The following is a 56,781-nucleotide window of genomic DNA, read 5'->3' on the forward strand; positions in this document are numbered from 1 at the left end:
GGCATGTCCATCGTCGTTTTTTCTATCATTCGTGCCATCCCAGGCGATCCGGCTCTCACGATTCTGGGAGAGAAAGCAAGCCCGAAAGCCATCGAAGACTTGCGGGAAGCGCTCGGTTTGAACCTCCCTTGGTATATTCAATACTTCGATTACTTAAAGCAAATTGTGACAGGCAATTTGGGGGTATCGCTGCACTCCGGTGCCAGCATCACTCAAGAGATTGGACCTTATTTGGCGGCGACGACGGAACTGACGATTGTCAGCATGCTGTTCGCGGTGCTGATCGGCGTAAATGCAGGCATTCTCTCGGCCTGGAAGCAAAACTCCTGGTTTGACTACTGTGCGATGTTGATTGCCTTGATAGGCGTATCCATGCCGATTTTCTGGCTTGGATTGATGGAGCAATGGTTCTTTGCTCAGGAACTGAAATGGCTGCCATCAGTTGGTCGTGACAATTCGCGTAATCCCGTAGAGGCCATTACGCAGTTCTATATACTGGATACCATCCTCGCAGGACAATGGGATCAGCTGTGGGAAGTCATCAAACATCTCATTTTGCCTGGGATTGCTCTTGGCACGATTCCGATGGCGATCATTGCACGCATCACGCGCTCCAGCATGCTGGAAGTCATGCGTGCAGACTACGTGCGTACGGCAAGGGCGAAAGGTTTGGCGCAGTTTTGGGTGGTGTACAAGCACGCTTTGAAAAATGCCATGATACCGGTCCTGACCGTAATCGGCCTGCAGACGGGCTTGCTGCTGGGTGGAGCCGTGCTGACCGAAACCATTTTCGGCTGGCCGGGAGTAGGGCGATATATTTACACGGCGATCGGCAATCGCGATTATCCGGTGATCCAATCCGGCATTTTGGTCATCGCCACGATCTTCGTGCTGATTAATCTCTTGGTCGATCTCCTGTACGCCTACATCGACCCGCGCATCAAATATCGCTAAAGGAGGCAGGAGGCATGGCAAATACGCAAGCGCAAACAGTGCCGTTGCACGTAAAAGACGAACAAATCATCTCTCCTTGGCGAGAAGCTTGGAGATCGCTCCGAAAGAACAAGCTGGCGATGGTGGGGCTGGGGATCATTCTCTTTTTCATCATCGTCGCGGTCCTTGCCCCGGTGATCGCGCCATATCCCTACGACGAGGGCGAACTGGTGATGAAGAACAAGCCACCTTCAGGGGAGCACTGGTTTGGTACGGATTACAACGGTCGGGATGTGTTCAGCCGTGTCGTATATGGGGCACGCATTTCTCTTTGGGTCGGGACCTTTTCCGTGATCGGTTCCGTCATCGCCGGTACCATTCTCGGGCTCCTGGCGGGGTTCTACGGAAAATGGATCGATACGATCATCTCGCGAATTTTTGACATCATGCTGGCATTTCCCAGCATTCTTCTGGCCATCGCTATCGTCGCCATTTTGGGGCCTTCCCTGCAAAACGCGCTCTTGGCCATCGCGATCATCAACATCCCGACATTCGGGCGGCTGGTTCGCTCGCGGGTCCTCAGCCTGAAGGAAGAGGAATTTGTCATGGCCGCGCGTGCTATCGGGATGAAGGATTCCCGCATTCTGCTTCAGCATATTTTGCCGAACAGCTTGGCGCCAATCATCGTCACCGGCACGATGGGGATCGCCACCGCAATCATCGAGGCAGCGGCTCTTGGCTTCCTTGGCCTGGGAGCCCAACCGCCGGAGCCGGAGTGGGGCAAAATGCTGTCCGATTCCCGACAATACATTCAAAAGGCGCCCTGGACAGTTATTTTCCCAGGCTTGTCGATCATGCTGACGGTACTTGGCTTCAACCTGATCGGGGACGGTCTGCGCGATGCGCTGGATCCGCGCATGAAGAACTAAGGCTGCACGCTACGTGAAGGAGGGAATGGTTTCCCTCTTTTTTTCATGTGCGACAAAATCGCGGCACAATTGATTGAAGGACGCAGCCGCTTTGGTGACGACCTGATGGGGCACGCCGGGAAGGAAGATCAGCTTGGCATGCGGCAAATGTCGGCGGAACAGCTGTCCGTAAGGGTGCATACGTGTATCCTCCCCGCCGTAGACGAGCAGTGTCGGCATGGAGAGCTCGTGAAGACGTTGCGTGCACCGGTAGGAGTGGCCGGCTGCATATAGCTGCTTCAGCGTGACGGCGTCTGTCCGGGAAGCGTGCTGGATCCAATGGTCTCTCGTCTGTGGATCGTCCGTATGGGAGGACGCAATGCTCCGGGCGAGGAGCGGTACGCCGTGCAGGGTGGCCAATGCCTGTGCGACGGAGAAGCGGCTGTGCAAATACAGATCGTCTACCTCCGAGAAGCCGCTGGCCAGGATGAGGCCGCTTATCTCTTCGGGAAAACAGAGGGCGTATTCCAGGGCGATCGCAGCTCCTTGCGAGTAACCGAGCAGATAGGGGCGTTCAAGTCCAAGCGCCCCGAGGAGGCGGTGTAGGAGGGTGGCGAGATCGTGGATCGTGTATGGCTTTGCCAAAGCACTGCTGCGTCCATGTCCAGGCAAGTCCGGGATGATAAGCTCATAACTATCTGCGAGTGTCTGTTGATACTGGAAGTTGACGGAGCCAATGCAAGGGGCATGGATGCAGACGATCGGCCGTCCCTGCCCGAAAGTCATGCAGGCCATCTGCTCTCCGTCTGGGAGCGGAATGATTCGTTCCATGTTCGATTCACCTCAGGGAAATGGATTGGATCAAGCAGGAAATTTTCTCGGATAAGCTTCTTTTTTGGAGAGGGAAGTGGTATCCTCGCATTAGAATATTGGTGAAAGCTAGGTGACGATGATGTTCCAAGAGCGCATTCAAAAACTGCATGATTTCCTGACGAAGCAAGGGCTTGACGCGGTGTTGATCACCTCTCCCAAACATGTTTATTATTTGACAGGGTTCTTCACCGATCCACATGAGCGTTTTTTGGGGCTGATCATTCCGGCGAGCGGCGAACCTTCGCTGATTGTGCCGGCACTGGATCGTGAGGCGGCTGCGGCAGCATCCTCCGTCCAAAATATCTTCACCCACACGGATACACAAAATCCATACGACGTCTTAAAACAAACGTTGCCTGCCAATCTGAAGCAGCTGGGCATTGAGAAAAGCCATATGACGGTGGATCGTTACGAGGCGGTCAGCGAAGCCGTAGGCGCTTCCCGCTACGTCGATGTGGAGGAGCCGCTGCGTGAAATGCGCTTGATCAAGTCTGCGGATGAAGTCGATCGCATGAAACATGCCATGCGCTTGGTAGAAGACTCCCTTCGCGAAACTTTGAAAAAAGTCAAACCAGGTGTCACGGAGATGGAGCTCGTCGCGGAGCTGGAATACCAAATGAAGCGTCTGGGTGCGGAAGGGCCATCGTTCACCTCGATGGTCTTGGCCGGGGAAAAGTCTGCTCTCCCGCACGGAAAGCCGGGAACGCGCCAGGTACAGGAAGGAGAAGTGCTGCTGTTTGACATCGGCGTAGAGGCAAACGGGTACGTCTCCGACATTACTCGCACGTTTGCGGTGGGAGAGATCAGCGAGCAGCTTCGCGAGATCTATGAGACGGTTCTTGCGGCCAACGAGGCTGCAATCGCCCAAGTTCGTCCGGGCGTGACGTTCGCCCATCTCGACAAGACAGCACGGGACGTGATCGCGGCCAAAGGATACGGTGAATATTTCATGCATCGCCTCGGCCACGGTCTGGGAATGGATGTGCACGAGTACCCTTCCGTCCATGGCGAAAACCAGGAGAAACTGCGTGCAGGCATGGTATTTACCATTGAGCCGGGAATTTACGTGCCGGGCGTAGGCGGGGTGCGGATCGAAGACGACGTGCTCGTGACGGAGACCGGAGTAGAAGTCCTGACCCAGTTCCCGAAACAACTGACGGTCATCGGTAAATAATCGAACGGCAAAAAACAACATAAAGGTTTGATGGTGCTGACTGAACCAAAAAAATGGGTGCAGCCAGCTTAAAAGGGAAGTCCGGTGAAAAGCCGGCGCGGTCCCGCCACTGTAACGAGGAGTCCTCTGCGAATATCCACTGTTCTGCTGATTGGCGGAATGGGAAGGGCGCAGCGGATGATGAATCGGAGCCAGGAGACCTGCCATGAAACCATGCACAATCGACCTACGCGGATGGGGATGATGTGGAAGCATTTCAGGCGGGAGACCGTCTGTTTGCCTTAGTTTTGTCCACACGAAGAGAAGCATCTCCCGACTGCGAACGGGAGGTGCTTTTTTCATGGTGAGGATTGCCAAAAGGCAGGCCAGCAGGTAAGGTAGGGATTGAATAAATCGTAACAATTACGATTTAATAAACTATGTCTTTCCCATATTCCGCAAAGGAGAGAACAACCGATGAAATTAAAAACTGAGAAGAAATGGATGAGACCACAAAAGTGGGAGGCCGCGAAGAAAGGAAGATGGTCTTTGTTGCTAGTGGCATTGATGCTGCTGGTGAGTGCGTGCGGAACTCCTGCACCGGCAGGGCAAACAGAAGCCGAAGCAAGTCCAAAGGCCGGACAGGGAGCTGAGACGCGGACCGCCGACACAGGGACCGGGGAGACGGTTGTCGTTCAGACGAACGGCCGGGAGATGGTCTTTCCGGAAGCTCCGAAGAGAGCGGTTACCTTGAATCAGCATGTGACGGAGGTCATGCTTGCGCTGGGATTGGAAGACAAGATGGTCGGAACAGCGTATCTGGATGACGAAATTCTCCCGAGGTTTAAGGCGGCTTACGACAAGATTCCGGTCTTGGCGGACAAGTATCCGAGCAAGGAAGTGCTGATGGCGGCTGAGCCGGATTTCGTGTACGCCGGATGGAAGAGCGCCTTCGGAGATAAAGGGGTTGGATCCATGGAGGAATTGGAGAAGGCAGGCATCAAGTCATACTTGCACGAATCCTCGAACAAGCCGACCCCTTCGATCGATGATGTCTTTTCCGATATACAAAACGTCGGACGCATCTTTCGCGTGGAGGATCGAGCGGACGCACTTATCGCCAAGATGAAAGGGGAGATGGAGCAAATCGCCGGAAAGCTCGGCAACGTGGACAAGCCCCTCCCTGTATTTGTCTATGACAGCGGCGAAGAGCAGCCGTTTACCGCAGCGAACAACTACATGACGGCATTAATCCAAATGGCTGGAGGCAAAAATATTTTTGACGACATTCAAAAAGGATGGGCGGAAGTGAGCTGGGAGGAAGTCGTAAACCGCGATCCGCAAATCATCGTCATCGTGGATTACGGCGACAAGACGGCGGAGCAAAAACGGAGCTTGCTTTTAGGCAAACGCGAGCTGGCAGATGTGTCGGCGATCAGGAATCAGCGGTTCGTCATCCTCCCTCTGTCTGCGGCGGCGGAAGGCGTGCGTGCGCCAATCGCCCTTAACATTCTCGCGGAAGGCCTGTACCCGGAGAAGTTTACGCAATGATGCGGAAGCGAGAAGATGTAAGAAAAACGTTCCGTTCAGGAAGGGGAGCTTGGAGCTTGGCCGAAATGAGCTTTTCCCTGCTCAGTCTGTCCCTGCTGTTTGCCTTGCTCCTGTCGATTACGCTGGCTGTGACTCTGGGCTCCGTAGAGATACGGCCGGGCACCGTTTGGAAAATTGCCTTGACGCACGTCCCCTTTGTCGGGGAGAGGATCGAAGCCGATTGGTCAAGAGCGCAGCATACGATTATCTGGGAAATTCGCTTCCCGCGCGTCTTGCTGGCAGCAGTGGTGGGAGCCGGGCTGTCCGTGGTGGGGGTGACCATCCAGTCGCTCGTCCGCAACTCCTTGGCTGATCCGTATATCTTGGGGGTTTCTTCAGGCGCATCTGTAGGCGCCACCTTGGTCATCCTGTTCGGGGCGTTTAGCATGTACGGGCAATACGCCTTGTCGGCAGGTGCGTTCCTCGGCTCACTCGTATCGATCCTGCTTATCTTTTCGCTCTCCCGATTGGGGGGACAAAATTCCACGGTCCGTCTGCTGATGGCGGGGATCGCCATCTCGGCCGTTCTGTCAGCGATCACCAGCCTGCTTATCTTCGCGGCGCCGAATGAGCACGGAATCCGGTCTGTGCTGTTCTGGATGAGCGGCAGCCTGGCCGGGGCCAAATGGGAGTATTTGACGATTCCCACCCTGGTGGTTGTGGCCTGCCTTGGAGTGCTGCTCGTGCAATATCGGGCGTTGAACGCCATGCTGATGGGCGAGGAGTCAGCAAGCACGCTCGGGGTGAATACGGTGCGGTTTCGCAAACTGCTGCTGGTGATCACTGCGCTGCTGACCGGCGTCATCGTCGCCATCAGTGGCGCGATCGGCTTCGTCGGATTGATGATGCCGCATATCGTACGGGTCATCGTCGGCTCCGATCATCGCAGGGTATTGCCGGTCAGCGCTTTGCTCGGGGCCATCTTTCTGATCTGGGCCGACGCCTTGGCGAGGCTCTCTTTTGCCCCGGAAGAGCTGCCGATCGGAATCATTACAGCGCTGTGCGGCGGTCCCTTTTTCATCTGGCTGATGCTGCGCAGTTCCTATTCGTTTGGGGGTGACGGCCGATGAAGCTTGCGGTAGAAGACCTCGCTGTATCGTTGGCGGGCAAGCACATCATCCGGGATATAGGCATGCAGGTGAAGACTGGCGAGTTTGTGGGAATCATCGGGCCAAATGGGAGCGGCAAGTCGACGCTATTGAGAAGCGTTTATCGGGTCTCTCAGCCGTCCGCAGGCTGGATCGGCTTGGATGGAGAGGATTTGTACGGGCTGTCCACGCGGGAAGTCGCCCGGCGGATGGCGGTGGTTCGGCAAGAATCGTCCGTCGAGTTCGACTTTTCGGTGCTGGAAATCGTCATGATGGGGCGTTCTGTGCACAAGCGATTGTTCCAAGCGGATACAGCCCTCGATATCGGGATCTGCGAAGACGCACTGGAAAGGGTGGGCATGCGCGATTATGGCCACCGCAGCTTTTTCTCTCTGTCCGGCGGGGAAAAACAGCGGGTGCTGATCGCCCGGGCACTGGCCCAGCAGGCCTCGTTTCTCGTGCTTGACGAGCCGACCAACCATCTGGATATACGCTACCAGCTGCAGGTCCTGGATTTGGTGAAGGCGCTCGGGATCACGGTATTGTCTGCCTTGCACGACTTGAATTTGGCAGCGATGTACTGCGATCGCCTGTACGTGATGAAGGACGGGGAAATCGTCGCCAGCGGCCCCCCGGACGAGGTGCTGTCCCCTGGACTGATCCGGACGGTCTTCGAGGTCGAGGCCGATGTGATTATCCATCCGTTCACCGGCAAGAAGCACGTGTACTTCTTTTCCCAGTCTTGCCGGCTCGATCTGAAAAAGCAGGAGGTTGGCCGTGTCCGATGAGTGCGTATAGCCGTGCTATCCGCAGCCGGCGCCGCTGGACGCTGGACAGTCATCGCCCCAAAAATATCTCCCCCGAATCTGTAACAAATTCTTCGCTGGCGCATCTAACCAGTTGAGGATCAATGATGGGAGGACGCGCACGTGGAAAAATTGCAACCCACCGACGAAGCGGCCTTTGAAAAGCTCATGCGGGAATACGGGACGCGCGTGCTGCGGCTGGTTACCTTTCTGGTCAAGGACCGAAGTCTGGCGGAGGATCTCACGCAGGACGTATTCGTAAAAGTGTACCGAAATCTGCCCCGTTTTCGTGGACAGAGCAGTATCCATACGTGGATTTACCGGATTGCCGTCAACGAGTGCAAAGGCTATCTGCGCTCCTGGTCCTTTCGCAGAATCGTCCCTCGCGCCTGGATCAAGCGGGAAGGGGATGTCTCGACCGAACAGCTCGTGCTGCACCAGTCGGAGCGGGATGAACTGTTTTTTCAGGTGCAAAATCTTCCGCCGATGTATCGACAGGTGATTGTCCTCCATTATTATGCGGATCTGTCGATTGGCGAAGTCGCGCTTGTGCTGTCCGTGTCCGAGGGGACGGTCCGTACGCGGCTGCATCGAGCCCGGCAGCAGCTGAAAAAACAGATGGGAGAGGGGGAGGAATGGCAATGGACGAGCACAAGCGGATCGAGCAATTGAAGGAACGGGTCGATCAGACGGTATTTCGGAACGTCCATTTTACTCGCGCGATGGAGGAGCGAGTCCGCAGCAAAATATGCAGAAACACGGGATCGCTTGCGTGGCGGCAGCCCTTCGCTTTTACCGCGGCTCTCCTGCTGGTATTCGTTCTGCTTTGGAGTGCGTGGCCAGCAGGGAGCGACCCCGGTCAGGAGCAGGCAGCAAAGCCTTCTCATCCCGATCCTGGGCTGCTGCACGGAGGGACTCTGGAGGTGCCTGATCTGTGGCATCCTTCCCCCCGAACCGAGACCACGTTCGAAAACAAGCCATTCACCTACCTTGGCGAGCGGCCAGTGAGAATTTTGACCGATGAGAACGGTTTTTACGAGGAACAGCAGCAGCGTATCATTTGGCTGATCGACGCCCCCCAAGCGTCCAAGGTGGAATTGGTTGCGTACGACAGCGGCGGAAGGCGGATTGACCTTGGGACTTACCAATTGGGAGCCCCCTTGTACGATGCACAGGGACATTTTCCCTCAGGCATCGCCTTGCCTGATCCAGGCGTCTGGAAGCTGCAAGTCCTCGCAGACGGCAAGCATCTGGGGCAAGTGTTTGTACAGGTGCAGGCAGGCGTCTCACCAGCCAATCGGGAACTGGTGGAGCCGATCGTCCGCAACTATCTGGAGACGGAAGGGACGAAGCTGGGGTGGCTCGGACATGATAGGGACGTGAATATCGAACTGCTTGGAGTGGAAGCCCCCGACGCAGCCTCCCGCAAAGTGTACGCCTGGGTGAAGGTCTTGAGCAAGGATCCGCGCCTTTCTTCGGGAGTCAGCGCCCCGATGGTCTTTGACATCGCCTACGACAGCAAGTCTTACAACGTTACGGATATGCAAATGCCGCAGGACGGAAGTCTCTACCAAAGCAGTCTGCAAAAGCTGTTCCCGCCAAAGGTGCTGGAACGCATGAAATCCCATGAATAGGAGCGCAAGGATGAAAAAACGGACCGCATAAGAAGGTCCGTTTTTTTCGTCCAGACGTAAAATTTGGCCCCGATCCCGTTCTAGGTGCGTTCGCCATAGTTCGTAACCCTGTTGTATTGTCAGCGTTGATCAAACGCCCCCCTGCTTGCCCGGCTTAACAGATACGGTGTCCCATACGCTCATCAGTTGAGTGATGGCAGCGTCAATAGCCTCGTAGGGCACACCGTCCCGTGCTTGTGTCGAAATTCCTCTAAGAAATGTTTCAAATAATGTAACCAGCATGGGGATATCCGTTGATTCAGGCAACTCCCCATTGGATACGCCTCGTTCGATACAATCATTCAGCCAACCACGGACTCTTTCCCGTTCCTTAGCGAGCATCTCCCGTATGTGCTTTTGCTCGGGAGAACAGTTTACCGCGGACAAAACCAACAGACAGCCTAAAGGATGGGAGTTCTCTGTCTGAAAACGTGCCGTTCGCCGCAATCCCTGCTCGATGGCTGCTTTCGCTGCCAGACTGGAATCCCTGAAGCTTTCCGAAACATGTCCATAAGTAGATATATATCGATCCACCACTTCCCGAAATAACGCTTCCTTGGATTCGAACGCCGCGTAAAAACTGGCTGCTGATATATTCCCCATCGCCGCCCGCAGCTGAGCCAGTGAAGTGGATTCAAAGCCATATTCCCAGAATAGGACCATGGCGGCGACAACGGCCTCGTCACGATTAAATGCGCGGGGGCGTCCTGTACGTGGCATATGATGACCTCCTTACTTATTTTTATACTATTCGATCCAGAAGTCATTGACAAGGAAGTCTGGTTCAACATAATATGTGGAAAGATCGATCCATAATTCATTTCCAGTTTTAAAGAAGAACCAGATGCAATCTTTGCTTAATCCCACTGAAAGGGATGTGTTTAACTATTGATCACCTTTAGAAACAAAACCTATCGCTGCACCTCGGAAATTGTAATGGGGTTAATCAGCGGGAAATGGAAAATATCGATTTTAAACCACCTAACCAAGGGCCCGGTACGATTTAATCAGCTTCAACGGCTGCTTCCCGACACGACTCAACGCATGCTTACGATGCAGTTAAGAATGCTGGAAAGCGACGGGCTCATTATTCGCAGGGTTTATCCGGTCTCACCGCCTAAAGTGGAATATTGCTTGTCCGAGCTGGGCGAACAAATGGCTCCGATGCTCATGATGTTATGCGAATTTGGCACCACCTATATCGAGAGCTTTCCCGATGAAGTATCGTATATCAATCATAAGCATGGCGAAGCAAAAACGTAGTTCTGCGCGGATCGATGTTTACCGGTTCACGCCTTCTCCGCTTGAGTCGATCCAGATACGAAGACTTTTAAGAGGTACCCAGGAAGGGTACCTCTTATCTTCATATCGCGGAACCACAAGCTTCCTTCGTCGTTTTGCCGCGCAGCTGATCCTCCTCTTTATATGCGTTGCGAGCTCCTCGTCGCTCGAAACGATCGTTGATGAAAGCCAGCAAAGCTGCCAAAATGGCAACGATTCCCCCGGACCAGGAAAGATCGATGAGCTCTATATTTGCCGTGACAAAGCCTCCCAAAGTGGATCCAATCGCAATTCCGACATTGATGGATACGGAGGTTAAAGACGAAGCCAAGTCTCTGGCTTCCGGTACATGTTGATCGGCCCAATCAATGAAGTAAAGCTGCATCGTGGAGTTCATGAGATAAACGACGAGAGCAATGAAAGAGATGCTTACCAATCCCCCGACCATCGAGCCTGTGGAAACATAAAGCGACGCGAGAATGACGGCTTGAGCCAGGAATACATACGGAATCTTTCCAAGCCCGTTGCGAGCAGCCAGCTTTCCTCCGATTAACGTGCTAAAGATAGATACGACGCCATACAGCAAAAAGACGAGGCTAATATACCGTGCCGGAACAAAAAGCACGTCTTGGAGCAGAGGGGTTAAATACGTATAGACGCTATAAGTTGCTCCAATGCTTAAAGCAGGAATAAAGAAAGCAATCACAATTCTGGGATAGGCGAATAATTTGATTTGTTTCTTGAGTGAACTCCGAGCTCCCTGTAGCCCCCTAGGGATGGTCGCGGCGCTTGCCACGAGTGAAACGACTCCCAATAGCGTAGTAAACCAATAGGACATATGCCAACCGCCCCATTGCCCGATGTAAGTCCCCAGGGGTACGCCGAGAACGCTAGCCACGGTAAAACCCGTAAAGATGATGGAGATCACCGGCCCCCTTTTGTCGAGAGGCATCGTCTCGCTGGCAACTGCCATCGCGAGTGCAATCAACACGCCGGTAACCACGGCCGTAATGATCCTGGACACTAGAAGCAAACCGTAAGATCCGGATAGGGCAGTGATCATATTTCCTATAATAAATACCACGATCAAAGCAAGGATGAGCGGGTACTTGGAGAATCGACTGAACAACGCCGTGAAGATGGGTGTTCCTATTGCAAAAGATAGGGCAAAAGCCGATATCAGGGACCCTGCCACCGATATGGCGATCTTCATGTCCGTGGCCACTTCGGTTAATAATCCGACCATCACGAATTCACTTGTTCCCAGGACAAAGGTCAATAAAAATAAATTCAATGTTAGAAGCTTTTGTTGCCTAGTCAATTTCCTTCCTCCTTATTCAGATGGACTGAGCCCCGTTGGCGATTTGACGGCAATCGCCATCATTTGAAAGCCTTGCCGTCAAATCGTACGCCACATTTGCCTAAAGCCTTACAGCACCAAAAATTGCGTTCCGAAGCCCTTGCCGGAAACATAAGCCGCTTCCAGCTCCTCCTTATCCCCTTTGTCCAATAAAACCACATTTTCGGGATACAGCTTCCCTAGCAAAGCCCATTGCACGAGTTCATTTCCGTTGGTAGGAATGAAATGAATTTCATCGGGATTCGTCACCAATCCAGCGTGCGAGAGAATGTCTATCGCCCGGTGCGAACTGATGGAGGTCCGCTTCGTTAAGGCGTCACCGGCATTGTCGTTCCCATGCGGCCGATATAAAAAGCGATGTCCCCTAAAGAGCTGGCCGAGATCTACCGTGAATTCACGCCCTTCCATCTCTAGGCTGAATCGCAGTGTCGTTCGATCGGAATCTGCATTCGGCAGCAAGCGGGCGATGGATGGTCCATCGTAATGCTCTCTGGAAACAGGAAGCGTGTCTTCATTCACCGTTGTACCCTTTCCGGCCTCGTTACGCGGCGCCGCATAATAATCGTCATATTCATAATCGAATGAGATCGCGGCCAAGTCTCGGGTTTCTTCTGTCTGTACTGTTTGTACGGGATGCCATTTCAGAAGATACCGCGCCGCCGTCCCGGCCGACTCTCCCAAGCCAGCCGGCAATACGGTTCCCAGACGATATTGAAAGCCGTAACCGGTTTTCGTTAACCCCGAGTTGACCACACTTTGTGCATACTGGACGATCGCTTTGTGAGTCAACTTCTTCCCAAGCAATTGAGTTAAAAATATCTCCCGGGCAGGCTCTAGAAAACGCAGCCCTTTGAACTCTGTATGTTCCTTGATTTCAAAGGGAACTTCCTCCCAATTGGCGAACGGAAGCAAGGCATCCCGCAGCAAAACGAACTGGTGCAGGTATTCGTTATACAGCTGCATGATCCTTGGTCCGCCCAATGGTCCCCAAACCAGTCTGGTAGCCTCCGGGATCAGGGGATGACCATAACAATGGCTTCGAAATTCCAGTGCTCCCAGCGTTTCTGCCCCATACGTAGTGAGCGCTCTTTTCTCGGCATTGATCTCCCGGGCCCAGATTACCAATTGTTCGCCAATACGAACCGCCTGAGATGTTAGCTCGGCGCCTGCCTTATCTTTTAAAGCCAATGGCCCAAGCGGAAGGGATGCGTGTTGTCCAGATATCGCCAAATTGGCCTGGAGGCTGTCCAAGAGCACCGCAGGATCGCCATTTACCGGTTCGCCAAGCTGAACCAACATCGCTTCCAGCAGCTTATCGAGCTCCATGACGACCTCTTTGGCCCGATATACACCGGCAGGCAAATTCCAATCCAAGGCCGCGTTTTCGCCTGGTCTGATGGAGTCACCTGAATATTTGCCAATGAGAGGCTCAATAGCAATAGCCATCCCCCATGCGATACGCTTATCTTTCAAAGCAAGTTGATATTCCTGCATACTTTCGCACCTCACCTATGAGTTTATTTAAACGAACGCCCACCAGCGAAATCTGGATCGATCGTTCTGTTTGTTAAGTTATCAGGTTGCCCTGCGCTTGAGTAGTACGCACTTTTTTGTATGATCCAATCATTTTTGTGCGGTAGGATAAATTTTGATACTAGGATTGATGGGGAGTCATCAGAGATCGTCGGCAGGTGAAGATCCCTGATGAAAGGTGGCAGCATGCAGCAAAAGGGGGAAAGCGGTCAAAAAAGAAGCGTACGACCAATTCCGCGTTGGAATTCGGAGATGACGGCCGGGAATTCCCACCACTTTCAGTCTCAAAAGAAAACAGGCTATCCGCTTTTACAGATAACCTGTTTAGAGCTGTCGTCATCCATCCGTCCGAATCGGACAAATCGATCAAGCGCGCGATATCCTGTTCGGCCAATGCTTCGCTGCGGGTAGCGGGCCCTCTAGACTTTTCATGATTTTCCCTCAGAGGTTAGCTGCCGGATGGCGTGTACGATCTTCCGGCCCGTTTCGGCGAGCCTTTCCCCGGCTTTATGCTCGAAAACAGGCTCGCTCCAGGTGAAGCCATCGCCCTCGTAGCGGGGAATAACGTGCAAATGGAAATGGCCGAGCTCGTTAAACACGCCGCCATTCTGACAAATGGTAATGCCGTCGGGTTTGTACAGATCCTGAATCGCTTTGGAAACGATAGCGGCGGCTTCGGTTATGGCTTGCGAAGTTTGCGGGTCCAGCTCCGTCCATTCCCGCAAATGGCGTTTGGGGAGGATCAAAGTATGCCCTTCTTGAAAGGGCTCGATGTCCAGAATACAGGTGACCGATTTGGTTTCATAGATGATGTGCACAGGATCGATGGCCAGTGCCAGGCGGCAGCCGAGACATTCGATCGGGTTTTGGTTCTGACACATGCACTTCGCCTCCTCTTTCTACGGACAATCTCAACCGATTGTCCGCTCCATTCTCCCACTGTATCACAGGAAATGAATGGTAACGAGGCAAAAAGCGGCGAATGCCCGCTTCTCTTTGGTTGCGTCATATATCCAGCCTTTGATATAATTACCGTTAGTGTATTTTTTGCGACCGCAGTCCGAAGATGTATGATTGGATTCGCGTGGGAGGGAACGAACAACACATGGATCGCCGTGAAAGACAGAAAAGGATTCGCAATTTTTCCATCATCGCCCACATCGACCACGGGAAGTCCACGCTGGCTGACCGTATTTTGGAATTGACCGGTGCGCTTTCTGCACGGGAGATGGAAGCCCAGTTTCTAGACACGATGGAGCTGGAAAAAGAGCGCGGCATTACGATCAAGCTGAATGCCGTGCGTTTGAACTATAAAGCGGACAACGGGGAGGAGTACATCCTCCATCTGATCGACACCCCGGGACACGTCGACTTTACGTACGAAGTGTCCCGCAGCCTTGCTGCCTGCGAAGGGGCGATCCTGGTCGTGGACGCAGCGCAGGGGATTGAAGCCCAGACGCTGGCAAACGTCTACCTGGCCTTGGACAACAACCTGGAAATCATTCCGGTCATCAACAAGATCGACCTGCCAAGTGCGGAGCCGGAACGCGTCAAGCAAGAAGTGGAGGACGTCATCGGCCTGGACGCCAGCGATGCCGTGCTGACTTCGGCGAAAGCGGGGATCGGGATCAAGGATGTGCTGGAAGCCGTGGTGCAGAAGGTTCCTGCACCGGAAGGGGATCCGGATGCGCCGCTGCAGGCGTTGATCTTCGACTCGTACTTCGATGCCTACCGCGGGGTGATCGCTTCCATTCGCGTCCTGAACGGAACGCTGCGAAAAGGCATGAAAATCAAGATGATGGCGACCGGCAAGTCGTTCGAGGTGACGGAGATCGGTACATCCACACCGCGCCAGACGCCGGTGGATGAGCTGACAGTCGGGGATGTAGGCTACGTGGCCGCATCCATCAAGACGGTGGGGGATACGCGCGTCGGGGACACCATTACCGATGCCAGCCGTCCCGCAGCCGAGCCGCTGCCAGGGTACCGCAAGATCAACCCGATGGTGTTCTGCGGTTTGTATCCAATCGAAACGAATGAGTACAACGATTTGCGCGAGGCACTGGAAAAGCTGCAGCTAAACGACGCTTCTCTGCAGTTCGAGCCCGAGACGTCGCAGGCGCTCGGCTTTGGCTTCCGCTGCGGGTTCCTCGGCCTGCTGCACATGGAAATCATCCAGGAGCGTATCGAGCGCGAGTTCAACATCAACCTGATCACGACCGCGCCGAGCGTGATCTACCGCATCACCCAGACGAACGGCGAAGTGTACGAGATCGACAATCCGTCCAAGATGCCGGAAGTGCAAAAGATCGAAATGATCGAAGAGCCGTACGTGACAGCGACCATCATGGTGCCGAAGGAGTACGTCGGCGACGTCATGCAGCTTTGCCAGGGCAAGCGCGGCGACTTCCTCGACATGCAGTACATGGGCGAGAACCGCGTGCAGCTCAAGTACGACATGCCGCTCTCCGAGATCGTCTACGACTTTTTTGATCTGCTCAAGTCCGGTACGCGAGGCTACGCTTCGTTCGACTACGAGCTGGGAGGATATAAGCCATCCAAGCTGGTGAAGATGGACATTCTCCTGAACGGAGAGATGGTGGACGCCCTTTCCTTCATCGTGCACAAGGATTCGGCCTACGCACGCGGGAAAGTCATCTGCGAAAAGCTGAAAGAGCTCATTCCGCGCCAGCAATTCGAGGTGCCGATCCAGGCGACCATCGGACACAAAGTGGTCGCCCGCGAGACGATCAGCGCCCTGCGGAAAAACGTACTGGCCAAGTGCTACGGTGGGGACATTTCGCGGAAACGCAAGCTGCTCGAAAAGCAAAAAGAAGGGAAAAAGCGCATGAAATCTGTCGGCTCCGTCGAGGTGCCACAGGAAGCCTTCATGGCTGTTCTGCGCATGGACGATAAGAAGTAGGCCTGACCTAAGTGTCAGGTCTTTTCCATTCTTGAATACGAAAAGGAGGGGGAGGGATATGATGCCGCAATCGGTTTACATCCACATTCCCTTTTGCACCAACAAATGCTTTTACTGCGACTTCAACTCGTTCGTCACGAACAATCCGCAGCTGGTCTGGGACTACCTCGAGGCACTGGACAAGGAAATGGAGCGCACGTTTGCCAAGCAGCCGCCCGAGCGTGTCAAAACGATTTTCGTCGGCGGAGGCACGCCGACTTTTCTGGACCACGCGCAAATGCGCAGGTTCTTGGAGTCGGTGCAAAGCCATCTCGGCAACTATTGGACAGGTGATCTGGAGTTTACGATGGAAGCCAATCCCGGCACGACGGACGTGGAAAAGCTGCGGATCATGCGCGAGCTGGGCGTGAATCGCCTGAGCTTCGGCGTGCAGTCCTTTGACAATGCGTTGCTCAAGCGTCTCGGGCGGATTCACGATACAGATGACGTGTACCGCAGCATCGAAAACGCGAAGAGCGTCGGCTTCGAAAACCTGACCATCGACCTGATGTTCGGCTTGCCGGACCAGACGATGGAGATTTTTCGCGAGACGCTGGAAAAGGCGTTCGCTTTGGGGACGACCCACTTTTCGGCATACAGCTTGAAGGTGGAGGAGAACACCCTCTTCCACACGCTCTACCAAAAGGACCAGCTCCCTCTGCCTTCGGAAGAGACAGAGCTCGCGATGTATTTGCTGTTGATCGAGGAGATGGAGAAGCACGGGTACCGCCAATACGAGATCAGCAACTTTGCCAAACCTGGCTTTGAAAGCAAACATAATAAAACCTACTGGCTCAATGACGAATACTATGGATTGGGAGCGGGCGCCCACGGCTACGTAAGCGGGGAGCGACACGTAAACGCCGGGCCGCTGGCCATCTACATGCAGATGAGCAAGGACGGGCTGCCGCGTGTCGAGCAATTCGGCGTCCCTCGGGAAGATGCGATGGAAGAGCAGATGATCCTCGGGCTTCGCTTGCGGGAAGGGGTGGACCTCTCCCGTTTTGCCGAGCGCTTTGGCGTATCTGTACACGAGGTGTTTGGCAACATAATAGAAGAGGAAACAGCGAAAGGCATGCTAGAGCAGCAGGATGGCTGCTTGCGCCTGACCCGCAAAGGTTTGCCGCTCGGCAACGAAGTGTTTGCCCGTTTCTTGCGCTAAATCCGCGGTTGGTAGGCGAATTTTGTGCCTTTTTGACGACGGAAGACCATGAAGTCCGTTGACAAATCCTTCTTCTATTGATACCTTAGTAAATAGAATTAGCACTCGATCGAGAAGAGTGCTAACAACAGGGAGGCGACGACATTTATGTTATCTGAACGTCAACAGTTGATTTTAAATGCGATTGTCGACAACTACATTCATTCGGCCGAACCTGTTGGCTCCCGCACGATTTCCAAAAGGGAGGACATCGGATTTTCTTCGGCGACGATTCGCAACGAGATGTCCGATTTGGAGGAACTGGGGTATCTCGAACAGCCTCACACTTCGGCGGGACGCGTTCCTTCTACCAAAGGGTATCGTTTTTACGTCGACAACCTCATCCAGCCGCAGCTTTTGGATGAAAATGAATTGGGTAAACTGAAGCAGTTGTTTGCCGAGCGTATTCTGCACACGGAACAAGTGGTGGAATACACCGCCCAGATTCTCTCCCAGCTGACGAACTACACGGCCGTCGTACTGGGGCCGGAGATATTTGAGCACCGGTTAAAACATATACAAATCGTTCCTCTGAATGACAAAGAGGCCGTGGCTATTGTCGTCACCCATACGGGTCGCGTGGAAAACAAGCTGATCGAATTGCCGGAGGGTATCGGAGTGACCGAGATCGAGCGTCTGGTCAATCTGCTCAACAGCAAGCTTACCGATGTCCCGCTCTGGCAATTGCGCCAACGCCTGTACCACGAGATTTCGGGGGAGATGCGCCGCCACGCCGAGCAATACCAGGAAATGCTGAATCTCATTGATCAATCCCTGATGCAGCAAGAAGAGGATCGAGTGTACTTGCGCGGTGCGACCAAGATTCTGGGCCAGCCGGAATTCCGTGATGTCGACAAGGTGAAGGACATATTGGAGCTTTTGGAGCGCCATGACCAGCTCATTCACTTGTTCGGAGTGCCGGCGGATGGGCTTACGGTCCGCATCGGCCAGGAAAATCAGCTGGACGCGATCAAGCAATGCAGTATCGTCACCACTTCCTATTCACTCGGCGGAAAGCCGGTGGGAATGGTGGGGATTCTCGGCCCGACGCGCATGGAGTACGGCAGAGTCATTACTGTGCTGAACTACCTGGCGGAAGGCTTGTCGCGCATGCTGACTTCGCAGTTTGAGAAATAAATGGATGGAAAGGCTCCGGGGCCAAGGCCAAAGATGAGCCGCAGGAGGTATCGACGTTGAGCGAAGAAAAGATCACGCAAGACCCGACTGCTGAAGAGGAGCAAACGACAGAAGCGACGCAGCAGCCGGATGCGGAAGCAGTAAATTGGGAACAGGAAGCAGCCCGGTGGAAGGCGCAGGCGGAAGAGCATCAAAATCGGATGCTGCGTGCCATGGCTGACATGGAAAACCTCAGAAGACGCGTGCGCAAGGAGCAGGAAGACTTGGCCAAGTACGCCTCCCAAAAAGTGGTGGAGGAGCTGCTGCCGATTCTGGACAACTTCGAGCGTGCGTTAGCCGCGGACAAGGAAGCGATGACCTTGGAATCCCTCTTGACGGGCGTGGACATGGTCTACCGTCAGATGGTGCAAGTCTTCGAAAAGGAAGGCTTGACGGCGATTCAGGCGAAAGGTCAGCCTTTCGATCCGCATATACATCAGGCAGTCATGCAGACACAGGATCCGGAGTTTGATTCCGGCGTCGTAGTGGAAGAACTGCAAAAAGGATACATGTTCAAAGACCGCGTCGTTCGTCCGGCGATGGTCAAAGTGAACGAATAATTTGTTTCTCTACCAAACAGACAGATAGCGTTAGGAGGACATATTGTATGAGTCGCGTAATCGGAATTGACCTTGGAACTACCAACTCTTGTGTTGCGGTAATGGAAGGCGGAGAGCCTGTCGTTATCGCCAACGCGGAAGGAAACCGCACCACTCCGTCGGTCGTCGCTTTCAAAAACGGCGAGCGCATTGTAGGGGAAGCCGCAAAGCGCCAAGCGATTACCAACCCGGACAACACCGTAATTTCCATCAAGCGCCACATGGGTACTTCCCATAAAGAAACCCTCGAGGGCAATGAGTACACGCCTCAACAAATCTCTGCGATGATCCTGCAAAAGCTGAAAGCAGACGCAGAGAGCTACCTGGGCGAGCCAGTGACGCAGGCAGTTATTACGGTTCCCGCTTATTTCAACGACAGCCAGCGTCAAGCGACAAAAGACGCGGGTAAAATCGCAGGTCTGGAAGTATTGCGCATCGTCAACGAACCGACGGCTGCCGCTCTTGCATACGGCATGGAAAAAGCGGAGGATCAAACCGTTCTGGTCTTTGACCTTGGCGGCGGTACGTTCGACGTGTCCATTCTGGAGCTCTCCGAAGGCTTCTTCGAAGTAAAAGCGACCTCCGGCGACAACAAGCTGGGCGGGGACGACTTCGACCAAGTGATCATGGACTACCTGGTGAGCGAGTTCAAAAAAGAGCACGGCATCGACCTTTCCAAAGACCGCATGGCGCAGCAACGCCTGAAAGATGCTGCTGAAAAAGCGAAAAAAGACCTCTCCGGCGTGCTGACCACCACCATCTCGCTGCCATTTATTACGGCAGATGCGACGGGTCCAAAGCACTTGGAGATGAACCTGACACGCGCGAAATTCGAAGAACTGTCTTCCAACCTCGTAGAGCGCACCATGGGACCTACTCGCCAGGCGCTCCAAGACGCTGGACTGACTCCAAACGAGATCGACAAAGTCATCCTCGTGGGTGGTTCCACTCGCATTCCGGCCGTTCAGGAAGCGATCAAGAAATTCACCGGCAAGGAGCCTCATAAAGGCGTGAACCCGGATGAGGTCGTAGCGCTGGGTGCTGCCGTACAGGCAGGCGTACTCACGGGTGACGTGAAAGACGTCGTCCTGCTCGACGTAACCCCTCTCTCCTTGGGTATCGAAACCTTGGGCGGCGTATTCACCAAGCTGATCGATCGCAACACCACGATCCCGACCAGCAAATCCCAAGTGTTCTCTACTGCGGCTGACAACCAGACAGGCGTAGAGATTCACGTCCTGCAAGGCGAGCGTCAAATGGCAGCCGATAACAAGACGCTGGGCCGCTTCACGCTGACCGACATTCCGCCAGCACCGCGCGGCGTGCCGCAAATCGAGGTATCCTTCGACATCGATGCGAACGGGATCGTAAACGTGCGTGCGAAAGACTTGGGCACAGGCAAAGAGCAGCGCATTACCATCACCTCGAACTCCGGCCTGTCCGACGAGGAAATCGAACGCATGGTAAAAGAAGCGGAGCTCAACGCGGAAGCCGACAAGCAGCGCAAAGAGCAAGTGGAAATCCGCAACGAAGCTGACCAGCTCGTGTTTACGACCGAGAAAACCTTGAAAGAGGTAGAAGGCAAAGTAGATCAATCGGAGATCGACCGCGCCAACGCTGCCAAAGACAAGGTGAAAAAAGCGCTCGAAGGCGGCAACATCGACGAGATCAAGTCCGCGAAAGACGAACTGTCCCAGATCATCCAACAAATTTCTGTGAAGCTGTACGAGCAAGCAGCACAGGCTGCGCAAGGCGCTCAAGGCGGAGCAGAAGGACAAGAGGCGAAGAAGGACAATGTCGTCGACGCAGACTATGAAGTCGTAGACGATAAAAAGTAATCACGTTGGAGAAAGGAAGGGGGAGTGCTTTCGTCCCCCTTCCCCCCCGCGATGTGACCCATGAAAGTCAAAGTCACGGAATGCTGACTTTGACTTTTTTTCAAGTCTGTCACATGCTATGATAACAGTTGACTGTCATGGGAGTGATTCTGGAGATGAAACGCGATTATTACGAGGTGCTAGGGGTCAGCAAGGACGCGGACGCGGACGAGATCAAGAAAGCGTACCGCAAGCTGGCGCGCCAGTACCATCCGGATGTAAATAAAGCCGCGGACGCGGAAGAGAAGTTCAAGGAAGTAAAAGAAGCGTACGATGTCTTGTCCGAGCCGCAAAAGCGCGCACAGTACGACCGCTTCGGGCACCAGGATCCGAATCAGGGCTTCGGCGGCGGCTTTGACGCTTCGGGGATGGGCGGCTTCGGAGATATTTTTGATATGTTCTTCGGAGGCGGGAGACGGGCCAATCCGAATGCGCCCCGCAAAGGCTCCGACCTGCAATTTGGTCTCAGCATCGACTTTACGGATGCGGTATTCGGAAAAGAGACGGACGTGGAAATCCCGAAAGAAGCGGAGTGCGATACGTGTCACGGGTCCGGGGCGAAACCGGGCACAAGTGTGGAGACGTGCAAAACGTGCGGGGGCAGCGGGCAGCAGGAAGTGGCCGCGAATACGCCGTTCGGCCGGATTGTAAACCGCCGCGTTTGTACGACGTGCGAGGGCAAAGGGAAAGTGTACAAGGAAAAGTGCACCACCTGCCGCGGCAGCGGACGTGTCAAGGTGCGCCGCAAGATTCATCTCAACATCCCGGCCGGCGTAGATGATGGTGCGCAGCTGCGTGTCTCCGGTGAAGGCGAGCCAGGCGTAAACGGCGGACCTCCGGGCGATCTGTACGTCGTCTTGCGGGTGAAAAGCCACGAGTTTTTCGAACGCGAAGGAAATGATATATACTGTGAAGTTCCGCTCACGTTTGCACAGGCAGCCCTCGGAGACGAGATTGAAGTCCCGACGGTAGACGGCCGCGTGAAGCTGAAGATTCCGGCAGGGACACAGACGGAAACATTCTTCCGGCTGCGCGGGAAAGGCGTTCCGCATCTGCGCGGCAGCGGCCGTGGCGACCAGCATGTGAAAGTCCGCGTGATCACGCCGACCAGGCTGAGCGACAAGCAAAAGGAGCTGTTGCGCGAGCTGGCTGAATTGTCGGGGGAAAAGCCGGGCCTGGGAGTGCACGGGGCGGAAGATGAAAGCTTTTTTGAAAAAATGAAACGGGCATTCCGCGGCGAATAATGGCCGCGGTTTTGTCCGCTTGTAGCATCAGCATCAGGTTTGACTAGGGAGCATACGTGGGGAGTGGTAGATTCGTGAAATGGTCAGAAATCAGTATCCATACAACAGCGGAGGCTACGGAGGCGGTATCCAGCATTCTGTACGAAATGGGTGCGAATGGCGTCGTTATCGAAGACCCGGAGGTGCTGCATCGCGAATGGGATACGCCGTTTGGTGAAATCTACCAGCTCTCTCCGGATGATTTTCCGGCCGAGGGCGTATTCGTTAAAGCATACTTGCCGGTAGACAGCAGCGAGCTGTTTGATGTGGTGGAAGAGTTGAAAGAGCAGCTGGCGCAGTTGACCGAGTACGGATTGGACATCGGGAAGGCGTTGATCGCTGTAAACGATGTGCACGAAGACGAATGGGCCCACGCCTGGAAAAAGTATTACAAGCCGGTGCACGTGACGGATCGGATGACGATCAAGCCCGTATGGGAAGAGTACGAGCCGAGACACCCGGACGAGATCATCATCGAGATGGACCCGGGAATGGCGTTCGGCACCGGAACACACCCTACGACAATCCTGTGTCTGCGCGCCGTGGAAAAATACGTGGACGAAGGAGATCGTGTCTATGACGTTGGGACAGGCACTGCCATCCTGAGCATCGCTGCGGTGAAGCTCGGCGCCGAGCACGTCCTCGCGATGGATCTGGACGAGGTCGCGGTACGGTCTGCCCAGGCCAACACGGAACTGAACGGCGTCCATGAAAAAATTACGGTGCGGCAGAACAACTTGCTCGATGGCGTGGAAGAGCCGGTCGAGGTCGTCGTCGCAAACATTTTGGCGGAAGTCATTGTGCGATTTACCGACGATGTCTACCGGGTGCTGAAGCCGGAAGGGGTGTTCATTGCGTCCGGCATCATTCAAGCGCGGGAAGCCGATGTGAAGAAGGCTTTGGCAGATTCGGGTCTCGTCGTAGTGGAAACGATTATGATCGACGACTGGGTAGCAATTGTGTCAAAAAAACGATAGAATAGTGAGGTTGGCGAGATGCAACGATATTTTGTCGAGCCAGATCACTTTACTGACCATGAGGTAACGATTGTCGGAGACGACGTCCACCATATTGTAAATGTGATGCGGGCAAAAGAAGGCGAAGAGATCTTCGTCTCTGACGGATCTGGCAGGTCGGCACGGGCCAGACTTGCCATCCTGTCTGCAAAAGAAGTGAAAGCGACCGTAGTGGAGCGGCTGGAAGAGAAGCGGGAACTCCCGATTCGCGTTACCATCGGACAGGGACTCCCCAAAGGCGAGAAGATGGAGTGGATCTTGCAGAAAGGGACGGAGCTGGGGGCGTTCTCCTTTTTCCCGTTTTCTTCGGAGCGCACGATCGTCAAGCTGGACGCCAAAAAAGAGGCGAAAAAGCTGGAGCGCTGGCGCAAGATCATCAAGGAGGCGGCAGAGCAGTCGCATCGCGATGTTTTGCCGCAGCTGCTCCCTCCCGTCTCCTTTCGAGAGGCGCTCGCGGCTGGCGCACAGTACACCCGCTGCGTCATCGCGTATGAAAAAGAGGGGGGCGCTACCCTGCACCAGGTGATGGACGAACTGTCTGCGAAGGATTCCCTGCTCGTCCTCATCGGACCGGAAGGGGGATTCTCCCCGGATGAGGTGGCGCAGGCGGAAGCGAAAGGATTTCTTTCCGTCTCCCTCGGCCCCCGAATCCTGCGTACAGAAACGGCCAGTCAGTACGTGCTGGCGTGCGCTTCTTACCAGTTTGAACGGATGACTCCATCCACAACTTGAGTTTGAGAAGGAAGAAAGGAGGAATCGCAATGTCTACCGTTGCTTTTCATACATTGGGCTGCAAAGTAAACAGCTACGAAACCGAGGCCATTTGGCAGCTGTTCAAGGCGGAAGGCTACGAGCGAGTCGACTTCGAACAGGATGAGGCCGACGTTTACGTCATCAATACATGTACCGTAACCAATACAGGGGATAAGAAAAGCCGTCAGGTGATTCGCCGTGCGATTCGACGCAATCCGGAGGCGATCGTCGCGGTCACAGGCTGCTATGCGCAAACCTCCCCGAGTGAGATCGCGCAAATTCCCGGAGTCGACATCATCGTCGGGACACAAGGGCGCGAAAAGCTGATCGAGTACGTGAATCAGATCCAGGTAGAGCGCCAGCCGATCAATGCGGTCGGCAACATCATGAAAGCCCGCGAGTTCGAGGAGCTGGATGTACCGAACTTCACGGACCGCACCCGCGCTTCCCTGAAAATCCAGGAGGGCTGCAACAACTTCTGCACCTTCTGCATCATTCCTTGGGCGCGTGGCCTGATGCGTTCCCGAAAGCCGGAGAGCGTAATTGAGCAAGCGCAAAAGCTGGTGGATGCCGGCTATCTGGAAATCGTTTTGACCGGGATCCATACAGGCGGCTATGGAGAGGATCTGGAAGATTACAACCTCGCGAAGCTGCTGGTCGATCTGCACAAAGTGGAAGGCTTGAAACGCATCCGGATCAGCTCCATCGAAGCCAGCCAGATCACCGACGAAGTGATCGAGGTGATCAACAACTCGGACCGTGTGGTGCGCCATTTGCACGTTCCGCTTCAAGCCGGAGATGACGAAGTGCTCAAGCGCATGCGCCGCAAGTACACGACGGCTGAATTCTACGAAAAGATGGTCAAGGTGCGCGAAGCTCTGCCGGGAGCGGCGATTACGACCGACGTCATTGTCGGCTTCCCGGGGGAAACCGAAGAGCAGTTTATGAACGGCTATGAGTTCATCAAAAAAATCGGCTTTGCCGAGCTGCACGTATTCCCGTACTCCATGCGTACCGGTACGCCGGCTGCCCGCATGACGGATCAGATTCCGGAAGAAGTGAAGCATGAGCGTGTCACCAGACTGCTGGAGCTGAATCAGCAGTTGACACTCGACTACTCCCGCAAGTTCGTCGGAGACGTATTGGAAGTCATTCCTGAGCGTCCGTACAAGGAAGCGCCGGACAGCGGGCTCTTAATGGGCTATTCCGACAACTACCTCAACGTCGTCTTCCCGGGCGACGAGAGTATGATCGGGAAAATTTGCAAGGTGCGTCTGGATGAGCCGGGCTCCGAATACTGCAAAGGGACCTTTGTGCGCGTCCTTGAAGATGACCCGCTGCCTCTGTTGAAGGAGCGAGCCATATGAAAGAGATTTCGGCTGGAGGGGTCGTCTACCGCGAGCAGGACGGAGAGTACATGCTCCTCTTGATCGAGGACCGGTACGGCAAGGTGACCTTGGCAAAAGGGAAGCAGGAGATTGGCGAGACCATCGAGGAGACCGCTTTGCGCGAAGTCTTGGAAGAGACGGGCGTCGCGGGACGACTGGGAGCCAAACTGGACATGATCACGTATGTGTATCAGCATCCTGTGACAGGAGAATCTGTCGACAAGGAAGTGCACTACTACCTGGTCGAGGCGTACAATACGGAGATCACCGTGCAGCTGGAAGAAATCAACGACGTCCACTGGCATCCGGCCAAGGAAGCGTGGGAGCTCCAGCAAGCGCGGGGCTATCGAAACAACGACAAAGTATTTCTCTTGGCTTTCCAACAATTAGGGATAGAGGTGTAGCCCGTGAACATCAACAAATATATCGACCATACTTTATTGAAGCCGGATGTGACCGCAGCGATGATCGACAAGCTGTGTGCGGAAGCAAAGGAGCATGACTTCGCGTCCGTTTGCGTGAACCCGTATTGGGTGAAGCGCTCGGCGTCCCTTTTGGCGGGAACGGATGTAAAAGTGTGCACAGTCATCGGTTTCCCTCTCGGCGCGAGCACACCGGAAGTGAAGGCAGCGGAAACTCGGGATGCGATCGCGAATGGTGCGACGGAAGTCGATATGGTGCTGAACGTGGGAGCCTTGAAGTCCGGCGATCTGGAAGCGGTCAAAGGGGACGTAGCCGCAGTGAAGCAGGCGGCAGGAGAAGTGCTGGTCAAGGTCATTTTGGAAACCGGCCTCTTGACCGACGAAGAAAAGGTAACAGCTTGCAAGCTTTGCGTTGAAGCTGGGGCGGACTACGTAAAAACGTCTACCGGCTTCGGACCTGGCGGAGCGACCGTCGAAGACATCGCGCTTATGCGCAAAACAGTGGGGCCTGACATCGGTGTCAAAGCTTCTGGCGGCGTTCGCGACGGAGAAGCGGCACGGGCCATGATCGAGGCGGGAGCGAGCCGTATCGGTACCAGCTCCGGCGTAGCGATCGTGACCGGTGCAAAACCGGCAGGCAACGGATATTAGAAACGAAGAAAAGCCTGGCCAAGGTAAGGCCGGGCTTTTTTCGCAAAGAGGAAGAGAAAGCGTCCTGCTGCAGGGAAGTAGTCTTCCCAGAGCTAGCGGAACGTATCATACAGACAAAGGAATCATCACAGAACGGGCAGCAGGGAGAATGGGAGAGAGGGGTAAGCAGGAATGAAGATCGTCCTGGGGGTTTTGATCTTGCTCGCCTTTTACGGTGCAGGGACAGTGGCGAGCAGTTGGCTGCACATTCCCTTGCCGGGCAATTTGGTAGGAATGCTGCTGTTGACATTGTGTCTCTGCATGGGGTGGATTCGCATGGAGTGGGTCGAGCGGGCGAGTTCCTTTCTGATTCGCCACATGATGCTGTTTTTCGTGCCAATTATCGTCGGGGTCGCCTCGTACATGCACTGGATGATCCAAGCTCCGTGGACGATCGTCCTGTCGCTGGTGCTTGGACCCATGGCAGTGATGCTTGTGACGGGACGTGTCGTTGAGTGGTATTTGCGACGGCATAAGCAAAAGCAAACGGCGGAGCCTGCCGTCCCAGAGGAAGGGAGGGCTCTCGATGCTTAGCCAGCTTTTGGCCATCGTTGTGACGCTCATAGGGTACAAAGCAGCGACAGCGATCTCTGCCCGCTTTCCGCGCGTTCAGCCGCTCGTTGCGTCGGTGGTCCTCGTAGGACTGGCCTGGTGGCTGTGCAGCGGCGACTGGGCGGCGTTTTCCGCGGGAGGCCAGTGGATTTCGTTTTGGCTCGGACCGGCTACCGTGGCTCTCGCGGTTCCTTTGGCGAAGCAAATCCGTGAGTTCGCGCACATCTGGAAAGGAATCCTTCTCGGAGTCTGCATGGGCTGTGCAGTTGCGATTTTGACTGTCTACCTTATTCACTGGTGTCTTTCTTCCGACGAAATGCTGTTGAAAAGCATGCTGAGCAAATCGGTGACGACTCCGATTGCCCTGGAGCTTGCCCGATCCGTTGGCGGTGTGCCTGCGTTGACCGCCTTTTTTACGGCATTGACGGGCATGGTCGGCGTCCTGATCGCCCGACCGGTCCTGAAGTGGGGGAATATACGCGAGGACTGGGCCATCGGGATTGCCGTCGGGACGAGTGCGCATGCGATCGGAACGGCGAGTCTGAACCGGATATCTCCCGTCCAGACCGCCGCTTCCAGTGTCGCGATGATTGTAGCCGGAGTCGTGACCTCGATCTACCTCATCCCGTTTTCTTTGTAGTTCTTAGGAACGAGTGCGCTTGTCCGGGATCAGCCATTGGATGAAGCCGGCGATTTGGCGGGTAAAAGGCAAAGCGACCAAGGAACAGACCAAATTGAAGATCGTCTGGGAATGGGCGATTTGCATGGAAGGGCTTTCCGTTAAAAATGCGCTGACCAGGGCAAGCTGTGGTAGGAAGGGCAAAAAGGCAAGCGCGCCGGCGACGTTGAACAGCGTATGGCACCAGGCTACCTGCTTGGAGGCGGTATTGGTGCCGATGCTGGCGATAACGGCTGTAAAGCAAGTGCCGATATTGGCGCCGAGCACGATGGCGAGCGCGGTCTCCATGGACAGGATGTGATGGCTTAAAAGTCCCATGGTGATGACCGTAGTCGCGGATCCGCTATGGATCAATCCGGTAAATACGATCCCGGTCAAAAGGCCGATACCGATGGAATGACTGCTTTCCAAAAACAGGGAGCGGAACGTCTCGGATTGTTCGAGGGGGGCCGCCATCAGCTTCAAGGTGTCGATCCCGAGAAAGATCAGTCCGAATCCAGCAACGACGAGGCCTGTGCAGCGAATATTCCGCCTCGGCATGAGCCAGAGCGCAACACCGACGAGCAGCATGGGTACGGCGAACGATTCCAGCTTGAGAGCGATGAGCTCCGTCGTGACCGTGGTGCCCAGGTTCGTGCCGAGGATGATGCCCACTGTTTGGGTGAATCGGATGATACCTGCATTTGTCAGCCCGATTGTCAGGACGGTTACGGCACTGGAGCTTTGCAGGACAAACGTGGATAAAAGCCCCATCCAAAAGCTGTGGAGCGGCGTACGGGTAAAACGTGCCATCCACTGCTCCATTTTTTTACCGGCGAGATTTTGAAAGCCGGCCCGCATGGCATACAACCCGCACAGAAAAAAACTGAGCCCAAACGTGAACGGGGCAAGGATGGATACGATCACAAAGCAAAATCCTCCTTCCCTAGACATACATACATGCTCTGCTTCCCGACGATGGGAGAAATTCTGCAAGCTACTTATACGCTATGCCTGTACAATGACAAGCATGACAAGGAGGCCCTATACAGTGGCGAAAGTATTGTTGAATCAGCATCGAAAAAAACGGCTGGAAACCGGTCATCCGTGGGTCTTTCAGTCTGAAGTATTGGAGATTCAGGGAGATGTCCAGCCGGGAGAAATCGTAGAAGTCGCCAATCATAAAGGACATTTTTTGGCGAAGGGGTACATCAATCCGGCTTCCCAGATGATCGTGCGACTTTTGAGCTACGATCCAAAAGAAGAGATCGACTATGCCTTTTTCCTTCGAAAAATCCGGGAGGCGGCGGAGTTTCGGACGAGATTTGTGGACAACCCCCGTGCGTGCCGGGTCATTTACGGCGAGGCAGATTTCTTGCCAGGGCTGATCGTAGATCGATACGAGAGCATTCTGGTGGTGCAGGTGCTTTCCCTGGGGATGGAACAGCGGCTGGACTGGATTCGCGATGCGCTGGTGGAGGTATTTCAGCCCGAGGGCATTTATTTGCGCAACGACGTGCCGGTTCGCAAGCTGGAGGGATTGGACCAGGGGAAAGGCGTCTTGTACGGCGAGTGCCCGCGTGAAGTCTTGATTGAGGAAAACGGACTCAAGTACTACGTGGACATCGTGGAAGGACAAAAGACCGGATTTTTCTACGATCAGCGGGAAAATCGCGCGTCGATCGCTCCGCTGATGAAAGGCTGGGGCGAAAAGCACGGAATCTCGCTTCAGCATGTCGAGGTGGAAGGCGAGCAAAAGCTGCTGCCTGTCGACAAGCGCGGGAAGGTGATCAAGAACCCGTTCTGGGATGGCGCAGAGGTGCTGGAATGCTTTACCCATACAGGCTCTTTCACGCTGAATGCCTGCAAGCACGGGGCGAAAAAAGTGACGGCGCTCGATATATCCGAGCACGCAATCGAAACGGCGAAGCGCAACATCACGCTCAACGGATTCTTGCACCGCGTCGATTTCGTGGTAGCCAACGCCTTCGACTACTTGCGCGAAAACGTCGAGGCGGGAAAAAGCTGGGATGTCGTCATCCTGGATCCGCCTGCGTTTGCCAAATCACGCGCAGCCGTGAAGGGGGCGATCCGCGGATACAAGGATATCAATCTGAACGGGATGAAGCTGGTTCGCCCCGGCGGATTTCTGGTGACGGCTTCCTGCTCGTACCATATGTCTCCCGAGCTGTTCCTCGACACCATCCAAGAGGCGGCGATTGATGCCAAAAAAATTCTTCGCCTCATCGAGTGGCGCGGAGCAGGGAAAGACCACCCGCAAATCAGTGGAGCGGACGAAGCGCATTATTTGAAATTCGCGATCTTTGAAGTGCGGGATCGGAAGTAATCGGAAACGAAAAACCCCCGTCATTTTTGGTGACGGGGGCTATTTGTTTCTGGCCTCATGCGAATTGCTTGTCGCTGCGGACGCGGCGCAGCACGTCCAGCGACTGCTTGATGCCCAGCTCCTTGCCCAGCAAGACTTGTCCTTCTGCCGGGGTTGCAGCTCGTGCTTGGGTCAGCATTTGCAGTTCGTGGGTCAGCAAATGCTCGATCAAATACAGCTGCACTTGCCCGATTTCACGCTCGCTCTTTCGGTCGCGTTCGCTATACCTCAGTCTTTCCTGGCTTTCTTCCACGTACTTGTCGATGTCGTCTTCCAGGAAGTGGGAGGCGTTGCAGATGATTTCGCGGTAATCTTCCGTCTGGGAGGGAATCGTACGAACCGTGTGGCCAAGGTGACACAGGAGAAACTTGTTCAGTACGACATCGTTCCGCGTGTAATTGTTGTGCAGAAGAGAGTATTCCCCCAAAAACGACCCGCTGTCTTTGTCATAGCTGTGCAGCAGCGTATAAGAGGAGCAGTACGTACAATAGACCAGATAGTCTCTCATGGACATCCCTCCAAAAAATAGCTCCATGACAGGAAGTTTACTGCTATGATATGAAGGATAAAGTCCATGGGTGAATTCCTTGAAATCCGCGAGTGGTTTGTGTATGCTGATGGATGGACTTGGCCCGGCCACAAGAGCAGATGCCGGACTTTTGCATAGCATAGGAGAGAAAGAAACGCAGGTAGGCTCTCTGCCATGCGCAGAGGGGAAAGGAGCAAGGAAGATGAGAAACGGGAAAATTCGTCTGGGCATTATTTACGGAGGGAAATCTTCGGAGCATGAGGTGTCGTTGCGCACCGCCTTGTCTATCATGAAGGCAGTAGACGCGGAAAAATACGAAGTGACCCCCATTTACGTGCAGCTCGACGGCTCATGGGTGAAAGGGGATGCCATCTCCGGACAATTGCCGGAGCGGATCGATGCCCTGCGGCTGGCTGCGCCAGGCTCGGACGAAACCAGAGACATGCAAGCGACAGGACAGCAAATAGTTCCTTCCTCCAGGCCTGCTTCCCTGTTTTCAATCGGTCAGCAGGTCGATGTGATTTTTCCGGTCGTCCACGGTCCAAACGGAGAAGACGGGACGATCCAGGGGCTTCTGGAGCTGGCGAATTTGCCGTACGTCGGAGCGGGCGTCATGGCCTCCGCTGTCGGCATGGACAAGTGGATGATGAAAACGGTCTTCGGGCAATCGGGCTTGCCGCAAGTGAAATACGTGGGCTTGCTGCGCTCCGATTGGGAGAAGAACCGAGAGGATAGCATGAATCGGATCGAGAAGGAGCTCGGCTACCCATGTTTCGTAAAGCCGGCCAATATGGGCTCCAGCGTAGGAGTCAGCAAAGCCAAGAATCGGGAAGAGCTGGCTCATGCTCTCGACGTTGCCGCCAAATTTGACCGCAGGCTGATCGTGGAACAGTTTGTGGCTGCGCGCGAGCTGGAGATTGGCGTGCTGGGGAACGAAGAGCTGATCACTTCGGTGGTCGGTGAAGTGATCGCAGCGAAGGAATTTTACGATTACGAAGCCAAGTACAAAGGAGCGGGGACGGAATTGTCCATTCCTGCCATCATTCCGGAGCACGTGGCGGAGCAAATTGCCGAGATCGCCAAAAAAGCGTTTCAGGCGCTGGACGGATCCGGCCTCTCCCGCGTCGACTTCTTCTGGGACGAAAAGAACGACAAGCTGTACATTAACGAAGTCAATACCATGCCGGGCTTCACCCCGTTCAGCATGTATCCGATGCTGTTTCAGGAGGCTGGTATCAGCTATGGCGAGCTGATCGACAGGCTGGTCCAGCTGGGCATCGAGCGGCATGCTGACAAGCAGCGCAACATCGTGGCGGCGGAAGAGCTGGAATAGCAGCTGCCCGGTGGTGCGGCAGAGATGACGAATCGTGCGAAAAGGGTGCCTTGTAAAAGGCATCCTTTTTTGCTGCCTTGTCTTCGGGTACCCGAAACAAAACCGGCATTCGCGCGTCTTACTGATAATCCACTTTTTGCAAACAGGAGCGTGCTTACGTGAAACGATTCTTCGCTGCTTCCATTCTCGCCATCGGCTTGCTTGCCGCTGCCGTTTGACCCGGTGTGCAAGCGGCTGCGCAATCCGCCCAGATTGCCCATGAGCCTTCCCTCATCTACCAGATCGCGGCTGACGGGAAGACAGAGAAAGTCATCGCCCAGCTGCCTTACATGCACAGGGGCGCCATTTCGCCCTCGGGACGATATGTGTATGCCGAACGCGTCAGTTACGGCAAAAATGACCCGACGGTCCCCTATTTGTACGACATCCAAACCAAAAAGCTGACGCAGCTGGGCGGATACGCCAAGTGGTCAGCTGCCTAACTGATTGGCAGAAGGTAGCCATCGGCATCCACGGGAACATCATGACGCTCATTATGGGCCGTTATGACAAGCGCTTCGACCTCGCTTTTTGGAAGCGTACGACCAAGCCGGACATCTACAGGCTGACGTTTACAGGATCTACGCTGACGGCGGTCGCTCGCTTGTGGGAGGAATAAAAAAGACGCCACGTTCCGCACGTACAGACGGGAAGTGGCGTCTTCTTTTTGCAAATGCAGCTTTGCGTTACGGCTGGCGCTCCAGGTCGGAGATGATCGTCCACAGCTCCATGCCGCGCGAAGCTTTGAACAAGAAAGCGTGATGGGCGTCGCGCAGCGGCAGGAGGGCGGCCACGGCTTCTTCTTTGGTCGCGAAGTGCAGTTTCTTGCCCTCGTACGCATCGCTGATGTGCCGGGAATGCTCCCCGACTGTCACCAGCAAGGAGAAACGATCCTTCCTGGCACTCGCGAACGCTCCGACCTGCTCGTGCATCTGGTCGCTGTCTGACCCAAGCTCGTACATGTCTCCCAGCACCAGTACTTTCTGCCTGGCCGGGAACAGATCCGCAAACGTCTCGATCGCCGCTTGCATGGAAGCCGGGCTGGCATTGTACGCGTCGCTGATGTACAGGGCACCGTGAGCAGACTGTACTTGTTCAAACCGCATGGCCGATAGCTTCACGGTCGCGAGTGCGTCAGCGATTTGCTCGTTCGTCATCCCCAGCTGTTTGCCGATGGCAGCGGCGGGGAGGGCATTAAGTACACTGTGCTTGCCAAAGAGGGGCACAAACGCAGAAAAGCGATTCCCGGATGCAAAGCAGACGTCAAAATAGGTTCCCCGTTCGTCCGAGCGGATCTTTTCCGCCCAGACATCGGCAGGACCTTCCACGGAGTAATACAGGATCTCGCCGGAATACAGATGGGCGATCATGCGCAAATACGCGGAGTCGCCGTTCAGAAGCACTAGTCCGTCCGGTGCTGTATGAGGGAGCAGCTCGGCTTTGGCGAGGGCGATCTTTTCCCGCGAGCCGAAAAACTCTATGTGCGATTCTCCTATGTACGTAATGACGCTGATCTTGGGCTTCACGAGCGAAGCGAGCAGATCGATTTCGCCTGCGTGGTTCATGCCGAGCTCCAATACCGCCGCCTGGTGCTCTTCCCCGACTTGCAGCAGCGAGTAAGGCACGCCCAGGTGGTTGTTCAGGTTTTTGTACGTTTTATAAAGGGGCATCTGGCTTTCCAGCACGTGTGCGATGATATCCTTCACAGTCGTCTTGCCGATGCTCCCGGTGACCGCGATATACGGAATGGAAGACTCCTTCCGGTAGGCGGCAGCCAGCTTTTGAAATGCTCGCAGCGTATCGTTGACGAGGATCAGTCCGAAACCGTTGGGCAAGCCTTGCGGGACTTTGTTCTCGTCGGAAATAACAGCTGCGACGGCTCCGTTTTCCGCCGCTTGCAGCAGGAAGTCATGGCCGTCCCGGGCGCCGCCGGTCAACGCGACAAACAGCGACCCTTCCGTCAGCTGACGCGTGTCAAAGTGAACCGACGAAATGGCAAGACCGGGATCGCCCGCCCGCACCAGCCCTTCCGCTTTGATGGCCGCATGTTGCAATGCGATTGGTTTCATGTCCACGAGCTCCTTTTTGTTGGGATGAGTCCAAACCTCGAAGTCATGCTATCACGCACGCTTTTTTGCCGCAAGGGGAATTTGCTGTCGAACGATTGCTTTTCCCAAGGGCTCTCCGCTATCATGGTACTATCTTTTCTATACATAGGTGTTTGTACGTAAGCCCGTATTTTCGAAGTTGAAAGGTGATGGAAGATGGAAAAAAGCATATTTACGAGAATCATGGAGGGCGAAATTCCTGCCCGCATCGAATACGAAGACGATCAGGTGATCGCCATTCACGACATCGCGCCAAAAGCGCCGGTGCATCTGCTGATCATTCCAAGAAAGCCTATCCCTACGCTGATGGATGCGACGGAAGAGGATTTGCCGCTGATCGGCCACATTCACGCCGTGGCACAGAAACTCGCCAAAAAACTGGAGCTGAAGGGCTTTCGTCTGATCAACAACTGCGGCAAGGAAGGCGGACAGGAAGTTTTCCACATTCACTATCATTTTCTCGCAGGCTTTCAGGAAAAAAGTGAATAAAGGTTGACCTTCGTAAGGCAACTATCCTATAATGAAGTGTGACAGTCTGTTCGTTCGTTTCGATTCAGGCGTCCCACGGTTTTAGCGGAGGGAGGGAAGACAAATGGCAGAAATTCGAGTCAAGAAAAACGAGTCTTTGGATAGCGCACTTCGCCGCTTCAAGCGTGAGAGCGCAAAATCCGGGGTGATGGCGGAACTGCGTAAACGTCGCCACTTTGAGAAGCCAAGCATTAAGCGCAAGAAGAAATCCGAAGCAGCTCGCAAGCGTAAGTACTAATTGACGGAGGGCTCATCATGAGTGTAATGGAGCGACTCGATCAAGATATGAAACAAGCAATGAAGGACAAAGCTGCTCTAAAACTCTCTGTTATTCGCATGGTGAAAGCCGCTTTGAAGAATGAAGAGATTAACAAAGGCAGACCTTTGTCTGACGACGAAGTGCTGACCATCTTGACTCGTGAGTTAAAACAACGCCGTGAATCCCTCCACGAATTTGAAAAGGCAGGCCGAGTGGACCTCGCCTCGAAAGCGCGCGAAGAGATTGACGTGCTCGCCGCTTACTTACCCGCTCAGCTAAGCGAAGATGAAATTCGCGAGATCGTTCGGGAAGCGATCGCCGCTACCAATGCCTCCTCGAAAAAAGAGATGGGCAAAGTGATGGGCGCGATCATGCCGAAAGTGAAGGGCAGAGCAGACGGAAACCTCGTGCAAAAGATTGTATCTGAGGAACTACCATCGTAGACGAGTAACACCTCATATAGATACGAACAGAAGAGACCCAGCCTTGAAGAAGGCTGGGTTTTTTCTTTAGAAAAGGGGGAAGGGGTACCCGGCTCCTTCCGCGGTCCCTTTTCCTGCCAGACTTTGGTAGGGGTTTTTTATGAAAAAATGAAACGATTCCCAATCGCTTTCGTATACCATAGTAGCCAATCGTGGAAGCTGATAGGTAGAGAGGAGGGAAATGTCATGATTGCAGCACGACCAACGATACGGCGCTGGCGGGTACTGTTCTCGCTGCTTAGCCTGCTGGCAGGACTCATGATGCTCATCTCCGGACAGACGGCGACAGCCGCGTCCTACCAGAAAGCGTTTTGGATTCCTGTCGACAATACCATCGAGCGGGGGCTGGAAAGCTTTTTGAAACGGGCTTTTCTGGAAGCGGAGCAGCAGCAGGCCGATCTCGTCATCCTGGACATCAACACACCGGGAGGAGAAGTGAACGCTGCGGGAGAAATCGGGCAGCTCATCCGGCAAGCTCCCATGCACGTGGTCGCTTATATAGACAACCAAGCCTTTTCAGCAGGGACATACATCGCCTTGAATGCCAATGAAATCGCGATGACCCCAGGGAGCAGCATGGGGGCGGCAACCCCGATCGACATGGCGGGCAACGCCGCCGACATCAAAATTATTTCTGCGTGGTCGAAGCAGATGCAAAGTGCGGCCCAATTGAATCATCGCAATGTGGATGTGGCCAGGGCCATGGTCGAGATCGATACCGAGTTTCCCGGGCTGAAGCCAAAAGGGACCGTGCTCTCACTGGACGCGCATACGGCCAAAAACCTAGGGTATGCGGACCGGCTGGTCTCCGGCCAGGACGAACTGTTGAAGCAGCTCGGCGTGAATCCGGACTCGGTCCAGCATATCGACCCGACGGCGGGAGAGGTGGTCGCCAGATGGGTAACCAGTCCGGTTGTCATGAGCCTGCTGCTGGTGATCGGTCTGGTCGGAATCGTCGTCGAGCTGTTCGCTCCCGGCTTCGGGGTCGCAGGCACGATTTCACTGGTGGCGTTTGGATTGTATTTCTTCGGTCATTTTGTGGCAGGGTTCGCTACCTGGCTGCACATCGCGCTGTTTATCATCGGGATTCTTCTGATGATCATGGAAATCTTTCTTCCAGGCGGTATCGTGGGGGCGATTGGCTTCATCAGCATCGTCACCGGATTGGTCATGGCGGCCTATGACACGAAGCAAGGTATCGCTTCGCTAGGTATTGCCGCGGTCATCACGGTAATTGTCACGATTCTGCTTGTGAAACGATTTGGGGGGAATGGATTGTTCAAGAAATTCATTCTGGGCGACGTGCAGCGAAACGAAGAAGGGTACGTCGCACCGAAAGACCAGCGTGATTTGCTGGAGAAAACAGGTGTGGCTCTGACGCCGCTGCGCCCTGCCGGCATGGTGAAGGTAGAAGGCAAGCGAGTAGACGCGGTGAGCATCGGCGGATTCATTCCGGCTGGAACCCCCGTAGTCGTGGTTCAGGTGGAAGGCACCCGCGTCGTCGTGCAGGAACAAGAACTTAAGGAGTGATTGCTACATGTTGGAAAGCGGATTGATTCCTCTCATTTTTTTGGTGGCGGTAGCCATCGTCGTTCTCTCGATCTTTTTCTCGTTCGTTCCAGTCATGCTGTGGATTTCCGCGCTGGCTTCGGGCGTGCGCATCGGGATCATTACACTCGTCGCGATGCGGCTTCGCCGGGTAATCCCGTCGCGGATCGTGAATCCATTGATCAAAGCGCGCAAAGCGGGCCTGGAGCTCGATACCAATCAGTTGGAGAGCCACTACCTGGCAGGCGGTAACGTCGACCGTGTCGTGGACGCGCTTGTCGCAGCGCAGCGTGCAGATATTCCTCTGGGCTTTGAACGCGCGGCCGCCATTGACCTCGCGGGTCGAGACGTGCTGGAAGCCGTGCAGATGAGCGTCAACCCGAAAGTGATCGAGACGCCGATCGTAGCGGCAATGGCCAAGGACGGGATTGAACTGCGCACGAAAGCGAAGGTCACCGTGCGCGCGAATATCGACCGGCTGGTCGGGGGTGCGGGAGAAGAGACGATCATCGCCCGTGTCGGCGAAGGGATCGTCTCGACGATCGGTTCTTCCGACAGCCACAAGGATGTTCTGGAAAATCCAGATCTCATCTCCAAGACCGTGTTGAACAAAGGGTTGGATGCGGGAACCGCCTTTGAAATCTTGTCCATCGACATCGCGGACGTCGATGTCGGGAAAAACATCGGGGCCCAGTTGCAGACCGATCAGGCGGAAGCGGACAAACGCATTGCCCAGGCAAAAGCGGAAGAACGCCGCGCGATGGCAGTAGCCCAGGAGCAGGAAATGAAGGCGCGCGTACAAGAGATGAAGGCGAAGGTCGTGGAAGCAGAGGCGCAGGTTCCCCTCGCGCTTGCCGAAGCCCTGAACAACGGAAAGCTCGGCGTGATGGATTACTACAACATGCAGAACATCGCGGCCGATACGCAAATGCGCCAATCATTCGGAACCGGCGGAGACAAGCCGAAGAATACGCCGCCTGACGGACAGGAATAAGGGCGATCTCCATGGACGATCTCTTGGAACTCCTCTTTGACCTGTTGGGCTGGTTGCTTCCGCTGATCGGCAAGTTCTGGGTGGTCATACTGGCGTTTATCGGCTACAAGGTTTTTGGCAAAGGCAAAAAGATGTCCCAAGGCAGGGCGCAGCGTACCCTCACCCCTGTGGAGAGCGGAGGGTTTCCTCACCCTCAACCATCCGAGGAGCGAAGGCAAGTACGTACGCTGAATTCTGCAAGCGGTGAGGATCTGCCGGAAGAACGCAGGCAGGTCCGGGCTTCCTCCAAATACGAGCCGATTCAGCCCGCGCCCTTCGAATCGCTGGAAGGGGTAGGAGTCGAGCAGGAGTGGGCATTTGCAGAGTCAGACCATTCCGTGCACGAGGCTGAACGAAAGCAGACAAAAAAGCCTGTCCTTGTGGAGGCGCCTGAAGCTGTCGCAGCAGATATCGATCCGCGTGAAGGGATGAAGTGGGCGATCATTTTTGGAGAACCGCGCTCCAAAGCGCCCTTTGCTCCTCCGGCCGCGCGCAGAAGAAACGCATAAGCGATTCAATATAAAACAAGGCAGGTGGACTCTCGGGTTCACCTGTTTTTTTGTATCGATTCAGAAGGGGAACAGAGCTGTCCGATATGGTTTTGGCCGTCGAGCCAAACAGGGACTTTTGTCGAAAGTTAGCGAATAACTTGTCTTGTGTCCATTCGCCGGGTTGACTATTCTGATATTATAGAAATTTCTTCCAATCATGGAATGAGGGGCAGTGGGCAGGCAATGAACCAGCAAATGTTTGAAAGTATGGGTCGTTTCCGACAAAAAGTGATCCGGCTTGTCATCGTCGAAAAGAAATCCATCTATGAGACCGCGATCGCTTGTGGATGCACTGCGGAAAAAGTGAAGCGAGTCCTGAAGAAATGGAAGGCGCTTTCGCGAAATCAAGCCGTATCCCTACCTCCTGAAGAATAACGATAATGCGAGGACCATGCCGCTGGCGAAACCGAAGCGGCATGGTCCTCTTTCATGAGTTTTTTCCCCCAAGGCGGCTACTTGCCAGAGGTCGTTTTCATACGCATGCCAACGGGCTCCAGCGCATACCCATAGGTAAGAACGGTTTTGCACGGCCATCGGAAACGGGCAAAGAAGTCGGAAGCTGATTCGGCGCAGTAGCGCTAGTAAGAGAGGGGGCTTATCCATGAAGCGTTGGAGCCGCCGTCTGCGCCAACTGGCGGGAGGGGTACTGGAGCTGCCGCAAGACGTCGTTCTAGAAGTCCCGCGCATCACGATGATCGGTCATTTGCAAATGTACATAGAAAACCACCGCGGAGTTCTGCACTTTAGTGAAAAAGAGCTCCGTTTGCTGTTGACGAATGGCCAGATGATCGTAACAGGCGAACAACTCGTCATCCGGGCGATCCTGCCAGAGGAAGTCTTGCTGGAAGGTAGGATCGGAGGCGTAAAATTTTTGGAAACCGGGCCAAAGGGCTCGTAACACGAAAGAAAGCGGGGAGACATATGCGAAACGGGCTGAAAGAGTGGATCGACGGTCACGTCACCATAACGGTGCGGGGGAAGCGATTCGAGCGTTTGTTGAATATGGCCGTTCGGGACGGGATTCGCATCTGGAATATTCGTCGGGTAGGGGAAGAGCTGACTCGTTGCGATATCGTGATTCGGGATTACTTCCGGCTGCGCCCGCTGCTGCGGGAGACAGGCTGTCGCGCCCATGTCGACAGCCGGGGAGGCTTGCCGTTTTGGCTGATCCGACTGCGCAGGCGCTTGGGACTGGCTATCGGAGCCGTTCTTTTTTTCCTCGGATTGTACATGCTCTCTTCGTTTGTCTGGACTGTGGAAGTGAGCGGCACCCGTCACATGGACCCGCAGAAGGTGCTTAAGGCCGCGGAGCAGATCGGGATTAAAGAAGGGGCATGGAAGGTCAAACTAAAAGAACCATTGACCATGCAGAAAGAGCTCATGAGCTTGCTGCCGGAAGCCACCTGGGTGGGAGTGGATATCCAGGGGACGAGAGTGCTGCTGCAGGTCGTGGAAAAGGATGCTCCTGTGAAGCCGCAGCCGACAAGTCCGCGGCATTTGGTAGCGAAAAAGCGCGCGGTGATCACTAAAATTTTGCCCGAAGTAGGGAAAAGCCAGGTAACCGTAAACCAGCTGGTAGAAAAAGGGCAAGTGCTGATCTCGGGAATCATTGGCAACGAGACGCGCCAGCAAGCCGTATCGGCCCGGGGGACGGTGAAGGGAGAAGTGTGGTACGTGAGCGAGGTTTCCGTCCCGCTCACGCAGACGATGTACCGCTTGACAGGTGAGCAGCAGGAGCGGCAATACCTGCTGCTTGGCTCCTACGCCGTGCAAGTGTGGCCGCTGAACAAGCTGACCTTTGGCCACGCGGAAGAGACGGAATCCCGATTCGTCCCGTCGTTCTCAGGGTACACCTCTCCTGTCGGGTGGAAGACGATCCACGCGATGGAGACGGAGCCGGTGCAGAAGAAAATTACGGTTCAGGAGGCGACGGAGACAGCCAAACGCTTTGCCAGGGAAGACATCCTGAGAAAGGCGGGCAAGGACGCCGTGATCGCGGATGAAAAAGTTTTGCACGTCACATCAGAGAATGGTAAAGTTTACTTGAGCATTCATTTTTCCGTCATTGAGGATATTGCCGTTGAACAGCCGCTCACGTGGGTTCCGCAGACGCCGGCTGAGACTGGCAAGCCATGACGTAAACCTGAACGTGCTAGAATGGGTAAGCATAGCTGCTTATCGATACTGGAGCCCATAAAAACCTTCGCTGCATCGAGGGCGTTCCTCCCTTAGTGGACCGCGAAAGGTTTTTTATTACCGTTGCAAGGAGATGGAAGCCTGTTGCACCTACAAGATGAGGTAAGAATCCCATTTGCAGACGCATCTGAGGCCTTGCTTTTGTTCGGACCACACGACGCGTACTTGACTTTGATCGAAGAAAACAGTTCCGCCAAAATCATGACGCGGGAAGGCGAGCTCGTGATCAGCGGCGACAAGCCGGAAGTGGATAAGCTGGCTGAACTGATCGGTATCTTGCTGCAACTGATCCGCAGAGGGATTGCCCTGTCCGAACGCGACATCTCGTACGCGATGATGTTAAGCAGAGAAGGTCAGGCATCGCAATTGCTGGACGTATACGACGAAGAAGTGGCCCGTACCCAACGGGGGAAGACGATTCGAGCGAAAACACTCGGACAGCGCCATTATTTGTCCGCGATCAAAAAGAAGGACATCGTATTCGGAATCGGACCGGCCGGAACCGGGAAGACGTATCTGGCAGTGGTGACGGCGGTCACCGCGCTCAAAAACGGGCGGGTGAAACGGATCGTGCTGACCCGGCCAGCAGTGGAAGCAGGGGAAAGCCTCGGATTTTTGCCAGGGGATTTGCAGGAGAAGGTAGACCCGTACCTGCGGCCTCTCTACGATGCCTTGTACGACATGCTGGGCAATGAACAGGTCGCCAAAATGATGGAGCGAGGGCTGATCGAGGTGGCGCCGTTGGCGTATATGCGCGGCCGGACGCTGGAAGACTCGTTCGTTATTTTGGATGAAGCGCAAAACACGACTCCCGAGCAGATGAAAATGTTTTTGACACGCCTTGGCTTCGGCTCCAAAATGGTCATTACCGGCGACGTGACACAGGTCGATTTGCCCAAAGGGAAAAAGTCGGGGCTTCGGGAAGCGCAGCGAATTCTGAGCCCGATCCCGGACGTAGCCTTCATCCATTTTCAGGAGGGCGACGTGGTCCGTCACAGCCTGGTGCAAAAGATCATTCAGGCGTATGCCAAAGAGGAAGTCGAACACCAGTATCAATAAATCGCGTTGGAAAAAGGAGAATGAGCTTTCTGTGCTAGCCGTTGAAATACTTCATGAAGACGTAGAACCGCTCGAGGAAAACTTGCAAAGCTTGATTACCCGTTGCCTGGAGGCAGCTGCCGTCCAGGAGGAAGTGAGCGGGGAAGTCGTCGTCACCATCGTCAGCAACGAGCGGATCCATGAGCTGAACCGCGACTATCGGGGCGTGGATCGGCCGACGGATGTCTTGTCGTTCGCCATGAATGAACCGGGCGAAGGCGAGATGGAAATTTATCTGGACGAAGGCGACCTGGAAGAGTTTCCGAACATGCTCGGCGACATCATCATTTCGCTCCCGAAAGCGCAGGAGCAAGCCGAAGACTACGGGCATTCGCTGGAAAGAGAGCTCGGTTTTCTCGCCGTGCACGGCTTTCTGCACTTGCTTGGCTACGACCACGGCACGCAGGAAGAGGAAAAGGAAATGTTTTCCCGTCAAGAAGCAGTACTTGAGAAAATCGGCCTGACGAGGTAGGAGATAGCAGTGAAAGAATGGCGCAGACTGGTGCGCAGTTTTTCCTACGCCTGGCAAGGGATTGTCCATACCGTGAAGACACAGCGAAACATGCAAATTCACGTTGCGGCTGCCGTTGTTGTGCTGGCGGCCGCTTGGTGGCTGCATATTCCCCGCAGCGATGTTTTGCTGGTCTTTTTTTCTATCGCGCTGGTCTTCTCCCTGGAGCTCGTCAACACGGCAGTGGAGGCAGTGGTCGACCTGGCATCGCCGCAGTGGCACGCCAAGGCGAAGGCGGCCAAGGATGCCAGCGCGGGAGCCGTCCTGATCGCGGCCCTCACATCAGTAGCGATCGGCCTTGCGATTTTCGGACCGCCACTGTATCACAAAATGACTGCTTGGTTTTTTGCGTAAAAAGAACGATCCCGCTGTTTTCGGACCAGACTGCTTCCCTCGGCGAGCGAACGAGGTCTGGTCTCTTGTCGTCTCCACATAACAGAGAGCTTTCCCGGGATGCATGCAAGTGCCGGGGAGCATGGTGAAAGAATACCGATAGAAGGAATGATGCACATGGATAAACAAGCATTGATGGCACAGGCGATCGAAGCGAGGAAGCGGGCGTATGTGCCGTACTCCGGCTTTCATGTCGGGGCAGCGCTTTTGACGGAAGAAGGGAAAGTCTATCTCGGCGGCAACATCGAAAACGCTGCCTACTCCCTGTGCAATTGCGCAGAGCGGACGGCGCTGTTCAAAGCGTATTCCGAAGGAGACAAACGCTACAAGGCTTTGGCCGTCGCGGCCGATACACCCAAGGCGGTATCCCCGTGCGGTGCGTGCCGTCAGGTCATGGCTGAGCTGTGCCCGCCCGAGATGCCTGTCTATTTGACCAACCTGAACGGCGATGTTTGGGAAACGACTGTATCCGCCCTGATCCCCGGGGCGTTCACCAAGGAGGATTTACGTGGATAACCGCACTACCAAGAAAGCATTCAAGTCCGGCTTCGTCTCGATTGTCGGCCGGCCGAACGTCGGAAAGTCGACATTGCTCAACCACATCGTCGGCACCAAGATCGCGATCATGTCCAACAAGCCGCAGACCACCCGCAACAAAATTACAGCGGTGCATACCACCGAGGAAGGACAAATCATCTTCCTCGACACGCCGGGTATTCACAAGCCGCAGTCCAAGCTGGGCAACTACATGGTGACCGTAGCGGAAAACACGTTGAACGAGGTCGATCTGGTCCTGTTTGTCGTCGATGCGACGGAAAAGCGCGGAGCCGGAGACGAGTACATCATCGAACGGCTGAAGCAGGTGAAAACGCCTGTATTCCTGGTCATCAACAAAATTGACAAAGTCCATCCGGAAGCTTTGCTGCCGATCATCGACGACTACCGCAAGCTGTACGATTTCAAGCAGATTGTCCCGATTTCCGCACTGGAAGGGAACAATACGGGCTCCCTTACCGAAGCCATTTTTGCTGAAATGGAAGAAGGGCCGATGTTTTATCCGGCCGATCAGGTGACCGATCATCCCGAGCGCTTTGTCGTGGCAGAGCTGATTCGGGAAAAGGTGCTGCATTTGACGCGGGAAGAAGTGCCGCATTCCATCGCAGTCGTCGTCGAGGAAATGAAGCGCGGGGAGAACGGCAAGACGCTGTACATTTACGCTGCCATCTATGTGGAGCGCGATTCCCAGCGCGGCATCCTGATCGGGGAAAAAGGCCAGATGCTCAAAGAGATCGGCCGCCGTGCGCGCAAAGACATCGAGCGTCTTCTCGGTGACAAAGTGTTTCTGGAGCTGTGGATCAAAGTGAAGAAGGACTGGCGCAACCAGGAGCGGATGCTGCGCAACTTCGGCTTCTACGACGAAGAGTAGGACAGCCATTCACGAACGGGAGTGTTAATTTTTCCAAGGCATAGAAAAACGGGCAAAGGTGATTCTAAGAAGGAAGTGGATTGACCCGATACAGGAAAGGATGATGCTCCATGCTTCGTGACTTTTCTTGGAGAGTTTTCGCTTCTACCGGTGACATCCATGCTTACCTTCTCTACCGGGATCACCATCAAACGGATGGTGCTGACGAGGAGGCCTCCTTTGATCTCGCCCAGGAAGAGTTGGGTGAATCGCAGGCATGCTTGTAAAGTGGGAAGGAATTGTCATTCGCAGCGTGGACTATGGCGAGTCCAGCAAAGTGGTGACATTGTTTACCCGGGAGAACGGTAAATTGGCAATCATGGCGCGAGGAGCCAAGAAAACCAAAAGCCGTCTGGCAGCCGTCTCCCAGTTGTTTTCGCATGGCTACTATCTGTGCAAGGCAGGGCCCGGCAGCGGCATGCCTGATCTCTCCCAGGGAGATGTCATGGAGTCGTTCCGGGACTTGCGGCAAAGCCTCGATGCGACGGCTTATGCCGCATACATAGCAGAGCTGTTGGATCGTTTGACGCACGAACGGGAGCCTAATCCGTATCTGTTTCAACTGCTTGCACACACCCTCCGGCATCTGGACGAGGGAAGAGATGCAGAAATTCTCTGCCGAATTTTTGAAACCAAGATGCTCATGGTAGCCGGGATCTCGCCGCAATTGTCCGCATGCGCAAACTGTGGTGCAGAAAGGGAGCCTTATGCGATCAGCGTGTCGCAAGGGGGACTTTTGTGCCCTGTTTGCCTGCCATCCGATCCTTATGCGATAGCGGTCACTCCTTCGACCTGGAAGCTTCTTCGGCTTTTCCAGGTATTTGATTTGGAGCGGCTGGGCGAAATTGAGGTGAAAGCGGCGACCCGCAATCAACTGAAGCATGTGCTTCGCAGCTTCATGGACGAGCATCTGGATCTGCGGTTGAAAAGTCGCGCGTTTCTGGAACAGCTGGAACGGTTGTCCCCGCCTGGACGTGCGGATTGACAACCCTTTTTCTTTTCGTTATGATTAGTAACAAATTCGATACCGATTGTTGCCATGAAGGAAAAGAGTAGTCGGCCACTGGCTGTCCAAGCGAACCGGGGAGGGTGAGAGCCCGGTCACCAAGCTGATGAAGGGCGTTCCGGAGCAATTTGATAAACCAAGGTGGGCGAATGCTTTTTTCGCCAAGTAGGGTGGAACCGCGAGAATCCTCTCGTCCCTACACTGTCGCATGGACGGTGTAGAGGCGGGAGGTTTTTTTGTACAGATAGGAATTGATAAAATTCCTATCCAGTATAAGGGCAACCGCGGCTCCGCCAAATTGGCGTAGCCAGGTTTTCTAATTCAAACACTTGGCAAAGCCGAGTTTACATTGCAAGGAGGAAAATGGGCATGAAAATGACTTTTCAAGACATCATTTTGACGCTGCAAAACTTTTGGGCGAAACAAAATTGCCTGATCGTGCAGCCGTACGACGTGGAGAAAGGGGCGGGTACGCTGAATCCGATGACGTTCCTGCGCTCGATCGGACCGGAGCCGTGGAACGTCGCTTACGTGGAGCCGTCACGCCGTCCGGCTGACGGCCGTTACGGGGAAAACCCGAACCGTCTGTATCAGCATCACCAGTTCCAGGTGATCATGAAGCCGTCGCCTGACAACATTCAGGAGCTGTATCTGGACAGCTTGCGCGAGCTCGGAATTGAGCCGTTGGAGCACGACATCCGCTTCGTAGAGGACAACTGGGAGCATCCCGGTCTCGGTGCATGGGGCCTTGGATGGGAAGTGTGGCTCGACGGGATGGAAATTACCCAGTTCACTTACTTCCAGCAGGTGGGCGGTCTGGAGTGCAAACCGGTGGCGGTCGAGCTGACATACGGCCTGGAGCGTTTGGCCTCCTACATTCAGGAAAAGGAAAACGTGTTCGATCTGGAGTGGGTGAACGGATTCACTTACGGGGATGTATTCCTGCAGCCGGAGTACGAGCATTCGAAATACACCTTCGAGCTGTCTGACGTGGACATGCTGTTCAACCTGTACAATACGTACGAAGCGGAAGCCAAGCGCTTGATGAAAGAGCACCTGGTTTACCCTGCGTACGACTACGTGCTGAAATGCTCGCATACCTTCAATCTGCTGGATGCGCGAGGCGTGATCAGCGTGACGGAGCGCGCAGGTTACATCGCGCGCGTGCGCAACCTGTCCCGAGAAGTCGCGCAGACGTATCTGGCAGAGCGCGAAAGACTGGGCTTCCCGCTCTTGAAAAAAGGAAATGCCGCGACCGAAGATGCTGCTCGGAAAGGAGAGGGTGCAAATGAGTAAGCGCGATTTGCTCCTGGAAGTTGGATTGGAAGAAATGCCTGCCCGCTTTGTCGCATCGGCGGCAGCGCAATTGAAAGAACGGGTGGAGAAATGGCTGGCGGAACAGCGCGTTCCGTTCGACGGGATCTCCTCGATGGAGACGCCTCGACGCTTTGCCGTTCTCGTGAGCGGTCTCGCCGAGAAGCAGCCTGACCGCAACGACGAAGCCAAAGGACCTGCGCGCAAGATCGCCCAGGACGAAGCAGGCAACTGGACGAAGGCGGCGCTCGGATTTGCCCGCAGCAACGGCGTATCGCCGGAGGAGCTGTACTTCAAGGACGTAAACGGTGTGGAGTACGTACACGCCCGCAAATCGGAAGCGGGAAAAGAGACTCGTGAGCTTTTGCCGCAGCTCGCCGACGTTATCGCGGGCATGAACTTCCCGAAAAACATGCGCTGGGGCGCCAACGATCTGAAGTACGTTCGTCCGATTCGCTGGCTGGTGGCTCTGTTCGGGAACGAGCTGATCGACCTCGAGATCGCCGGGGTAAAAAGCGGGCGAGTCACTCGCGGTCACCGCTTCCTCGGTACGGACGTGGAGATTCAGACTCCTGACGAATACAAAGGCAAGCTTGCCGAGCAGCATGTCATGGTTGACCCGGAGGAACGCCGTGCGACGATCGTGGAGCAGATTCGCCGAATGGAACAGGAAAATGGATGGAACATTCCGATGGACGAAGGACTGCTCGACGAAGTCGTCCACCTGGTGGAATATCCGACAGCGCTGTACGGTACGTTCGAAGAAGAGTTCCTGAGCATTCCCCGCGAGGTGCTGGTGACCTCCATGCGCGAGCATCAGCGCTACTTCCCGGTGGAAAACGCTGAGGGTCAGCTGCTCAACCACTTCGTGACTGTGCGGAACGGCGACTCTCGCGCTCTGGAAAACGTGGCAAAAGGGAACGAAAAAGTGTTGCGTGCCCGCCTTTCGGACGCCCGCTTCTTCTACGTGGAAGACCAGAAGCTGTCGATCGACAGCTGCCTGAAAAAACTGGAGACAATCGTTTTCCACGAGGAATTGGGAACGATCGGAGACAAAGTGCGCCGCGTGCGCAAGACGGCTGCCCAAATCGCTGCAAAACTCGGCGTAAGTCAGGAAGAAGCGAAGCAGGTCGACCGGATCGCAGAGATCGCCAAATTCGATCTGGTCACCAACATGGTCGGGGAATTCCCGGAGCTGCAAGGCATCATGGGCGAGGACTACGCTCGCAAAGCGGGAGAAGCCGACGTCGTTGCACGTGGGGTATTTGAGCACTATTTGCCGCGCTTTGCCGGCGACCTGACGCCGAAGTCCGCCCAAGGCGCCATCGTCAGCCTGGCCGACAAGCTGGACACGATTATCGGGATCTTCTCGATCGGTATCGTACCGACCGGCTCCCAAGACCCGTACGGACTGCGCCGCATGGCTGCCGGTATCGTCACGATCCTTCTGGAGCGCGGCTGGCAGCTCTCGCTCGAACAGCTGTGGGACGCGACTCTTGAGACGTACGCAGCTCAGGGCGTAAACAAACGGACTGCGGCAGAAGTGAAACAAGACCTGGTCGACTTCTTTGCCCTCCGCCTGAAAAACGTCCTGCAGGAAAACGAAGTGCGTTACGACGTGGTGGATGCGGTCCTTTCCGCCGACCTGTCCTACGTGCCGATGATCATGGCAAAAGCCAAAGCCTTGATGGCGGCAGTGGCAGGAGAAGAGTTCAAGCTGGTCGTAGAGCAGTTCAACAGGGTTAACAACCTGGCGCAAAAAGCGGAGGCGGACAAAGTCGATGAAGCGCTGTTCGCGGAAGAGGTGGAGCGTTCGCTGTACCAGGCGTACCTGTCGGTGCAAAGGGAAGTGGATGGCCTGAGCGACCAGGACAAAGTCTTGGCGACCCTTTCGACCTTGCGCGAACCGATCCATGCGTTTTTCGATAAAGTCATGGTGATGGCGGACGATCAGGCGGTCCGGGCCAACAGGCTGGGTCTGCTGCTGCGTCTGTCCCGTCTCATCTACGGGTACGCAGATTTCTCCAAACTCGTCTTTGCATAAATCCATACGGCCGATTGCCTCCGCCCACACTGTGGCGGGGGCACCTTTTTTGCTCGCGAAAGAAGGAATATCCGGTCGAATAGAGTAATACTAGGAAGAGGTAACTGACTAAAGCCGGGGTGATTGGTCATCGAGCTTACCAAACGACAAGAGCAGATTTTACAGATAGTGAAGGATGAAGGGCCGATTACAGGGGAGCACATCGCGGAGAAGCTGAGTTTGACCAGGGCGACGCTCCGTCCCGACCTATCCATCCTCACGATGTCAGGTTATTTAGAAGCCAGACCTCGGGTCGGGTATTTTTATTCTGGCAGACCCGCAAGCTCGGTCATTAGTGAACGGCTTCACAAGCTTCTCGTCAATGACTACAAAGCGGTTCCGATCGTTGTTTCCGAATCAGCCTCCGCTTACGATGCCATCGTGACCCTGTTTCTGGAGGACGTAGGCACGTTGTTCGTCGTGAATCAGAAGGGGTACCTGGCAGGAGTCATTTCACGGAAAGACTTGCTGCGCGCTTCGCTTGGCAACAAGACGCTGGAGGATGTTCCCGTCAGCATCATCATGTCGCGCATGCCCAATATAATCACGTGTGCGCCTGAAGAGACGCTTTACGCGGCAGCCAAAAAATTGATCGACTTTCAGATCGATTCCCTGCCCGTCGTCCGTCCCAGCGAAGACGATTCCAAGCAGATGGAGTTGATCGGGCGAGTCACCAAGACAACGATCGCAAAAGCATTTGTAGAATTGGGCAGCGAACCGAAAGTGTAGGAGGAGAAGCGATGCAAGGTAACAGTCAAGGACAACTCATCTATGTGGTCTCGGACTCCATCGGCGAGACGGCCGAGCTCGTCGTGCGCGCTGGGGCCAGCCAGTTTGACCGATTTCTGATCGACGTTCAAAAGTATCCCTACATAGAAGACAAAGAATCCATCGACGAGATCATTGCTTCCGCCAAAGAGTCCAAGGCAATGATCGTTTTTACTTTAGTGATTCCGGAACTGAATACATACATTACGCAGCAGGCCGCTCTGCACGGCATTCCGGCGATCGACGTCATGGGGCCGCTCATGCAAACCCTGCAAAATATGCTGCAGGAACCGCCTTCCGGCAAGCCCGGCCTGGTCCGCCGCCTGGACGAAGAGTATTTCCGCAAGGTAGACGCCATCGAGTTTGCCGTCAAGTACGATGACGGCCGCGACCCGCGGGGGCTTCTCCGCGCTGATGTCGTGCTGATCGGCGTATCCCGCACCTCGAAGACGCCGCTGTCCATGTATTTGGCCAATAAGCGGTTGAAGGTTGCGAATGTGCCGCTGGTGCCGGAAGTGGAGCCGCCGGAGGAACTGTTCCAGCTGCCTCCCGAGCGCTGCATCGGGCTGACGATCAATCCTGAACAGCTCAACGGCATTCGCACGGAGCGACTCAAGGCCCTCGGACTCACCGCTCAGGCGAACTACGCCAACCTGGAGCGCATCAACGAGGAGCTGGAATACTCCAACAAGATCATCAAGCGTCTGGGGTGCCCCGTTATCGACGTCTCCAGAAAGGCGGTCGAGGAAACGGCCAACATTATTTTGGAGATCATCCGCAAAAACAACCTGCGCAGCGAAAAGAAATAGGTCAAAAGAAGGAATTTGACGTTTTTTGTAGAAAACAAGTAGGACGCAAGTAGCGAACTGGGCAGTGCCCTGCGTTTATTGCTCTAGAAAATGTGGAAAAGTAGAAAAGAAGTGCGATCACAAGAAGGAAATTGACGAATTTTGACGAACTAAATAATCTCGTCGTTCGATTCTCCGTGAAAAGGTGGATAGAGATGGCTGGTCACACTTCTGAAGAGTTCGTAAGCCAAGTGCGTGCCGCTGTCGACATCGTAGACGTTGTAGGAGAGTATGTACAGCTGAGAAAAAGCGGTCGTGCCTTTCTCGGTCTATGCCCATTTCACTCTGAGAAGAGCCCTTCCTTTAACGTGAATGCGGAGCGACAGTTTTTTCATTGCTTCGGCTGCGGAGCCGGCGGGGATGTTTTTTCCTTCTTGATGAAAATCGAGCAGCTGACCTTCCCGGAGGCACTTCACAAACTGGCGGATCGTGCCGGGATTGCAGTACCTGTGCCGCAGCAAGAAGAAGTATCGCCAGAGAAACGGGCGAAACAAGTGATGCAGGAAGCGCATCGTTTTGTTTCAAATCTGTACCACTACGTGCTGACGGAGACCCCGTACGGTGTGGAGGCGATGAAGTACCTCACCCGTCGCGGGATGTCCAGACAGACGTTAACCGAGTATCAAATTGGGTTTGCACCGGATTCTTGGGATTTTGTCACACAGTTTTTGACCAAGCGGAATTTTCCCCTGGATCTGATGGTGGAAGGCGGCTTACTGGCAAAAAGCGATGCCGGAAAGATTTTTGACCGTTTTCGCGGTCGCGTCATGTTTCCCATACACGATTCGCAGGGAAACGTCATCGGGTTCGGCGGACGGCTCCTGGACAACAACCAGCCCAAGTCGCAGCCCAAGTATTTGAATAGTCCGGAAAGCCTCTTGTTCAACAAAAGCGCTACCCTCTTCAATCTTCATCGTGCAAGGCCGTATATACGAAAAAGGAAGCAAGCACTGTTGTTTGAAGGATACGTCGACGTGGTGTCCGCATGGCAGGCGGGCTTCATGCAAGGGGTTGCCACGTTGGGGACGGCGCTGACAGAGCACCACGCCAGAATCCTTCGGCGGAATGTGGATTCAGTGGTTCTCTGCTACGACGGAGACGCAGCCGGACAAGAAGCAACGAGCAAGGCGATTCACGTTTTGCAGCAAGCCGGATTGATCGTTCGGATCGCGCCCTTGCCCCAGGGAACAGACCCGGATGACTACATTCGGCAGCATGGGGCCGAAGCGTTTTCCCAGCAGGTATTGCTCAAAGCAATGCCGGTCACGGCCTTCCGCTTGAAACATTTGCGGAGCCAGTACGTAATAAAAGATGAGACAGACAAGGCCCTCTTGATTGCGAAAGCGGTGGAAATCATCAACGAGCTGGACAGTCCGGTAGAACGCGACTTGTATCAGCGGCAATTGGCCGAAGAGTACTCCCTGACTTTGGGCGATTTGAAGTGGGAGTCAAAGCGTGCTTACAAACAGCAAAAAAGTGAGCGGCAAAGGGATAAAGTGGCGCCAGCATGGAATAATAGTATAAATAATGGCAAAGTTACGCTCGCGAAATCTCTGCCACCCGCTTACCACACGGCCGAGCGCAAACTGCTGTTTTACATGATGCGAAACAGCGATGTCGCTGTCCGTGTCCAGAAGGAATGCAGCGCCCACTTCCAGGTGGACGAACATGATGCGCTAGCGGCCTACTTGTACGCTTACTACGCAGAGGGAAACCCTGAAGACCCTGGAAAGTTTATACACTACGTGCAAGACGAATCGTTAAAGCAATTAGCCTCGGGATTGGCCATGATGGAGTATAAGGAAGACGTATCTGATTTAGAGATCAGCGACTACATCAAACAAGTGAATAACTACCCGAAGCGTGCCGAGTTGGAACGATTGCGCGAAGAGCAGCGGAGCTTACACCTCCAAGCGGCCGCAGCGGACAGCGAGGATGCGCGCAAACAACTGGAAATTCAAGCAGCCATCACAGGGATGAAGATTCTTGAATTGGAAAATGCTTTAAAAGAAGGGTAGCATCAGATCATTCCCGGGGAAGGAGGGATAGTAGATGAACAAACAAAACATCACTTCTGACATGGAAGCAATGTCCATCGAACAAGTGAAGGAACAATTGGTCGAATTAGGCAAGAAACGCGGTGCTCTGTCGTACAAAGAAATTACGGATCGCCTCTCCGGCTTTGAACAGGACTCCGACCAGATGGATGAATTTTTTGAGTACCTGGGCGATCAAGGCATTGAAATCAACAACCATGAGAACGACGATGATGAAGTTGACGAAATGATCATCAAGGATGAGGACAACGAAGAATTCGATTTTGACGATCTCTCTGTTCCACCCGGAATTAAGATCAATGACCCTGTACGGATGTACCTTAAGGAAATCGGTCGTGTGCCTCTGCTCTCCGCTGAAGAGGAGATCAAGCTGGCGCAGCGCATCGAGCAGGGGGATGAAGAAGCGAAACGCCGTCTGGCCGAAGCGAACCTCCGATTGGTGGTTTCGATTGCCAAGCGTTATGTTGGCCGCGGCATGCTTTTCCTCGATTTGATTCAGGAAGGCAACATGGGTCTGATCAAGGCGGTCGAAAAGTTTGACTACCGCAAAGGCTACAAGTTCAGTACCTATGCCACTTGGTGGATCCGCCAGGCTATCACCCGCGCGATCGCTGACCAGGCACGTACGATCCGGATCCCTGTGCATATGGTGGAAACGATCAACAAGCTGATTCGCGTATCCAGGCAGCTCTTGCAGGAGCTGGGCCGCGAGCCGATGCCAGAGGAAATTGCGGAAAAGATGGATCTCACCCCGGAAAAAGTACGGGAAATCATGAAGATTGCTCAAGAGCCGGTTTCGTTGGAGACTCCGATCGGGGAAGAAGACGATTCGCACCTGGGCGACTTCATCGAGGATCAGGATGCCCTGGAGCCTTCGGATGCCGCTGCTTACGAGCTGTTGAAGGAGCAGTTGGAAGACGTGCTCGACACGTTGACGGACCGGGAAGAAAACGTATTGCGCCTGCGCTTTGGTCTCGATGACGGACGCACGCGTACGCTGGAAGAAGTGGGAAAGGTTTTTGGCGTGACCCGCGAGCGGATTCGTCAGATCGAGGCAAAAGCTCTGCGCAAACTTCGTCATCCAAGTCGAAGCAAGCGCTTAAAAGATTTCCTGGAATAACCGATATAAGGAATAGGTGGCCTACGTACAGCCGACGTAGGCTTTTCTTTTTCCAGCTATCAAGACCGTTGCCGTCGAAAGTAAGGAGGGGCCGCGTTGGACGACCAGCGCAAACGAACCATCATAGCCGAGATCGAAAACTGGCGGCGCAACCATTTGCTGCCTGAACATTACTGCATTTTCCTGTTAAACTTGTATACGGAAGGGGACAGGCCTCCTGCTGCGGAAACCGCTACGAAACAAGAACGGAAGAAGGGCGATGTATTGGGCGCGGGATCGGCAAGCGATCGAGGACATGCTGCTTCTGCCTCCTATGTGTACGAAACGAAGTACGTATCGCCTGTGACAGGCAAAATGGTAATGGCTTGGCTGCTTGGTGCCTTTGTCATTGCCGGTTTGATCTTGCTTGCTTTTCATTTTAACCGTTTTCAAACCCCAATGCAAATTACCATCTTTGCCTGTTTCGCACTCGTTTTCTATATTCTGGGACTTGTCTTCCGACGGTCGGCTCCGCCGCTGACCCATCTGTTTTTATGCCTGTGCTTCCTCATTTTGATCGCGGGAGGCGTATACTGCGTCAAGCAGCTAGGCGGATCCCAGCCGGTGGTCCTGCTTTACCTGGGCGTCATCTGTGTCCTTCTCTGCATCAGTGCATTTGTGTTTGGCTATGCGTATTTGCTGTACGGAGGGATGCTTGGGCTTGCCTTGCTGTACGGGGTTGCGACAGTGGATCGGGTGAGCAGGGAGTATACGTGGTGGCGGTCCGAGCTGTACTGGGTGCCGCTCGCGTGTCTGCTGACCGGACTCGGATTTCTCATGAACAACGGGAACCCGAAATGGGCGAGCGTCTTTGCCGTATGTGGCCTTGCCGCTTTTTTCGGGGCGGAGCTGCAGTCTCTGTACATTCCGGAGGCGAAGCGGGACGTCATTCAGCTTCTCTTGTTTATCAAAGTGTTTTTGGCCTCGGCCTTGTTTTTCTTTACGCGCCGTTACTGGTTTGCGTGGCTGCGCCTGTAAAGATCGAATTTTGAGAAACGCTCGTTTTCCGAACAGCCCCTCTCTGCTAGAATCATAACGAGAGAGAAATCGAGGTGACGAATGTGGAGAGCAAGTGGAAAGTACTAATCGGGATCTTGCTGGCTGCCATTTTTCTCGGAGGAGAGACGGCCGCCCAAATCATGGGGTACAAAACGTACAGTGTCGGATACATACTTGGGGCTCTTTCTTTTTTGGGAGCCATCGTGATGGGGGCGCGCCGAAAGTAGGCGCGTTCTTTTCTTTTTGGAACAACATTCTGAAGATTCATCACACAGGAGAAGCTGGATGTAGTATAATGGTAAAAGAATTCTGAACAAACGCTCAGTCGAAATGATGTACAGCCTTTCATTCCTGAACTTAAGCGCTTTCAAGGAGGGTGTCGAAATGAACTATGATCTGACCCAGGAACAGCTCATGCTGAAAAAGATGATACGGGAATTCGCCGATGAGGTCGTGGCTCCGGGAGCGGATGAGCGCGACCGTACGAAGCAGTTTCCGGTAGAGGTATTCAAGCAAATGTCGGAATTGAATCTGATGGGCCTGCCTTTTTCGGAAGAGTACGGGGGAGCGGGAGCCGATACCGTCAGCTTCGCCATCGTAGTGGAAGAGCTGAGCCGGGCATGCGGGTCGACAGGGATCACGTATTCCGCACATATCTCGCTGGGGGGCGCACCGCTGTCTCTGTTCGGGACAGAGGAGCAAAAGCGGACGTACTTGTCGAAAATTTGCTCGGGCGAAAGCTTTGGCGCTTTCGGATTGACGGAGCCAAATGCCGGTTCCGACGCGGGAGGAACGAAGACGACCGCTGTCCTGGATGGCGGGGAGTGGGTGATCAACGGATCCAAGTGCTTTATCACCAATGCTTCGTACGCCTCTTTCCTGGCACTGACTGCAGTGACGGACAAACAAAAAGGCGCACGGGGCATATCGGCGTTTATCGTTCCGACGGACTCACCCGGCTTTACTGTCTTGGCGAATTACGAAAAGCTGGGCTTGCACAGCTCGAACACAACCGAGCTCGTGCTGGAAAACGTGCGGGTTCCGGAAGAGAATGTACTGGGCAAACAGGGGGAAGGCTTCAAGCAGTTCTTGATCACGCTCGATGGCGGGCGCATCGGGATCGGGGCCATGGCCGTAGGGATTGCCCAGGCTGCCTACGACAAAGCATTGCAATATGCGAAGCAACGGACGGCATTCGGAAATTCTCTCAGCCATTTTCAGGCGATCCAGCACAAGCTCGCGGATATGGCAATGCAGATCGAGCTGGCGCGAGGCATGGTGTACAAGGCTGCCTGGCTTAAGGACCAGGGGCGCCGTTTTACGAAAGAAGCGGCAATGGCAAAGCTGTACGCTTCGGAAGTGGCAATGTCGGCGACGCACCAAGCGATCCAGATTCATGGCGGGTACGGCTACATGCGCGAATATCAGGTGGAACGCTTCTTCCGCGACGCCAGACTCCTGGAAATCGGAGAAGGGACGTCAGAAATTTTACGCAATGTCATCGCCCGAGAAATCGGATGTTAACCTCAATGCCCAGGATCCCCGCTGCGTTCATGCAGCGGGGATTTTGTCGGTTCCTGCGCCGGGTTTGTGATGGATTTTGCATTGGGCAATCGGTTCCAAATAGGGTAGAATAGAGGAACGGAAGGTGAAGAATACTCATGACATTTGTGACCATTTCCAAACGCCTGGAAACCATTGCTCACTATTGCCCCCAGGGAGCCCGCGTCGCCGACATCGGGTCGGACCACGCGCTGTTGGCTTCTTATTTGCTTTTGCAAGGGATCGCATCGAGCGTCATCGCAGGCGAACTGAACGAAGGACCGTATCAGGCGGCCCTCAGGCAAATACATACGCTGCAAATTCGTGACCGTGCATCGGTTCGAAAAGGAGACGGTCTGGCTGTTCTGAGCCCCGGCGAAGTGGACGTTGTCTGCATCGCAGGGATGGGAGGACAGCTCATCGCTTCGATTCTCGAAGCGGGGATCGACAAGCTGGAAGGTGTACAAAGGCTCGTACTTCAGCCGAATGTAGGCGAAGAGGTCGTCCGCCGCTGGATGCTTCAGCACGGCTGGCAGCTCATCGCAGAGACGATTCTCGAAGAAGACGGGATCCTATATGAAATCTTGGTCGCAGAGCGCGGCAATGCTACCTTGCCCTATGAAAACAAGGACCGCTCAAGGGAAGAGCTGCTGAAAATCGGACCGTTCCTCTGGGAGCAAAAGCAGCCGCCTCTCCTGAAAAAATGGCAGCAGGAGCGGGAAAAGTGGGAAAAGGTGCTGGTGCAGCTGAGCCGTTCGGACAAGCCGGAAG

60 protein-coding genes, 1 riboswitch and 1 other annotated feature (2 of these 62 only partly in view) are annotated in these 56,781 nt (G+C 54.5%); of the genes, 52 read left to right on the plus strand and 8 right to left on the minus strand.

What is annotated here, in order from left to right; translation table 11 throughout:
- Nucleotides 1-954: the 3' portion of an ABC transporter permease gene (locus RGB73_RS11135; protein ID WP_310774243.1), read on the plus strand. It extends 51 nt beyond the left edge of the window; only the last 954 of its 1,005 coding nucleotides appear in the window; the start codon falls outside the window, past its left edge; its stop codon occupies nucleotides 952-954.
- Nucleotides 955-968: 14 nt separating this feature from the next.
- A complete protein-coding gene (locus tag RGB73_RS11140; RefSeq protein WP_310771876.1) occupies nucleotides 969-1,862 on the plus strand; it encodes an ABC transporter permease in 894 nt (297 codons plus the stop codon).
- Nucleotides 1,863-1,871: 9 nt separating this feature from the next.
- Here the strand turns inward: RGB73_RS11140 and RGB73_RS11145 are convergent, their stop codons facing one another.
- Entirely contained in the window at nucleotides 1,872-2,672 is an 801-nt protein-coding gene (locus tag RGB73_RS11145; protein ID WP_310771878.1) for an alpha/beta fold hydrolase, read from the minus strand.
- Nucleotides 2,673-2,793: 121 nt separating this feature from the next.
- On the opposite strand from RGB73_RS11145, the gene RGB73_RS11150 reads away from it, so the two are divergent.
- The 6 genes from RGB73_RS11150 (at nucleotide 2,794) to RGB73_RS11175 (ending at nucleotide 8,985) form a co-directional block, all read left to right on the plus strand.
- A complete protein-coding gene (locus RGB73_RS11150) occupies nucleotides 2,794-3,888 on the plus strand; it encodes a M24 family metallopeptidase (RefSeq protein WP_310774245.1) in 1,095 nt (364 codons plus the stop codon).
- A gap of 14 nt (nucleotides 3,889-3,902) precedes the next feature.
- Nucleotides 3,903-4,110: riboswitch (cobalamin riboswitch) on the plus strand.
- 261 nt (nucleotides 4,111-4,371) lie between these two features.
- On the plus strand, nucleotides 4,372-5,418 hold the full coding sequence (locus RGB73_RS11155; RefSeq protein ID WP_310774246.1) for an ABC transporter substrate-binding protein: 1,047 nt from the start codon (nucleotides 4,372-4,374) through the stop codon (nucleotides 5,416-5,418).
- A 65-nt stretch (nucleotides 5,419-5,483) separates the two neighbouring features.
- The gene (locus RGB73_RS11160; protein ID WP_310774248.1) at nucleotides 5,484-6,527 is read left to right on the plus strand and encodes a FecCD family ABC transporter permease; all 1,044 of its coding nucleotides are present in this window, start codon (nucleotides 5,484-5,486) and stop codon (nucleotides 6,525-6,527) included.
- Complete coding sequence (locus RGB73_RS11165; protein WP_310771880.1) at nucleotides 6,524-7,333, plus strand: ABC transporter ATP-binding protein; 810 nt, start codon at nucleotides 6,524-6,526, stop codon at nucleotides 7,331-7,333. The genes RGB73_RS11160 and RGB73_RS11165 overlap by 4 nt, the downstream gene beginning before the upstream one ends.
- 141 nt (nucleotides 7,334-7,474) lie before the next feature.
- Nucleotides 7,475-8,023, plus strand: coding sequence for a sigma-70 family RNA polymerase sigma factor (locus RGB73_RS11170; RefSeq protein WP_310771882.1), 549 nt, complete (start codon nucleotides 7,475-7,477; stop codon nucleotides 8,021-8,023).
- The gene (locus RGB73_RS11175; RefSeq protein ID WP_310771883.1) at nucleotides 7,993-8,985 is read left to right on the plus strand and encodes a hypothetical protein; all 993 of its coding nucleotides are present in this window, start codon (nucleotides 7,993-7,995) and stop codon (nucleotides 8,983-8,985) included. The genes RGB73_RS11170 and RGB73_RS11175 overlap by 31 nt, the downstream gene beginning before the upstream one ends.
- Before the next feature lie 129 nt (nucleotides 8,986-9,114).
- Here the strand turns inward: RGB73_RS11175 and RGB73_RS11180 are convergent, their stop codons facing one another.
- Complete coding sequence (locus tag RGB73_RS11180) at nucleotides 9,115-9,744, minus strand: TetR/AcrR family transcriptional regulator (protein WP_310771885.1); 630 nt, start codon at nucleotides 9,742-9,744, stop codon at nucleotides 9,115-9,117.
- A gap of 168 nt (nucleotides 9,745-9,912) precedes the next feature.
- On the opposite strand from RGB73_RS11180, the gene RGB73_RS11185 reads away from it, so the two are divergent.
- Entirely contained in the window at nucleotides 9,913-10,287 is a 375-nt protein-coding gene (locus RGB73_RS11185; RefSeq protein WP_310771886.1) for a winged helix-turn-helix transcriptional regulator, read from the plus strand.
- Nucleotides 10,288-10,387: 100 nt separating this feature from the next.
- Here the strand turns inward: RGB73_RS11185 and RGB73_RS11190 are convergent, their stop codons facing one another.
- The 3 genes from RGB73_RS11190 to RGB73_RS11200 form a co-directional block, all read right to left on the minus strand.
- Entirely contained in the window at nucleotides 10,388-11,626 is a 1,239-nt protein-coding gene (locus RGB73_RS11190) for an MFS transporter (RefSeq protein ID WP_310771887.1), read from the minus strand.
- A 108-nt stretch (nucleotides 11,627-11,734) separates the two neighbouring features.
- Entirely contained in the window at nucleotides 11,735-13,159 is a 1,425-nt protein-coding gene (locus RGB73_RS11195; protein ID WP_310771888.1) for a hypothetical protein, read from the minus strand.
- A gap of 467 nt (nucleotides 13,160-13,626) precedes the next feature.
- Nucleotides 13,627-14,079 carry an HIT family protein gene (locus RGB73_RS11200; protein ID WP_310771890.1) on the minus strand — a complete coding sequence of 151 codons (453 nt, stop codon included), beginning with the start codon at nucleotides 14,077-14,079 and terminating at the stop codon, nucleotides 13,627-13,629.
- Between the two features lie 224 nt (nucleotides 14,080-14,303).
- Between RGB73_RS11200 and lepA the strand changes: the two genes are divergently transcribed.
- From lepA to RGB73_RS11265, 13 genes are all read left to right on the plus strand, one after another.
- Nucleotides 14,304-16,121 (plus strand): translation elongation factor 4, encoded by a 1,818-nt coding sequence (gene lepA, locus RGB73_RS11205; protein WP_310771892.1) that lies wholly within the window; start codon nucleotides 14,304-14,306, stop codon nucleotides 16,119-16,121.
- A gap of 58 nt (nucleotides 16,122-16,179) precedes the next feature.
- Nucleotides 16,180-17,322, plus strand: a complete 1,143-nt coding sequence (hemW, locus tag RGB73_RS11210) for a radical SAM family heme chaperone HemW (protein WP_310771894.1) — start codon at nucleotides 16,180-16,182, stop codon at nucleotides 17,320-17,322.
- Between the two features lie 147 nt (nucleotides 17,323-17,469).
- Entirely contained in the window at nucleotides 17,470-18,498 is a 1,029-nt protein-coding gene (gene hrcA / locus RGB73_RS11215) for a heat-inducible transcriptional repressor HrcA (protein WP_310771896.1), read from the plus strand.
- 56 nt (nucleotides 18,499-18,554) lie between these two features.
- Nucleotides 18,555-19,097, plus strand: coding sequence for a nucleotide exchange factor GrpE (gene grpE, locus RGB73_RS11220; protein WP_310771898.1), 543 nt, complete (start codon nucleotides 18,555-18,557; stop codon nucleotides 19,095-19,097).
- 47 nt (nucleotides 19,098-19,144) lie between these two features.
- Complete coding sequence (dnaK, locus tag RGB73_RS11225) at nucleotides 19,145-20,974, plus strand: molecular chaperone DnaK (RefSeq protein WP_310771900.1); 1,830 nt, start codon at nucleotides 19,145-19,147, stop codon at nucleotides 20,972-20,974.
- Nucleotides 20,975-21,129: 155 nt separating this feature from the next.
- A complete protein-coding gene (dnaJ, locus tag RGB73_RS11230; RefSeq protein ID WP_310771902.1) occupies nucleotides 21,130-22,257 on the plus strand; it encodes a molecular chaperone DnaJ in 1,128 nt (375 codons plus the stop codon).
- A 74-nt stretch (nucleotides 22,258-22,331) separates the two neighbouring features.
- Nucleotides 22,332-23,273 carry a 50S ribosomal protein L11 methyltransferase gene (gene prmA, locus RGB73_RS11235; RefSeq protein ID WP_310771904.1) on the plus strand — a complete coding sequence of 314 codons (942 nt, stop codon included), beginning with the start codon at nucleotides 22,332-22,334 and terminating at the stop codon, nucleotides 23,271-23,273.
- 18 nt (nucleotides 23,274-23,291) lie between these two features.
- A complete protein-coding gene (locus RGB73_RS11240; protein ID WP_310771906.1) occupies nucleotides 23,292-24,044 on the plus strand; it encodes a 16S rRNA (uracil(1498)-N(3))-methyltransferase in 753 nt (250 codons plus the stop codon).
- Between the two features lie 29 nt (nucleotides 24,045-24,073).
- Entirely contained in the window at nucleotides 24,074-25,432 is a 1,359-nt protein-coding gene (mtaB, locus tag RGB73_RS11245; RefSeq protein ID WP_310771908.1) for a tRNA (N(6)-L-threonylcarbamoyladenosine(37)-C(2))-methylthiotransferase MtaB, read from the plus strand.
- A complete protein-coding gene (locus RGB73_RS11250) occupies nucleotides 25,429-25,857 on the plus strand; it encodes an NUDIX hydrolase (protein ID WP_310771910.1) in 429 nt (142 codons plus the stop codon). Before mtaB ends, RGB73_RS11250 begins: the two co-directional genes overlap by 4 nt.
- Before the next feature lie 60 nt (nucleotides 25,858-25,917).
- Nucleotides 25,918-26,526, plus strand: a complete 609-nt coding sequence (gene deoC / locus RGB73_RS11255; RefSeq protein WP_310774250.1) for a deoxyribose-phosphate aldolase — start codon at nucleotides 25,918-25,920, stop codon at nucleotides 26,524-26,526.
- A 171-nt stretch (nucleotides 26,527-26,697) separates the two neighbouring features.
- A complete protein-coding gene (locus tag RGB73_RS11260) occupies nucleotides 26,698-27,099 on the plus strand; it encodes a CidA/LrgA family protein (RefSeq protein ID WP_310771912.1) in 402 nt (133 codons plus the stop codon).
- A complete protein-coding gene (locus RGB73_RS11265; RefSeq protein WP_310771913.1) occupies nucleotides 27,092-27,757 on the plus strand; it encodes an LrgB family protein in 666 nt (221 codons plus the stop codon). The genes RGB73_RS11260 and RGB73_RS11265 overlap by 8 nt, the downstream gene beginning before the upstream one ends.
- A 3-nt stretch (nucleotides 27,758-27,760) precedes the next feature.
- Here the strand turns inward: RGB73_RS11265 and RGB73_RS11270 are convergent, their stop codons facing one another.
- Complete coding sequence (locus RGB73_RS11270) at nucleotides 27,761-28,702, minus strand: Na/Pi cotransporter family protein (protein WP_310771916.1); 942 nt, start codon at nucleotides 28,700-28,702, stop codon at nucleotides 27,761-27,763.
- A 124-nt stretch (nucleotides 28,703-28,826) separates the two neighbouring features.
- On the opposite strand from RGB73_RS11270, the gene RGB73_RS11275 reads away from it, so the two are divergent.
- Nucleotides 28,827-30,122: a class I SAM-dependent rRNA methyltransferase gene (locus tag RGB73_RS11275; RefSeq protein ID WP_310771918.1), complete on the plus strand. Its 1,296-nt coding sequence runs from the start codon at nucleotides 28,827-28,829 to the stop codon at nucleotides 30,120-30,122.
- 55 nt (nucleotides 30,123-30,177) lie between these two features.
- On the opposite strand, the gene RGB73_RS11280 is transcribed toward RGB73_RS11275, so the two are convergent.
- Entirely contained in the window at nucleotides 30,178-30,669 is a 492-nt protein-coding gene (locus tag RGB73_RS11280) for a hypothetical protein (protein WP_310771920.1), read from the minus strand.
- A gap of 223 nt (nucleotides 30,670-30,892) precedes the next feature.
- Here RGB73_RS11280 and RGB73_RS11285 point away from each other — a divergent pair, with 223 nt between their 5' ends.
- From RGB73_RS11285 to RGB73_RS11295, 3 genes are all read left to right on the plus strand, one after another.
- Complete coding sequence (locus tag RGB73_RS11285) at nucleotides 30,893-32,023, plus strand: D-alanine--D-alanine ligase (RefSeq protein ID WP_310771922.1); 1,131 nt, start codon at nucleotides 30,893-30,895, stop codon at nucleotides 32,021-32,023.
- Between the two features lie 224 nt (nucleotides 32,024-32,247).
- The gene (locus RGB73_RS11290; protein WP_310771924.1) at nucleotides 32,248-32,505 is read left to right on the plus strand and encodes a TolB-like translocation protein; all 258 of its coding nucleotides are present in this window, start codon (nucleotides 32,248-32,250) and stop codon (nucleotides 32,503-32,505) included.
- A gap of 41 nt (nucleotides 32,506-32,546) precedes the next feature.
- The gene (locus RGB73_RS11295; RefSeq protein ID WP_310771926.1) at nucleotides 32,547-32,681 is read left to right on the plus strand and encodes a hypothetical protein; all 135 of its coding nucleotides are present in this window, start codon (nucleotides 32,547-32,549) and stop codon (nucleotides 32,679-32,681) included.
- A gap of 67 nt (nucleotides 32,682-32,748) precedes the next feature.
- Here RGB73_RS11295 and RGB73_RS11300 read toward each other — a convergent pair whose 3' ends face one another.
- Nucleotides 32,749-34,131, minus strand: coding sequence for a UDP-N-acetylmuramoyl-tripeptide--D-alanyl-D-alanine ligase (locus tag RGB73_RS11300; RefSeq protein ID WP_310771928.1), 1,383 nt, complete (start codon nucleotides 34,129-34,131; stop codon nucleotides 32,749-32,751).
- Between the two features lie 195 nt (nucleotides 34,132-34,326).
- Here RGB73_RS11300 and RGB73_RS11305 point away from each other — a divergent pair, with 195 nt between their 5' ends.
- The 26 genes from RGB73_RS11305 to RGB73_RS11430 form a co-directional block, all read left to right on the plus strand.
- Nucleotides 34,327-34,659 carry a histidine triad nucleotide-binding protein gene (locus RGB73_RS11305; RefSeq protein ID WP_310771930.1) on the plus strand — a complete coding sequence of 111 codons (333 nt, stop codon included), beginning with the start codon at nucleotides 34,327-34,329 and terminating at the stop codon, nucleotides 34,657-34,659.
- A 103-nt stretch (nucleotides 34,660-34,762) separates the two neighbouring features.
- Nucleotides 34,763-34,936 (plus strand): 30S ribosomal protein S21, encoded by a 174-nt coding sequence (gene rpsU / locus RGB73_RS11310; protein ID WP_003390641.1) that lies wholly within the window; start codon nucleotides 34,763-34,765, stop codon nucleotides 34,934-34,936.
- Between the two features lie 17 nt (nucleotides 34,937-34,953).
- Nucleotides 34,954-35,400 carry a GatB/YqeY domain-containing protein gene (locus tag RGB73_RS11315; RefSeq protein ID WP_310771935.1) on the plus strand — a complete coding sequence of 149 codons (447 nt, stop codon included), beginning with the start codon at nucleotides 34,954-34,956 and terminating at the stop codon, nucleotides 35,398-35,400.
- A gap of 225 nt (nucleotides 35,401-35,625) precedes the next feature.
- Nucleotides 35,626-36,969 carry an NfeD family protein gene (locus RGB73_RS11320; RefSeq protein ID WP_310771937.1) on the plus strand — a complete coding sequence of 448 codons (1,344 nt, stop codon included), beginning with the start codon at nucleotides 35,626-35,628 and terminating at the stop codon, nucleotides 36,967-36,969.
- Nucleotides 36,970-36,976: 7 nt separating this feature from the next.
- Nucleotides 36,977-37,981, plus strand: a complete 1,005-nt coding sequence (floA, locus tag RGB73_RS11325) for a flotillin-like protein FloA (RefSeq protein WP_310771939.1) — start codon at nucleotides 36,977-36,979, stop codon at nucleotides 37,979-37,981.
- Nucleotides 37,982-37,992: 11 nt separating this feature from the next.
- Entirely contained in the window at nucleotides 37,993-38,529 is a 537-nt protein-coding gene (locus RGB73_RS11330; protein WP_310771941.1) for a hypothetical protein, read from the plus strand.
- Nucleotides 38,530-38,754: 225 nt separating this feature from the next.
- Nucleotides 38,755-38,946: a sigma-70 family RNA polymerase sigma factor gene (locus RGB73_RS11335; RefSeq protein ID WP_310771943.1), complete on the plus strand. Its 192-nt coding sequence runs from the start codon at nucleotides 38,755-38,757 to the stop codon at nucleotides 38,944-38,946.
- Between the two features lie 226 nt (nucleotides 38,947-39,172).
- The gene (gene yqfC, locus RGB73_RS11340; protein WP_310771945.1) at nucleotides 39,173-39,469 is read left to right on the plus strand and encodes a sporulation protein YqfC; all 297 of its coding nucleotides are present in this window, start codon (nucleotides 39,173-39,175) and stop codon (nucleotides 39,467-39,469) included.
- A 23-nt stretch (nucleotides 39,470-39,492) separates the two neighbouring features.
- On the plus strand, nucleotides 39,493-40,707 hold the full coding sequence (gene yqfD / locus RGB73_RS11345; RefSeq protein WP_310771947.1) for a sporulation protein YqfD: 1,215 nt from the start codon (nucleotides 39,493-39,495) through the stop codon (nucleotides 40,705-40,707).
- A 144-nt stretch (nucleotides 40,708-40,851) separates the two neighbouring features.
- Nucleotides 40,852-41,826, plus strand: coding sequence for a PhoH family protein (locus tag RGB73_RS11350; RefSeq protein ID WP_310771949.1), 975 nt, complete (start codon nucleotides 40,852-40,854; stop codon nucleotides 41,824-41,826).
- 31 nt (nucleotides 41,827-41,857) lie between these two features.
- Nucleotides 41,858-42,337 (plus strand): rRNA maturation RNase YbeY, encoded by a 480-nt coding sequence (gene ybeY, locus RGB73_RS11355; RefSeq protein ID WP_310771951.1) that lies wholly within the window; start codon nucleotides 41,858-41,860, stop codon nucleotides 42,335-42,337.
- Nucleotides 42,338-42,346: 9 nt separating this feature from the next.
- Nucleotides 42,347-42,730: a diacylglycerol kinase family protein gene (locus tag RGB73_RS11360; protein ID WP_310771953.1), complete on the plus strand. Its 384-nt coding sequence runs from the start codon at nucleotides 42,347-42,349 to the stop codon at nucleotides 42,728-42,730.
- Nucleotides 42,731-42,886: 156 nt separating this feature from the next.
- Nucleotides 42,887-43,285, plus strand: a complete 399-nt coding sequence (locus RGB73_RS11365) for a cytidine deaminase (RefSeq protein WP_310771955.1) — start codon at nucleotides 42,887-42,889, stop codon at nucleotides 43,283-43,285.
- Nucleotides 43,278-44,195 (plus strand): GTPase Era, encoded by a 918-nt coding sequence (gene era, locus RGB73_RS11370; RefSeq protein ID WP_310771957.1) that lies wholly within the window; start codon nucleotides 43,278-43,280, stop codon nucleotides 44,193-44,195. The genes RGB73_RS11365 and era overlap by 8 nt, the downstream gene beginning before the upstream one ends.
- Nucleotides 44,196-44,305: 110 nt before the next feature.
- Nucleotides 44,306-44,461, plus strand: coding sequence for a YqzL family protein (locus tag RGB73_RS11375; protein ID WP_310771959.1), 156 nt, complete (start codon nucleotides 44,306-44,308; stop codon nucleotides 44,459-44,461).
- Nucleotides 44,452-45,219: a DNA repair protein RecO gene (gene recO, locus RGB73_RS11380; RefSeq protein ID WP_310771961.1), complete on the plus strand. Its 768-nt coding sequence runs from the start codon at nucleotides 44,452-44,454 to the stop codon at nucleotides 45,217-45,219. The genes RGB73_RS11375 and recO overlap by 10 nt, the downstream gene beginning before the upstream one ends.
- A 45-nt stretch (nucleotides 45,220-45,264) precedes the next feature.
- Nucleotides 45,265-45,441 (plus strand) — a binding site (T-box leader).
- Between the two features lie 174 nt (nucleotides 45,442-45,615).
- Entirely contained in the window at nucleotides 45,616-46,536 is a 921-nt protein-coding gene (gene glyQ / locus RGB73_RS11385; protein WP_396136210.1) for a glycine--tRNA ligase subunit alpha, read from the plus strand.
- On the plus strand, nucleotides 46,529-48,598 hold the full coding sequence (gene glyS, locus RGB73_RS11390) for a glycine--tRNA ligase subunit beta (protein WP_310771965.1): 2,070 nt from the start codon (nucleotides 46,529-46,531) through the stop codon (nucleotides 48,596-48,598). The genes glyQ and glyS overlap by 8 nt, the downstream gene beginning before the upstream one ends.
- A gap of 123 nt (nucleotides 48,599-48,721) precedes the next feature.
- Nucleotides 48,722-49,366, plus strand: coding sequence for a transcriptional regulator CcpN (locus tag RGB73_RS11395; RefSeq protein ID WP_310771967.1), 645 nt, complete (start codon nucleotides 48,722-48,724; stop codon nucleotides 49,364-49,366).
- 11 nt (nucleotides 49,367-49,377) lie between these two features.
- The gene (locus tag RGB73_RS11400; protein ID WP_310771969.1) at nucleotides 49,378-50,214 is read left to right on the plus strand and encodes a pyruvate, water dikinase regulatory protein; all 837 of its coding nucleotides are present in this window, start codon (nucleotides 49,378-49,380) and stop codon (nucleotides 50,212-50,214) included.
- Nucleotides 50,215-50,408: 194 nt separating this feature from the next.
- Nucleotides 50,409-52,271, plus strand: a complete 1,863-nt coding sequence (gene dnaG / locus RGB73_RS11405; RefSeq protein WP_310771971.1) for a DNA primase — start codon at nucleotides 50,409-50,411, stop codon at nucleotides 52,269-52,271.
- A 34-nt stretch (nucleotides 52,272-52,305) separates the two neighbouring features.
- Complete coding sequence (gene rpoD, locus RGB73_RS11410; protein WP_310771972.1) at nucleotides 52,306-53,430, plus strand: RNA polymerase sigma factor RpoD; 1,125 nt, start codon at nucleotides 52,306-52,308, stop codon at nucleotides 53,428-53,430.
- A 96-nt stretch (nucleotides 53,431-53,526) separates the two neighbouring features.
- The gene (locus tag RGB73_RS11415) at nucleotides 53,527-54,447 is read left to right on the plus strand and encodes a hypothetical protein (RefSeq protein WP_310771975.1); all 921 of its coding nucleotides are present in this window, start codon (nucleotides 53,527-53,529) and stop codon (nucleotides 54,445-54,447) included.
- A gap of 74 nt (nucleotides 54,448-54,521) precedes the next feature.
- Complete coding sequence (locus RGB73_RS11420) at nucleotides 54,522-54,695, plus strand: hypothetical protein (protein ID WP_310771978.1); 174 nt, start codon at nucleotides 54,522-54,524, stop codon at nucleotides 54,693-54,695.
- Nucleotides 54,696-54,852: 157 nt separating this feature from the next.
- On the plus strand, nucleotides 54,853-55,992 hold the full coding sequence (locus RGB73_RS11425) for an acyl-CoA dehydrogenase (protein ID WP_310771981.1): 1,140 nt from the start codon (nucleotides 54,853-54,855) through the stop codon (nucleotides 55,990-55,992).
- A gap of 137 nt (nucleotides 55,993-56,129) precedes the next feature.
- A protein-coding gene (locus RGB73_RS11430) for a tRNA (adenine(22)-N(1))-methyltransferase (RefSeq protein WP_310771984.1) crosses the window boundary here: on the plus strand, nucleotides 56,130-56,781 show its 5' portion. The gene runs 83 nt beyond the window's last position; 652 of the gene's 735 nt are visible here — the first part of the coding sequence; its start codon is at nucleotides 56,130-56,132; the stop codon falls past the right edge of the window.

It is taken from the genome of Brevibacillus brevis (genome assembly GCF_031583145.1).
GTDB lineage: Bacteria > Bacillota > Bacilli > Brevibacillales > Brevibacillaceae > Brevibacillus > Brevibacillus brevis_E.

Coding starts and splice junctions, on each gene's coding strand:
- hrcA (WP_310771896.1), top strand. CDS start 17,470: ATGTTATCTGAACGTCAACAGTTGATTTTAAATGCGATTGTCGACAAC.
- RGB73_RS11280 (WP_310771920.1), bottom strand. CDS start 30,669: ATGAGAGACTATCTGGTCTATTGTACGTACTGCTCCTCTTATACGCTG.
- lepA (WP_310771892.1), top strand. CDS start 14,304: ATGGATCGCCGTGAAAGACAGAAAAGGATTCGCAATTTTTCCATCATC.
- floA (WP_310771939.1), top strand. CDS start 36,977: ATGTTGGAAAGCGGATTGATTCCTCTCATTTTTTTGGTGGCGGTAGCC.
- RGB73_RS11305 (WP_310771930.1), top strand. CDS start 34,327: ATGGAAAAAAGCATATTTACGAGAATCATGGAGGGCGAAATTCCTGCC.
- RGB73_RS11365 (WP_310771955.1), top strand. CDS start 42,887: ATGGATAAACAAGCATTGATGGCACAGGCGATCGAAGCGAGGAAGCGG.
- RGB73_RS11165 (WP_310771880.1), top strand. CDS start 6,524: ATGAAGCTTGCGGTAGAAGACCTCGCTGTATCGTTGGCGGGCAAGCAC.
- RGB73_RS11315 (WP_310771935.1), top strand. CDS start 34,954: ATGAGTGTAATGGAGCGACTCGATCAAGATATGAAACAAGCAATGAAG.
- RGB73_RS11260 (WP_310771912.1), top strand. CDS start 26,698: ATGAAGATCGTCCTGGGGGTTTTGATCTTGCTCGCCTTTTACGGTGCA.
- dnaG (WP_310771971.1), top strand. CDS start 50,409: ATGGCTGGTCACACTTCTGAAGAGTTCGTAAGCCAAGTGCGTGCCGCT.
- RGB73_RS11195 (WP_310771888.1), bottom strand. CDS start 13,159: ATGCAGGAATATCAACTTGCTTTGAAAGATAAGCGTATCGCATGGGGG.
- yqfD (WP_310771947.1), top strand. CDS start 39,493: ATGCGAAACGGGCTGAAAGAGTGGATCGACGGTCACGTCACCATAACG.
- RGB73_RS11180 (WP_310771885.1), bottom strand. CDS start 9,744: ATGCCACGTACAGGACGCCCCCGCGCATTTAATCGTGACGAGGCCGTT.
- hemW (WP_310771894.1), top strand. CDS start 16,180: ATGATGCCGCAATCGGTTTACATCCACATTCCCTTTTGCACCAACAAA.
- dnaK (WP_310771900.1), top strand. CDS start 19,145: ATGAGTCGCGTAATCGGAATTGACCTTGGAACTACCAACTCTTGTGTT.
- RGB73_RS11320 (WP_310771937.1), top strand. CDS start 35,626: ATGATTGCAGCACGACCAACGATACGGCGCTGGCGGGTACTGTTCTCG.
- rpoD (WP_310771972.1), top strand. CDS start 52,306: ATGAACAAACAAAACATCACTTCTGACATGGAAGCAATGTCCATCGAA.
- RGB73_RS11150 (WP_310774245.1), top strand. CDS start 2,794: ATGTTCCAAGAGCGCATTCAAAAACTGCATGATTTCCTGACGAAGCAA.
- RGB73_RS11265 (WP_310771913.1), top strand. CDS start 27,092: ATGCTTAGCCAGCTTTTGGCCATCGTTGTGACGCTCATAGGGTACAAA.
- RGB73_RS11240 (WP_310771906.1), top strand. CDS start 23,292: ATGCAACGATATTTTGTCGAGCCAGATCACTTTACTGACCATGAGGTA.
- recO (WP_310771961.1), top strand. CDS start 44,452: ATGCTTGTAAAGTGGGAAGGAATTGTCATTCGCAGCGTGGACTATGGC.
- RGB73_RS11175 (WP_310771883.1), top strand. CDS start 7,993: ATGGACGAGCACAAGCGGATCGAGCAATTGAAGGAACGGGTCGATCAG.
- RGB73_RS11155 (WP_310774246.1), top strand. CDS start 4,372: ATGAGACCACAAAAGTGGGAGGCCGCGAAGAAAGGAAGATGGTCTTTG.
- dnaJ (WP_310771902.1), top strand. CDS start 21,130: ATGAAACGCGATTATTACGAGGTGCTAGGGGTCAGCAAGGACGCGGAC.
- RGB73_RS11285 (WP_310771922.1), top strand. CDS start 30,893: ATGAGAAACGGGAAAATTCGTCTGGGCATTATTTACGGAGGGAAATCT.
- RGB73_RS11140 (WP_310771876.1), top strand. CDS start 969: ATGGCAAATACGCAAGCGCAAACAGTGCCGTTGCACGTAAAAGACGAA.
- mtaB (WP_310771908.1), top strand. CDS start 24,074: ATGTCTACCGTTGCTTTTCATACATTGGGCTGCAAAGTAAACAGCTAC.
- RGB73_RS11330 (WP_310771941.1), top strand. CDS start 37,993: ATGGACGATCTCTTGGAACTCCTCTTTGACCTGTTGGGCTGGTTGCTT.
- RGB73_RS11400 (WP_310771969.1), top strand. CDS start 49,378: ATGCAAGGTAACAGTCAAGGACAACTCATCTATGTGGTCTCGGACTCC.
- RGB73_RS11375 (WP_310771959.1), top strand. CDS start 44,306: ATGCTTCGTGACTTTTCTTGGAGAGTTTTCGCTTCTACCGGTGACATC.
- rpsU (WP_003390641.1), top strand. CDS start 34,763: ATGGCAGAAATTCGAGTCAAGAAAAACGAGTCTTTGGATAGCGCACTT.
- RGB73_RS11295 (WP_310771926.1), top strand. CDS start 32,547: ATGACGCTCATTATGGGCCGTTATGACAAGCGCTTCGACCTCGCTTTT.
- RGB73_RS11160 (WP_310774248.1), top strand. CDS start 5,484: ATGAGCTTTTCCCTGCTCAGTCTGTCCCTGCTGTTTGCCTTGCTCCTG.
- RGB73_RS11250 (WP_310771910.1), top strand. CDS start 25,429: ATGAAAGAGATTTCGGCTGGAGGGGTCGTCTACCGCGAGCAGGACGGA.
- RGB73_RS11425 (WP_310771981.1), top strand. CDS start 54,853: ATGAACTATGATCTGACCCAGGAACAGCTCATGCTGAAAAAGATGATA.
- yqfC (WP_310771945.1), top strand. CDS start 39,173: ATGAAGCGTTGGAGCCGCCGTCTGCGCCAACTGGCGGGAGGGGTACTG.
- deoC (WP_310774250.1), top strand. CDS start 25,918: ATGATCGACAAGCTGTGTGCGGAAGCAAAGGAGCATGACTTCGCGTCC.
- RGB73_RS11300 (WP_310771928.1), bottom strand. CDS start 34,131: ATGAAACCAATCGCATTGCAACATGCGGCCATCAAAGCGGAAGGGCTG.
- glyS (WP_310771965.1), top strand. CDS start 46,529: ATGAGTAAGCGCGATTTGCTCCTGGAAGTTGGATTGGAAGAAATGCCT.
- RGB73_RS11145 (WP_310771878.1), bottom strand. CDS start 2,672: ATGGAACGAATCATTCCGCTCCCAGACGGAGAGCAGATGGCCTGCATG.
- glyQ (WP_396136210.1), top strand. CDS start 45,616: ATGACTTTTCAAGACATCATTTTGACGCTGCAAAACTTTTGGGCGAAA.
- RGB73_RS11335 (WP_310771943.1), top strand. CDS start 38,755: ATGAACCAGCAAATGTTTGAAAGTATGGGTCGTTTCCGACAAAAAGTG.
- RGB73_RS11200 (WP_310771890.1), bottom strand. CDS start 14,079: ATGTGTCAGAACCAAAACCCGATCGAATGTCTCGGCTGCCGCCTGGCA.